The sequence below is a fragment of the Thermanaeromonas sp. genome, from assembly GCF_021890735.1.
In the GTDB taxonomy this organism is placed as follows: domain Bacteria; phylum Bacillota; class DSM-521; order Neomoorellales; family Neomoorellaceae; genus Thermanaeromonas.
Map to the genome: position 1 here is coordinate 1 of NZ_JAKKUR010000005.1, position 57,671 is coordinate 57,671.

General features: G+C 49.8%; 50 protein-coding genes, 2 tRNA genes and 1 other annotated feature (1 of these 53 running past the window's edge). Of the genes, 45 read left to right on the forward strand and 7 right to left on the reverse strand.

What is annotated here, in order from left to right; genetic code table 11:
* Positions 1–164, forward strand: a 164-nt coding sequence (locus L5656_RS11295; RefSeq protein ID WP_428849293.1) for an IS1096 element passenger TnpR family protein, incomplete at its 5' end; no start/stop codon positions are given.
* A 342-nt stretch (positions 165–506) separates the two neighbouring features.
* On the opposite strand, the gene L5656_RS01885 is transcribed toward L5656_RS11295, so the two are convergent.
* Positions 507–764: a hypothetical protein gene (locus L5656_RS01885; protein WP_297198212.1), complete on the reverse strand. Its 258-nt coding sequence runs from the start codon at positions 762–764 to the stop codon at positions 507–509.
* Between the two features lie 376 nt (positions 765–1,140).
* Here L5656_RS01885 and L5656_RS01890 point away from each other — a divergent pair, with 376 nt between their 5' ends.
* The 17 genes from L5656_RS01890 to L5656_RS01970 all read left to right on the forward strand — a co-directional run bounded on the left by L5656_RS01890 (position 1,141) and on the right by L5656_RS01970 (position 22,973).
* A complete protein-coding gene (locus tag L5656_RS01890) occupies positions 1,141–2,319 on the forward strand; it encodes an MFS transporter (protein ID WP_297198215.1) in 1,179 nt (392 codons plus the stop codon).
* A 475-nt stretch (positions 2,320–2,794) separates the two neighbouring features.
* Positions 2,795–3,574: an AAA family ATPase gene (locus L5656_RS01895; RefSeq protein ID WP_297198218.1), complete on the forward strand. Its 780-nt coding sequence runs from the start codon at positions 2,795–2,797 to the stop codon at positions 3,572–3,574.
* Positions 3,567–5,591, forward strand: a complete 2,025-nt coding sequence (gene cooS, locus L5656_RS01900) for an anaerobic carbon-monoxide dehydrogenase catalytic subunit (protein ID WP_297198221.1) — start codon at positions 3,567–3,569, stop codon at positions 5,589–5,591. The genes L5656_RS01895 and cooS overlap by 8 nt, the downstream gene beginning before the upstream one ends.
* Positions 5,592–5,603: 12 nt before the next feature.
* On the forward strand, positions 5,604–7,796 hold the full coding sequence (gene acsB, locus L5656_RS01905; protein ID WP_297198224.1) for an acetyl-CoA decarbonylase/synthase complex subunit alpha/beta: 2,193 nt from the start codon (positions 5,604–5,606) through the stop codon (positions 7,794–7,796).
* A gap of 149 nt (positions 7,797–7,945) precedes the next feature.
* The gene (acsC, locus tag L5656_RS01910) at positions 7,946–9,283 is read left to right on the forward strand and encodes an acetyl-CoA decarbonylase/synthase complex subunit gamma (protein ID WP_297198227.1); all 1,338 of its coding nucleotides are present in this window, start codon (positions 7,946–7,948) and stop codon (positions 9,281–9,283) included.
* 31 nt (positions 9,284–9,314) lie between these two features.
* The gene (locus L5656_RS01915) at positions 9,315–10,064 is read left to right on the forward strand and encodes an AAA family ATPase (RefSeq protein WP_297198230.1); all 750 of its coding nucleotides are present in this window, start codon (positions 9,315–9,317) and stop codon (positions 10,062–10,064) included.
* Between the two features lie 75 nt (positions 10,065–10,139).
* Positions 10,140–11,111, forward strand: a complete 972-nt coding sequence (gene cdhD, locus L5656_RS01920; protein WP_297198233.1) for a CO dehydrogenase/acetyl-CoA synthase subunit delta — start codon at positions 10,140–10,142, stop codon at positions 11,109–11,111.
* Positions 11,112–11,133: 22 nt separating this feature from the next.
* Positions 11,134–11,922 (forward strand): methyltetrahydrofolate cobalamin methyltransferase, encoded by a 789-nt coding sequence (locus tag L5656_RS01925; protein WP_297198236.1) that lies wholly within the window; start codon positions 11,134–11,136, stop codon positions 11,920–11,922.
* A 47-nt stretch (positions 11,923–11,969) separates the two neighbouring features.
* On the forward strand, positions 11,970–12,521 hold the full coding sequence (locus tag L5656_RS01930; RefSeq protein WP_297198238.1) for a 4Fe-4S dicluster domain-containing protein: 552 nt from the start codon (positions 11,970–11,972) through the stop codon (positions 12,519–12,521).
* Positions 12,521–13,375, forward strand: coding sequence for a CoB--CoM heterodisulfide reductase iron-sulfur subunit B family protein (locus tag L5656_RS01935; protein WP_297198241.1), 855 nt, complete (start codon positions 12,521–12,523; stop codon positions 13,373–13,375). The genes L5656_RS01930 and L5656_RS01935 overlap by 1 nt, the downstream gene beginning before the upstream one ends.
* Before the next feature lie 55 nt (positions 13,376–13,430).
* Entirely contained in the window at positions 13,431–17,906 is a 4,476-nt protein-coding gene (locus tag L5656_RS01940) for an FAD-dependent oxidoreductase (protein ID WP_297198244.1), read from the forward strand.
* A gap of 74 nt (positions 17,907–17,980) precedes the next feature.
* Entirely contained in the window at positions 17,981–18,454 is a 474-nt protein-coding gene (locus L5656_RS01945; RefSeq protein WP_297198249.1) for a hydrogenase iron-sulfur subunit, read from the forward strand.
* Positions 18,455–18,483: 29 nt separating this feature from the next.
* Positions 18,484–19,155 carry a methylenetetrahydrofolate reductase C-terminal domain-containing protein gene (locus L5656_RS01950; protein ID WP_297198252.1) on the forward strand — a complete coding sequence of 224 codons (672 nt, stop codon included), beginning with the start codon at positions 18,484–18,486 and terminating at the stop codon, positions 19,153–19,155.
* Positions 19,152–20,081, forward strand: coding sequence for a methylenetetrahydrofolate reductase (locus L5656_RS01955; RefSeq protein ID WP_297198255.1), 930 nt, complete (start codon positions 19,152–19,154; stop codon positions 20,079–20,081). Before L5656_RS01950 ends, L5656_RS01955 begins: the two co-directional genes overlap by 4 nt.
* 101 nt (positions 20,082–20,182) lie before the next feature.
* Complete coding sequence (locus L5656_RS01960; protein WP_297198258.1) at positions 20,183–20,938, forward strand: hypothetical protein; 756 nt, start codon at positions 20,183–20,185, stop codon at positions 20,936–20,938.
* A 67-nt stretch (positions 20,939–21,005) separates the two neighbouring features.
* Positions 21,006–21,245 (forward strand) — a binding site (T-box leader).
* Positions 21,246–21,282: 37 nt separating this feature from the next.
* Positions 21,283–21,765, forward strand: a complete 483-nt coding sequence (locus tag L5656_RS01965; RefSeq protein WP_297198261.1) for an Lrp/AsnC family transcriptional regulator — start codon at positions 21,283–21,285, stop codon at positions 21,763–21,765.
* A complete protein-coding gene (locus tag L5656_RS01970; RefSeq protein WP_297198264.1) occupies positions 21,762–22,973 on the forward strand; it encodes an aminotransferase class I/II-fold pyridoxal phosphate-dependent enzyme in 1,212 nt (403 codons plus the stop codon). Before L5656_RS01965 ends, L5656_RS01970 begins: the two co-directional genes overlap by 4 nt.
* A 3-nt stretch (positions 22,974–22,976) precedes the next feature.
* On the opposite strand, the gene L5656_RS01975 is transcribed toward L5656_RS01970, so the two are convergent.
* A complete protein-coding gene (locus L5656_RS01975; RefSeq protein WP_297198267.1) occupies positions 22,977–23,801 on the reverse strand; it encodes an Asp23/Gls24 family envelope stress response protein in 825 nt (274 codons plus the stop codon).
* A gap of 307 nt (positions 23,802–24,108) precedes the next feature.
* Between L5656_RS01975 and L5656_RS01980 the strand changes: the two genes are divergently transcribed.
* The 16 genes from L5656_RS01980 to L5656_RS02055 all read left to right on the forward strand — a co-directional run bounded on the left by L5656_RS01980 (position 24,109) and on the right by L5656_RS02055 (position 42,184).
* Positions 24,109–24,855 (forward strand): DnaD domain-containing protein, encoded by a 747-nt coding sequence (locus tag L5656_RS01980; RefSeq protein ID WP_297198270.1) that lies wholly within the window; start codon positions 24,109–24,111, stop codon positions 24,853–24,855.
* Positions 24,856–24,867: 12 nt separating this feature from the next.
* The gene (locus tag L5656_RS01985) at positions 24,868–25,671 is read left to right on the forward strand and encodes an ATP-binding protein (protein ID WP_297198274.1); all 804 of its coding nucleotides are present in this window, start codon (positions 24,868–24,870) and stop codon (positions 25,669–25,671) included.
* Positions 25,672–25,753: 82 nt separating this feature from the next.
* The gene (locus L5656_RS01990; protein ID WP_297198276.1) at positions 25,754–26,014 is read left to right on the forward strand and encodes a FeoA family protein; all 261 of its coding nucleotides are present in this window, start codon (positions 25,754–25,756) and stop codon (positions 26,012–26,014) included.
* On the forward strand, positions 26,011–27,852 hold the full coding sequence (gene feoB / locus L5656_RS01995) for a ferrous iron transport protein B (protein WP_297198278.1): 1,842 nt from the start codon (positions 26,011–26,013) through the stop codon (positions 27,850–27,852). Before L5656_RS01990 ends, feoB begins: the two co-directional genes overlap by 4 nt.
* A 326-nt stretch (positions 27,853–28,178) precedes the next feature.
* Positions 28,179–28,376 (forward strand): hypothetical protein, encoded by a 198-nt coding sequence (locus tag L5656_RS02000; RefSeq protein ID WP_297198280.1) that lies wholly within the window; start codon positions 28,179–28,181, stop codon positions 28,374–28,376.
* Between the two features lie 162 nt (positions 28,377–28,538).
* Positions 28,539–30,122, forward strand: a complete 1,584-nt coding sequence (locus tag L5656_RS02005; RefSeq protein WP_297198282.1) for an FMN-binding glutamate synthase family protein — start codon at positions 28,539–28,541, stop codon at positions 30,120–30,122.
* Between the two features lie 149 nt (positions 30,123–30,271).
* On the forward strand, positions 30,272–31,099 hold the full coding sequence (locus L5656_RS02010; protein ID WP_297198284.1) for an IclR family transcriptional regulator: 828 nt from the start codon (positions 30,272–30,274) through the stop codon (positions 31,097–31,099).
* Between the two features lie 45 nt (positions 31,100–31,144).
* The gene (locus tag L5656_RS02015; RefSeq protein ID WP_297198287.1) at positions 31,145–32,824 is read left to right on the forward strand and encodes a sigma 54-interacting transcriptional regulator; all 1,680 of its coding nucleotides are present in this window, start codon (positions 31,145–31,147) and stop codon (positions 32,822–32,824) included.
* Positions 32,825–32,835: 11 nt separating this feature from the next.
* Positions 32,836–35,025, forward strand: coding sequence for a molybdopterin oxidoreductase family protein (locus L5656_RS02020; RefSeq protein ID WP_297198290.1), 2,190 nt, complete (start codon positions 32,836–32,838; stop codon positions 35,023–35,025).
* A gap of 261 nt (positions 35,026–35,286) precedes the next feature.
* On the forward strand, positions 35,287–37,851 hold the full coding sequence (locus tag L5656_RS02025; protein WP_297198292.1) for a molybdopterin-dependent oxidoreductase: 2,565 nt from the start codon (positions 35,287–35,289) through the stop codon (positions 37,849–37,851).
* Positions 37,848–38,534 (forward strand): 4Fe-4S dicluster domain-containing protein, encoded by a 687-nt coding sequence (locus L5656_RS02030; protein ID WP_297198297.1) that lies wholly within the window; start codon positions 37,848–37,850, stop codon positions 38,532–38,534. Before L5656_RS02025 ends, L5656_RS02030 begins: the two co-directional genes overlap by 4 nt.
* A gap of 94 nt (positions 38,535–38,628) precedes the next feature.
* Positions 38,629–39,927: an NrfD/PsrC family molybdoenzyme membrane anchor subunit gene (gene nrfD / locus L5656_RS02035; RefSeq protein ID WP_297198300.1), complete on the forward strand. Its 1,299-nt coding sequence runs from the start codon at positions 38,629–38,631 to the stop codon at positions 39,925–39,927.
* Positions 39,928–40,056: 129 nt separating this feature from the next.
* Positions 40,057–40,236, forward strand: a complete 180-nt coding sequence (locus L5656_RS02040) for a hypothetical protein (protein WP_297198303.1) — start codon at positions 40,057–40,059, stop codon at positions 40,234–40,236.
* 14 nt (positions 40,237–40,250) lie between these two features.
* Entirely contained in the window at positions 40,251–40,424 is a 174-nt protein-coding gene (locus L5656_RS02045) for a hypothetical protein (protein ID WP_297198307.1), read from the forward strand.
* Between the two features lie 243 nt (positions 40,425–40,667).
* Complete coding sequence (gene hflX / locus L5656_RS02050; RefSeq protein WP_297198311.1) at positions 40,668–41,909, forward strand: GTPase HflX; 1,242 nt, start codon at positions 40,668–40,670, stop codon at positions 41,907–41,909.
* 68 nt (positions 41,910–41,977) lie between these two features.
* Positions 41,978–42,184, forward strand: a complete 207-nt coding sequence (locus L5656_RS02055; RefSeq protein ID WP_297198313.1) for a nucleoside-triphosphatase — start codon at positions 41,978–41,980, stop codon at positions 42,182–42,184.
* Positions 42,185–42,290: 106 nt separating this feature from the next.
* Here L5656_RS02055 and rgy read toward each other — a convergent pair whose 3' ends face one another.
* The 3 genes from rgy to L5656_RS02070 all read right to left on the reverse strand — a co-directional run bounded on the left by rgy (position 42,291) and on the right by L5656_RS02070 (position 45,990).
* Complete coding sequence (gene rgy, locus L5656_RS02060; protein ID WP_297198316.1) at positions 42,291–45,728, reverse strand: reverse gyrase; 3,438 nt, start codon at positions 45,726–45,728, stop codon at positions 42,291–42,293.
* Positions 45,729–45,827: 99 nt separating this feature from the next.
* Positions 45,828–45,903, reverse strand: a tRNA-Lys gene (locus L5656_RS02065).
* A gap of 10 nt (positions 45,904–45,913) precedes the next feature.
* Positions 45,914–45,990, reverse strand: a tRNA-Arg gene (locus tag L5656_RS02070).
* Between the two features lie 119 nt (positions 45,991–46,109).
* Between L5656_RS02070 and L5656_RS02075 the strand changes: the two genes are divergently transcribed.
* From L5656_RS02075 to L5656_RS02105, 7 genes are all read left to right on the forward strand, one after another.
* A complete protein-coding gene (locus L5656_RS02075; RefSeq protein ID WP_297198320.1) occupies positions 46,110–46,235 on the forward strand; it encodes a hypothetical protein in 126 nt (41 codons plus the stop codon).
* Between the two features lie 87 nt (positions 46,236–46,322).
* Positions 46,323–46,937: a DUF3786 domain-containing protein gene (locus L5656_RS02080; RefSeq protein WP_297198323.1), complete on the forward strand. Its 615-nt coding sequence runs from the start codon at positions 46,323–46,325 to the stop codon at positions 46,935–46,937.
* Between the two features lie 19 nt (positions 46,938–46,956).
* Entirely contained in the window at positions 46,957–47,856 is a 900-nt protein-coding gene (locus tag L5656_RS02085; protein WP_297198326.1) for a hypothetical protein, read from the forward strand.
* Positions 47,857–47,905: 49 nt separating this feature from the next.
* Positions 47,906–48,181: a tetratricopeptide repeat protein gene (locus L5656_RS02090; protein WP_297198329.1), complete on the forward strand. Its 276-nt coding sequence runs from the start codon at positions 47,906–47,908 to the stop codon at positions 48,179–48,181.
* Positions 48,182–48,270: 89 nt separating this feature from the next.
* Positions 48,271–49,278 carry a thiamine-phosphate kinase gene (thiL, locus tag L5656_RS02095; protein WP_297198331.1) on the forward strand — a complete coding sequence of 336 codons (1,008 nt, stop codon included), beginning with the start codon at positions 48,271–48,273 and terminating at the stop codon, positions 49,276–49,278.
* Positions 49,279–49,316: 38 nt separating this feature from the next.
* On the forward strand, positions 49,317–52,094 hold the full coding sequence (locus L5656_RS02100; RefSeq protein ID WP_297198333.1) for a helicase C-terminal domain-containing protein: 2,778 nt from the start codon (positions 49,317–49,319) through the stop codon (positions 52,092–52,094).
* Between the two features lie 199 nt (positions 52,095–52,293).
* Positions 52,294–53,112, forward strand: coding sequence for a hypothetical protein (locus L5656_RS02105; RefSeq protein ID WP_297198336.1), 819 nt, complete (start codon positions 52,294–52,296; stop codon positions 53,110–53,112).
* 66 nt (positions 53,113–53,178) lie between these two features.
* Here the strand turns inward: L5656_RS02105 and L5656_RS02110 are convergent, their stop codons facing one another.
* Positions 53,179–53,529 carry a TIGR04086 family membrane protein gene (locus L5656_RS02110; RefSeq protein ID WP_297198339.1) on the reverse strand — a complete coding sequence of 117 codons (351 nt, stop codon included), beginning with the start codon at positions 53,527–53,529 and terminating at the stop codon, positions 53,179–53,181.
* Positions 53,530–53,696: 167 nt separating this feature from the next.
* On the opposite strand from L5656_RS02110, the gene L5656_RS02115 reads away from it, so the two are divergent.
* The 4 genes from L5656_RS02115 to surE all read left to right on the forward strand — a co-directional run bounded on the left by L5656_RS02115 (position 53,697) and on the right by surE (position 56,975).
* Positions 53,697–54,650, forward strand: coding sequence for a hypothetical protein (locus L5656_RS02115; protein ID WP_297198340.1), 954 nt, complete (start codon positions 53,697–53,699; stop codon positions 54,648–54,650).
* A 6-nt stretch (positions 54,651–54,656) separates the two neighbouring features.
* Positions 54,657–55,109 (forward strand): Fur family transcriptional regulator, encoded by a 453-nt coding sequence (locus tag L5656_RS02120; RefSeq protein WP_297198342.1) that lies wholly within the window; start codon positions 54,657–54,659, stop codon positions 55,107–55,109.
* Between the two features lie 92 nt (positions 55,110–55,201).
* Complete coding sequence (locus tag L5656_RS02125; RefSeq protein ID WP_297198345.1) at positions 55,202–56,107, forward strand: tetratricopeptide repeat protein; 906 nt, start codon at positions 55,202–55,204, stop codon at positions 56,105–56,107.
* 13 nt (positions 56,108–56,120) lie between these two features.
* Entirely contained in the window at positions 56,121–56,975 is an 855-nt protein-coding gene (gene surE, locus L5656_RS02130) for a 5'/3'-nucleotidase SurE (RefSeq protein ID WP_297198348.1), read from the forward strand.
* On the opposite strand, the gene L5656_RS02135 is transcribed toward surE, so the two are convergent.
* Positions 56,883–57,671, reverse strand: the 3' portion of a protein-coding gene (locus L5656_RS02135) for a putative polysaccharide biosynthesis protein (RefSeq protein ID WP_297198351.1). The gene runs 753 nt beyond the window's last position; only the last 789 of its 1,542 coding nucleotides appear in the window; its start codon lies off the right edge, out of view; it ends in the stop codon at positions 56,883–56,885. The genes surE and L5656_RS02135 overlap by 93 nt on opposite strands.

Genomic DNA, 57,671 nt, shown 5'->3' on the forward strand with positions numbered 1-57,671 from the left:
ACTGCGGTGGCCCCTGGGGGTACCAGAGGATGCTGAAAATCCTTTCTGACCCGGAACACGAGGAGTATGAGGAGACAGTCGAGTGGCTGGGCGGGGAGTTTGACCCTGAGGCTTTTGACTTGGAGGAGATAAATCGGAGGCTGTGGCGGATCCGTCTAAAGTAAAAATTCACAAACCCGCGACCTACTGATCTGAAGAAAATAGAATCAGCAGGTCATGGCTTGACAGCAATTTTGACAGCAGTGGGAGTAGAAAACTATAGACACAATAGACAAATATGGATGTGAAAGCCTTGAAAAATAAAGCCTGTAGACAACTACAGACTACCACGGACAAACGGGAACTATCTTGTAATCAGCAGGTCGCCGGTTCGAGTTCGGCCGCCGGCTCCAAGAAAATTAAGGCCTCTGGGGATCCGGAGGCCTTAAAATTTACGCTTTCCTCCGCTCTATTTTCTTCCTGGCTGCCGTCATACAATTCCTGCTCCTTGCTTTCTGGTGGCGTTTTTATGGACGTGGTCCTTGAGCAAACAGGGACCTCTCACCCTGGTAGTCGTCGGGCCTTTTGATGAAGCACTCGAGCGTTCCCGGCAGCTTTAAAGCCACGACCCCGAAGTATTTCTGGTCCACGGCATCGTAAGCGATCCTGTACCGGAGAAGCAAAAAGACGCAAATTTTCCCTTCCTCTCCACCTAAGAAGAACTGGCCGCAACTCTGGATGGAATAAAGCCCTGTATTGTACACTTTCTTCTTCAAAGAATTCATAGAGCTTTTCTTCCCTGAAGCCCACGCCCTAATCGATTATTCCGAACAATCGTATGCTTTCAGGCTGGCACTAGAGGGCGTTGACACCGAGAAAGTAGCAACTAAAAATTTGTGAACCCGTGACTGATAACGGTTTAGTTAAATAAGAAGATTTAACTTGATAAATAAAATAATAGGGAAAATCCCCCCTATATGTCGAAAAAGAAAAAGGATGAAAGGGAGCAAATATAATGAGGTACCAGGATGAAGCCTTCTAATGCTCACTGGTACCTCTCTGCTTGCTATGTTAAATTCCTTAGTGGTCTTGGGTAAAGATATTAGGCCCTACGTTTAGCAGGTGTTCAGGAGATATAGCAACATGAGAGGAGGTTTTGGGATGAAGAGGAAAGCTTGGGCCGTTATGTGGGCGGCCTATCTGGGAGGCGTGGCCGTAGCTATGAACCAGTTTAAAGTGCCACCAGTAATGGGAGTTCTTATGAAGAGTCTTCACGTAGATATGGCCACGGCCGGATGGCTAATGTCGGTGTTTTCACTCGCTGGCGTTATCTTAGCATTTCCAGCGGCGTTGCTTCTTGCACGTCTGGGCCCTAAGGTAAGCGGACTAATAGGTCTAGGTTGTTGCATCTTTGGCTCAATTATGGGGGCATTGGCCCAAGGGCCAGAGGTTATGCTTGTGGGGAGAACTATTGAGGGTATAGGCCTGGCTTTGATTGCGGTGGTGGCTCCGGCAGTAATCAGTATGTGGTTCGAACCTCAGGAAAGAGGATTGCCCATGGGTATCTGGTCCACGTGGGTACCTGTAGGGACTTTCCTTATGTACAACCTGGCCAATCCCATGGAGAAACTTTGGGGTTGGGCGAGTATATGGTGGTTCGGAGCCGCCTTTGCTCTAGTAGCTTTCATAGTATACAGTGCTATAGTAACAGTACCGGATAGGGTAGAGAGCGCAGGTGAGGTACAGGATAGTGCCAAGCCATCTTTAGGTTTAGGCTTAAGGAGTACTAATAGCTGGTTACTCGCTCTCTCCTTTGCAGGATTCAATTTTAGTTTTATAGGCTATTCCACCTGGGCTCCCTTGTTTTTAAATCAGGTGCATAAGATAGACCCAACAGCAGCCAGCTTTTACGTCAGCTTAACTACATTAGTATGTATACCTGGCGGTATAATAGCCGGTTGGGCATTAGACCGTACGAGAAATCGTAAGGGTGTATTGATAACCGCCTTCGTTATAGCTGTTATTCTGCTGGTTTGGGCCTTTAAATTAGGCGAGAGCGTTTCAACCATAGTCGCGTATTTTGTCGTTTTAGGTGTGGTGGTAAGTTTTGTTCCTACCACTACTTTTACTTTAGCTCCTGAGACAGCCCCCGATCCTCGGTTAGCCGGGGTGGCCTTAGCTACAGTTATTTTTGGTCAAAATGCCGGTATGCTTCTGGGCCCTCCTATCATTGGTCGAACAGTTGCCGGTGGAGGCTGGATCGGCGGAACATATCCTTTATTAATAGGTACCATTATATCCCTAACAGCAACTCTATTGATCCGGAGTAGAGCCAAATAAGATAACTTACTTGTTGCCGCGTTCCGCAACGCTATTACGACTGTATAAGCCCGGTTTATTTTACCGGGCTAATTTATTTGAAACTGGGAGCAAGCCCCAACTTTCTGTTGACAGGCTCGTATTACCAAAGGTATCATTTATGACAAGTATCCAATTATGCTATGTATCCAAGTAACAAGTGTGCTATTGAGCACGAAGAAAAAGGTAAAACTGATGGCTTTGCAACTCATTTCACCATTTAAACAATTAATGAAATTTATATCCGCTTTTTCCTGAAATGTAGTATAATTAGTGTGAAAGGCTGAAATACGGGGTTTAATGTTTTGCATCTTCAAGGGACAATTGGCAAATTCTTAAACAAAAATTTTAACCACACTAGCAGGAGAATCGGATGTTGTGACGAATTTCACTAAGTGTCGGCTTGTGGTATCCGGAAATTTAGATGGACCATACATTAAGCTGGAGGATATTTAAAGTGAAATTGGCCGTGTCTGGTAAAGGTGGGGTAGGTAAAACGACTATTGCTGCCGGTTTAACCAAATTCTTTGCTTCTCAAGGCTTCCGGGTTTACGCCGTGGATGCAGACCCGGATGCAAGCTTAGGAATGGTCTTAGGCCTGCCTGAAGAAAAGGTGTGTTCCCTTAAGCCCGTAGCGGAAATGCGAGAGGTCATAGCCCGAATAACGGGAGGAGAAGGCGCCTTTTTTTCCCTAAACCCCGACGTAGAGGTTCTTCTTTCCGATTATACCCTCGAATACGGTAATATTATGTTTTTTAAAATGGGAACCGTAAAGCAAGCCGGTACCACCTGTTACTGCCGGGAGAATGCTGTTTTAAACGCCCTCATAAATTCCCTTCTGCTCCGGCGCCAAGAAATGGTTGTCTTGGATATGAGCGCGGGTATCGAACATCTCACCCGCGGAACAGCCCGGGGAGTAGATGTTATGCTGGTCGTAAGCGAGCCTTCCCCCGTAAGCCTGCGGACGGCGCGCACAGTGGAAAGATTAGCGAGGGACCTGGGGATCCCCCGGATAAAGTTTATAGCTAATAAAGTACGGAATCCCCAGGAAGAAGAGCTCTTCCGCCACCAGTTCGGTGAAGACTTGTTAGGAGTAATTCCCTTTGAAGAACTGGTCTGGCGTGGTCAGAATGAAAAATCTTCTACCTTCAACCTTGCCTTAGAAGCCGTAGGTCACCGTTTATTGGCCATGGATTTCCCAAAGACCTTAGTGGAGGAGGTAAAAAAAGATGCCTAGGTTTCGCGACGTTACCCATACCAGCCGGCCTTCAGGGGCCCCCCGGGTAACCGAGCCTAAAAAACGCGAAAGAACCGTTGACCCTGCGGCACTGGAGGTGCTGGAACACAGCAAGAAGACAAACGTTATAACCGCCTTTGATCGGTTTGTAGCCCAACAACCCCAGTGCAAGTTCGGATATGAAGGGATTTGCTGCCGGTTTTGTATAGCCGGGCCCTGCCGTATAAAAAGCGACTCCGGTCCTGGAAGCCGGGGTATATGTGGGGCTTCCCCCTGGACGGTGGTGGCCCGGAGCGTGGGGCTTCTGATTTTGACTGGCGCAGCTGCTCATTCTGAACATGGGAACCACCTAGCCCATACTTTACTGGAAATGGCAGAGGGCAAAGCGCCGGATTACACCATCAAAGACCAGGAAAAACTTTACCAGGTGTGCCGCAGGGTAGGAATAACGGTAGACGGGAAATCGGAAAACGAGTTAGCCTGGGAGCTCGCCCGGAAGGCCTTAGAGGATTTTAGCCGGCTTAAAGGTATGGGGGATTCCACCTGGGTCACCACTACTGTTACTCCTGGCCGGGTGGAAAAGTTCCGCACCCACAATGTAATGCCTCATGGCATCCATGCCACCATTTCTGATCTTGCCAGCCAAGCCCATATAGGCAACGACGATGATCCTGTCAACCTGGTCTTCAGCGCCATCCGCGTGGGGCTGGCCGATTATGCGGGTATGCATATCGCTACCGACATTTCCGATATTCTCTTCGGTACTCCGTCTCCTGTTGTTAGCCAGTCCAACATGGGTGTTTTGGACCCCGATAAGGTCAACTTCGTATTACACGGGCACAACCCCCTTTTAAGTGAGATGATAGTACAGGCTGCCCGAGAATTAGAAGGGGAAGCGCAAACCGCGGGAGCCAAAGGTATTAACCTGGTGGGGATATGTTGTACCGGTAACGAGGTACTTATGCGTCAAGGTATACCCCTGGTGACTTCTTACGCCTCCCAGGAGCTGGCTATCTGTACGGGCGCGGTAGATGCCATGTGCGTGGATGTGCAATGCATCATGCCCGGCCTTCAAGCGGTAGCCGAATGCTTCCATACCCGCCTCATCACCACCTCGGATATCGCAAAAATTCCCGGATCCTACCACTTAGAATTCGATACGCATAATGCTTTAGAAAAAGCCAAACAAGCTCTGCGGTTGGGAATTGAAGCCTTTAAGGAAAGAAAGGAAAGCGGCCGGGAAGTGTATATCCCGTCCGTCAAAAATACGGTGGTAGCCGGCTGGAGCTTAGAAGCCCTGCTTAAGCTTTTCGGCGCCGTAAACCCCGAAAATCCGGTGCGGGTGCTAAATGAAGCCATTCTTTCCGGAGAGTTGGCCGGTGTCTGCCTCATGGCAGGCTGCAATAACCTTAAGGTTTACCAGGACGCCTCCCACCTGACCATCATGCGCGAACTTTTAAAGAACAACGTTTTTGTTATAGCCACGGGATGCTCGGCCCAATCGGCGGCCAAGCTGGGGCTTATGGATCCAGCCAGGGTAGACGAGTTGTGCGGGGAGGGGCTAAAGCGCTTCCTCTACAGGCTTGCCGAGAAAGCTAATATAAACGTCGGGCTTCCGCCGGTGTTCCATTTGGGTTCCTGTGTAGACAATACGCGCGCTTCCGATCTCCTCATGGCCATGGCCAACGATCTGGGCGTAGATACTCCCAAGGTTCCCTTCGCTGCTTCAGCGCCGGAAGCTATGAGCGGTAAGGCTACCAGCATCGGGACGTGGTGCGTGGCTTTAGGCCTTCCCACTCATGTAGGATGTATGCCACCTGTGGAGGGGAGTGACCTTATCTATAGCCTACTTACCCAGATAGCTAGCGACGTCTACGGTGGCTACTTCATCTTCGAGATGGATCCGGAAGTAGCCGCGCGCAAGATTTTAAACGCTCTAGAATACCGTACCTGGAAATTGGGAGTTCACCGGGCGGTGGCTGAACGTTACGGTACTAAGCTTTACCAAGGTTACTAAGGGGGGACGAAAATGACGGTAGAGTTCGATAAGATTTACGAAGGAGCCATCCCCGAGGGTAAAAACCCTGTTAAGCTTTTCCGGGAGGTTTACCACGGCGCCATAACCGCGGTAAGTTATGCGGAGATCCTCTTAAACCGTGCCATCAAGGAATATGGTCCGGACCATCCGGTAGGTTATCCGGATACAGCATACTACTTACCGGTGATCCGCTGCTTTAGCGGTGAAGAGGTAACTAAGCTGGGCGATCTACCACCTATCCTTAACCGCAAACGGGCGCAAATTAAATCTGAGCTAACCTTTGAAAATGCCCGCCTGGCCGGGGAAGCTACCTGGTATGCGGCAGAAATTATAGAAGCCCTCCGCTATCTTAAGTATAAGCCTGAAGAACCCCTGGCTCCTGAACCGTGGACAGGGTTCATCGGTGATCCCATAGTCCGGCGCTACGGCATTAAGATGGTGGACTGGACCATTCCTGGCGAGGCCATTATTCTGGGGCGCGCGAAGGATTCTAAGGCCCTGGCCAAGATGGTTCAAGAACTTATGGGTATGGGGTTCATGCTTTTCATATGCGATGAAGCTGTAGAACAACTTTTGGAGGAAAACGTTAAGTTAGGGATAGACTACATGGCTTACCCGTTAGGTAACTTTACCCAGATAGTGCATGCCGCTAATTATGCCTTACGCGCAGGTATGATGTTCGGTAACGTGCCTCCTGGGGCAAGGGACGAACAGCGCGATTACCAGCGCCGCCGCATCCGTGCCTTTGTCCTGTACTTAGGGGAACGCGATATGGTCAAAACGGCGGCAGCTTTTGGTGCCATTTTTACCGGCTTCCCAGTTATAACAGACCAGCCGTTAGGTGAGGATGAAACGATACCCGACTGGTTCTTCAGTGTCCCGGACTACGATAAGATGATCCAGATTGCCATGGAGGTCCGGGGTATAAAGCTTACTAAGATTAAACTTGATCTACCCATCAACTTTGGCCCGGCCTTCGAAGGCGAAAGCATTCGCAAGCATGACATGTATATAGAGATGGGCGGAACCCGCAGCCCCGCCTTTGAGCTGGTGCGAAGCGTACCGGAAGATCAGATTACAGACGGTAAGATCGAAGTCATCGGCCCCGATATTACCGATGTTCCGGAAGGAAGCGTCCTCCCGCTGGGAATAATAGTAGATATTTACGGACGTAAAATGCAGGAGGACTTTGAAGGAGTGCTGGAGCGACGGATCCACGACTTCATCAACTACGGCGAAGGACTATGGCATACTGGGCAGCGCAACATAAACTGGCTCCGGGTGAGCAAGGAAGCAGTAGCCAAGGGCTTCCGGTTCAAGCACTTCGGGGACATCCTGATTGCTAAGATGAAGGAAGAATTCCCCGCCATAGTGGATAGGGTGCAGGTGACCATTATTACCGATGAAGAACTGGTAAAAAAGGAAATGTCCCAGGCTTTGGAGAAATATAAGCAGCGCGATGACCGTATGCGAGGCCTAACGGACGAAGCAGTAGATACTTTCTATTCTTGCGTCCTGTGCCAGTCCTTTGCTCCCAATCATGTATGCATAATTACTCCGGAAAGGCTGGGTCTGTGCGGTGCGGTAACCTGGCTAGATGCTAAAGCTTCTTATGAGATCAACCCGGCCGGACCCAACCAGCCCATTCCCAAGGAAGGAGAAATTGACCCCATTAAGGGCATCTGGAAGAGCGTAAATGACTACCTCTATATCGCTTCCAACCGTACGCTGGAGCAGGTTTGCCTTTACACCCTTATGGAGAACCCTATGACTTCCTGCGGTTGCTTTGAGGCCATCATGGCCGTGGTGCCCGAATGTAACGGCATCATGATTACAACCCGCGATCACCCGGGTATGACGCCATCAGGGATGACATTCTCCACCTTGGCAGGTATGATAGGCGGTGGGGTGCAGACACCGGGATTTATGGGAATAGGCAGGAGGTATATAGTTAGTAGGAAATTTATAGCCGCTGATGGCGGCATCGCACGTATTGTTTGGATGCCTAAGTCCTTGAAGGAATACCTCCGGGAAGATTTCATCCAACGGAGCGTTGAAGAGGGCTTGGGCGAAGACTTCATAGATAAAATAGCCGATGAGACCGTAGGCACCACAGTGGAGGAAATCCTCCCCTTCCTAGAGGAGAAAGGACATCCTGCTTTAACTATGGACCCGCTGATGTAAACGCCGCTTCCTTTCCGGGGGAAGGTTCTCTCTTTCCCCGGAAAGGTGCTATCAAGTTAAACCCACAAGTAAGTAAACAAGGAGCCGCTGCCAGTACTGGTATAGCGGTCCTTCAAGCAAGGATTTTTAGGAGAAAGGGGTTATAGAGCATGGCTTTGACGGGGCTAGAGATCTATAAACAGCTACCCAAGAAAAACTGCGGGGAATGCGGCACCCCTACCTGCCTGGCCTTTGCCATGAACTTGGCTGCAGGTAAAGCGAGCTTAGATGCTTGCCCCTATGTTTCTCCTGAGGCCCGGGAGGCGCTAGAATCTGCTGCTGCGCCCCCTATAGCTAAAGTCATCTTGGGCACCGGGGATAAGGCAGTAGAGATGGGGGATGAAACGGAACTCTTCCGTCATGATAAGCGTTTCAATCACGAACCCGCCATAGCCTTGCGGGTTAGCGATGCCCTTTCCAAGGATGAAGTTCTTTCCAGAGTCCAGTCCATAAACGACCTCTCCTTTGACCGTGTGGGCCAGCACTACACCGTCCAGGCCATAGCCGTCACCCATGACGCTCAAGAACCGGAAGCCTTCGTACAAACAGTTGAGCTGGTAGCAGCTAATACCGACCTTAATCTAGTTTTGATGGCTGAGGACCCTGCTGTATTAACTCCAGTAGTACCGAAAGTTGCAGCTCGCAAACCCTTGCTTTATGCGGCTAACGTTAATAATTACGAGGCCATGGTGTCCTTAGCTAAAGAGCACGGCTGTCCCTTGGCTGTCAAGGCCTCTGGTCTGGAAGAACTTGCTGGACTGGTAGAAAAAATTACAGGCTTAGGGTATAAGCAATTGGTGCTGGACCCGGGAGCCCGGAGCCTTTCCCGCGCGGTTGCAGATTTCACCCAGATCCGGCGGCTGGCCATAAAAAAGCGGTTCCGTCCCTTCGGCTATCCCATTATGGCTTTGACCACTTCTACAGATCCCTTGGCAGAGGTTCTAGAAGCAGTAAACTATATTGCTAAATACGCTAGCTTGATAGTGCTTAATACCATTGCCAAAGCCCATCTTTTGCCCCTCCTTTCCTGGAGGCAAAACCTTTACACTGATCCTCAAGTACCCATCCGGGTGGAGGAAAAGATTTACGAAGTGGGTGAGGTTAACGAAAACTCCCCTGTATACATTACTACCAATTTCTCCCTTACCTATTACTCCGTAGAAGGTGAAGTAGAAAGCAGCCGGATCCCGAGCTATATCATTCCGGTGGATACTAACGGGCTTTCTGTTCTAACAGCCTATGCCGATGGTAAATTTGATGCTGAAAAAATAGCCAGTGTTATAAAGAAGTTGGGTATAGAAAACAAAGTTAAACACCGGACGCTCGTTATCCCGGGATTGGTAGCAGTTCTTAAAGGAAAGCTAGAGGATCTCACAGGATGGAAAGTGCTGGTAGGCCCGCGGGAAGCCTCGGGGATCCCGTCCTTCGCCCGGAACAATTTCGCCTGAGCGGGAGCAGGTTACAGAAGGTGGCAGGGTAATGGCAAAGCATATAGCTGTAGCGGGTAAGGGTGGTACAGGCAAGACTACCTTTGCCGCCCTCCTTATACGCTACCTGTTGGAGCAAGGTAAAGAAAGCGTTTTAGCTGTAGATGCGGACCCCAATGCTAACTTAAATGAAGCATTGGGGATCCCGGTAAGCAACTTTGTCGCCGATATCCTAGAGGAGGCTAAAGATAGCAAAAGTATACCGCCCGGAATGACTAAGGATATGTTTATAGAGTACAGGCTGGCTCAAGCCATAGTAGAGACAGAGAAAGTAGACCTGCTGGTTATGGGGCGGCCCCAAGGGCCGGGGTGCTATTGTTACCCCAACGACATCCTGCGTAAGCATCTAGAAACTTTATCCCGCAACTACCAGTACGTAGTTATAGATAGCGAAGCAGGGCTTGAACATATAAGCCGCCGTATAATTCAAGGTGTGGAATATCTCTTCGTTCTAAGCGACGCTACCGTTCGGGGGATACGCTCGGCAGGCCGGATACGCCAGTTGGTAAAGGAACTAAAACTGCCTATTCCTAATCTATGGCTGGTGGTCACCCGCGTACAAGGATCTCTCAATGGCCTTAAGCCGGAGATAGAGCGCTCTGGGCTGCCCCTGGCGGGCACCATTTCCTTTGATCCCCTGGTGATAGAGTATGACGCCGCGGGAAAGCCTCTTTTCGAACTGCCCTCAGATTCTTTGGCTGTACGGGAAACGAGGCGCATATTGAAAGAGCTACCTCTATAACTCCTGGTATTCGCTTAGCCACATCTATCTGAGAGTTTTCGACCGGTCCAAAACATTAAAAGGGAGGTTCGAACTATGCCTCTTCAACTTCTAAAGGAAAAAAACCGGGCTGCTGTCCAAAAGGTGACTTTAGGGGCTACTAAAGAAGAAGGAGGTACGCGTACACATACCATAACCATAGGGGGCGATGCAGCATTACCTTTCCACCATTTTGAAGGTGAGATACCTCACCGCCCAGTAGTAGCCATGGAAGTGCAAGATATAGAACCGGATTGGCCGGATGCTTTAAAAAAATGCTTCGTCGATGTAATGAAGGAGCCCGGGCGCTGGGCAGAAAAATGTGTTAAAGAGTATGGTGCCGACCTCATCTACCTTAAATTGGATGGTGCCGACCCGGAAGGGGCCAACCGCTCTGTGGAAGATTGTGTAGCCGCAGTGAAGGAAGTATTACAAGCCGTAGGCGTTCCCCTCATAGTAGTCGGTTGTGGCGACGCTGAAAAGGATAAAGAGGTTTTAGAGGCCGTAGCTGAGGCCGCGGCAGGGGAAAACCTACTTTTGGGCAATGCAGAGCAGGATAATTATAAATCTCTGACCGCGGCGTGCCTGGTCCACAAGCATAATATAATCGCCAGGTCACCCTTAGATATCAACATCTGCAAGCAACTCAATATTTTAATTACCGAAATGAACATGCCGCCCAACCGGATAGTAATCGATCCTTCTATAGGGAGCCTAGGCTACGGTATAGAATATGCTTACTCGATCATGGAGCGCACGCGACTTGGCGCCCTCCAAGGGGATAAGATGCTTTCCATGCCAGTATTATGCACAGTGGGCTATGAGGCCTGGCGTACCAAGGAAGCCGTGGCCCCTGTCAGTGATTTTCCAGGCTGGGGAGACACAGAGGAACGGGGTATTTTATGGGAAGCGGTTACGGCAACCGCACTGCTCCAGGCCGGCGCTCACCTTCTTCTCATGCGCCATCCCAAGGCCGTGGCCTTGGTTAAGGAGAATATCGAAAAATTAATGGTAAGCAATGCCTATTAAAAAATTTAAGGGGGCTAGTTTTATGCTTATTATAGGCGAACGCATCAACGGTATGTTCAATGATATCAAACGGGCCATCCAAGAGCGTGATCCTGCTCCCGTCCAAGAGTGGGCCCGGCGGCAAGAGCAAGCCGGTGCCCGTGCCCTGGATATCAATGTGGGCCCGGCAGTGGAGGATAAGGTAGGGGCTATGAAATGGCTGGTGGAAGTCGTCCAGGAGGTGAGCGATCTTACGCTTTGTCTGGATACCACCAATATCAAGGCCATAGAAGAAGGTCTCAAACTGTGCAAAAAACCGGCCATTATTAACTCCACCAGCGCGGATAGGGAGAAAATAGAAAAACTTTTCCCTTTGGCTGTTGAATACGGAGCCTCCCTTATCGGGCTTACGATGAATAAGAACGGTATCCCTAAGGATGCCGACACACGTCTGGCTTTGGCCATGGAGCTGGTTGCTGCTGCTGACGAGTTCGGTCTTCCCATGGAAGACCTGTACATTGATCCTCTTATTCTACCCGCCAACGTTGCCCAGGATCATGCTCCGGAAGTCCTCAAGACCCTTTATCAGGTTAAGCTTTTAGCCAATCCGGCTCCGAAGACGGTGCTAGGTATAAGCAACGTTTCCCAAAACTGCCAGGACCGGTCGCTCCTGAACCGTACCTTCCTGGCCATGGCCATGGCTTGCGGCCTGGACGCGGCCATTGTAGATGCCTGTGACGAAGAGCTCATGGCTACGGCAGCTGCGGCTGAGGTCCTCCGCAACCGCACGGTGTACTGTGATTCCTTTGTTAAGGTGTTCAAGAGCCAGTAAGAACGCGCTCCTCCACAGGGTATTTCTTACAAGAAGGGGGGAGGGGGTTGCAAGAAAATAAGGTGCTACCGCAACCCCACCTTCTGAGCTGGGTACAAGAAACCTCGGGCCAGCCGGTTAGCCGGTGTTATCAGTGTTATAAATGTACGGGCGGTTGCCCGGTGGCATCTTTTATGGATATATTGCCCCACCAGATAGTCCGCTGCCTCCATTTGGGGTTGGAGGATGAGCTTTTAAAAAGTAAATCCATATGGCTTTGTGCTAGTTGCCACACGTGTAAGGCCAGATGCCCTAACGGGATAGATATCGCCAGTATAAACGATGTTTTAAAGGCTAAAGTTATATCCCGTGGCCTCGTACCCGCTTCTTCTACCATAGCCACTTTCCACCGCGAGTTTCTGGCTTCTGTAGAGAAGTACGGGCGGGCCCATGAATTAGGTTTAGTTATGGCTTATAAGTGGAAAACCCGTGATTACTGGAAGGATCTATCCCTGGGGGTGAAGATGTTCCGGAAGGGAAAATTTAGACTTTGGCCCGATCGTATACAAAACAAAGAACAACTTCGCTCTATCTTTAAAAGGGCAAGGGGAGAAGCCTGATGTTCTTCGGCTATTACCCGGGGTGTTCCCTTCATTCCACGGCAGCAGAATACGATGCCTCCACCCGCGCTCTATTTGAAGCCTTGAATATCCCCCTCAAAGAGATACCCGACTGGAACTGCTGCGGAGCCACCTCCGGGCATTCCCTTAACACGTATTTATGCCATTCTTTATCCTTACGCAATATGGTACTCGCTGAAGGAGTAGCTTCACATTTGGTTGTACCTTGTGCTGCTTGTTACAATGCTCTGCGCTCCACTCAAGCTTTCTTAAAAAGCGGAACAAAGGAAGCGAAAAAACTCCAAGAAGATATAAAATTGTCTATAGGGCAAGAGTATAAAGGAATGCTCGAGGTGCACCACCTCCTTGAAGTGTTGGGGACACCCGATATACTATCCCTTATAAAGGAAAAACAAAAAGTCTCCCTGGCGGGGCTTAAGCCCGCCGCCTATTACGGCTGCCTTTTGACCCGTCCACCGAAAGTAGTAAATTTTGAAGCTGATGCCGAACAACCCCAGCTTATGGACCGTCTCCTTAAAGCTTTGGGGGCTGAGCCGGTATCTTGGAGCCACAAAACCGAATGTTGCGGAGCTAGCCTCTCCATCCCTGCTCCCGAAATTGTCGAGGAGCTGGTAAAGAAAATTGTGCAAGCTGCCGTACGTGCGGGAGCAAATCTACTGGTCACCGCCTGTCCTTTATGTCAAACTAACCTGGACAGCAGGCAGCCGGAAGATTATAAGCTACCGGTACTATATATAAGTGAAATTTTGGCTCTGGCCCTGGGTATTTCGGCGCCCTGGTTGAACAAGCACTTAATCGATCCTTCCCCGGTGCTAAAGAGTTGCAACTTTTAGTCTTGCTACCCGATCCCCGTAAGGTAACCCCCTTCTTTCAGGGAAGGAAAGGCTGGTGAGGGTATTTATGCAGGAGCTGAAGGAGAAGCCGGAACTAACAGGCTCGGTTTTGGTGGTCGGCGGCGGTATCGCGGGTATGCAGGCTTCCTTAGACCTGGCCAACGCCGGGTATCTGGTGTATTTGGTGACGGAGTCACCTTCCATAGGCGGTAAAATGGCCCAACTGGATAAGACTTTCCCTACCAATGAATGTGCCATGTGCCTGCTGGGCCCGCGCATGACGGATACTCTAAACCACCCTAATATACGGTTATATACCTGTTCTTCCCTCGAAAAGGTAGAAGGAGAAAAGGGCAATTTCCGCGTGAGGATTCGCCAAAGGCCGCGCTATATAAACATAGACGAATGTACGGCCTGCAGTGATTGCGAGCAGGTCTGCCCGGTTAGGGTACCCAATACCTTTAACGAAGGCCGAGGGGAGCGCAAAGCAGTTTACAAACTCTTCCCTCAAGCCGTACCCAACAAATACCTGATAGAAAAGCGCGGTATACCTCCTTGCCGCAGCACCTGCCCCGCAGGGACCAATGCCCAAGGGTACGTGGCCTTAATTTCCCAGGGCAAATTTGCCGAAGCCCTGGAGGTCGTACGTCGCCGTATGCCTTTTGCTGGTATATGCGGTCGTATCTGCCACCATCCCTGTGAAACGGAGTGCAACCGGGGGCAGTTTGATGAGCCGGTAGCCATAGCCTGGCTTAAACGGGCAGCTTATGATTACGGTTGGGAAGAAGCTCAAGAGAAAGAAAAGGAAAGTTACCGTCCGCGCCGAGTTCGCCCCCAAAGGGTAGCCATAGTAGGCGCAGGACCTGCGGGTTTAACCGCAGCCCAAGATCTGGCCCTGGAGGGTTTCCAGGTTACCGTATACGACGCCTTGCCCTCGCCCGGAGGGATGCTGAGGGCAGGGATTCCTCGCTACCGCCTGCCTCTAGAAGTGGTGGAACGCGAAACCCAGCGTATTTTGAACCTAGGTATACACTTTGTCCCTAACACCCGGCTGGGCCAAGATATAACTTTAGACGAGCTACGCTCCCAGTACCAGGCCGTCGTTTTGGCCGTCGGTTTACAGAAAAGCCGCGTCCTCAACATCCCCGGTGCTGAACTTAAGGGCATCCTTCCCGGCCTCGATTTCCTCCGCCGGGTGGCCCAGGGCGAGAAAGTTAAAGTAGGCCGCCGCGTAGTAGTTATTGGCGGCGGAAACGTAGCCATGGATGTGGCCCGTAGCGCCCGGCGGCTCGGAGCAGAGGAAGTCCATGTAGCCTGTCTGGAAGCCCGTAAAGAGATGCCGGCCCACCCGTGGGAGGTAGAGGAAGCTTTAGAAGAGGGCATTATCTTGCATAACTCTTGGGGACCCAAAAGGTTCCTGGGAGGAAGCGAAGTCGAAGCAGTGGAACTGATGCAGTGCACCCGTGTCTTCGATGAAGAAGGCCGGTTTAATCCCCAATATAATCCTGAAGTAACCACTACCATACCCGCCGACACTGTTATCGTAGCCATCGGTCAAGCTGCCGATCTGGATTTCTTAAGCGAGAAGAGCGGTATACGGACGGAAAAAGGACTTATTGCCGTCGATCCACTGACCCTGGCTACAGACCTGCCCGGTGTCTTTGCCTGCGGGGATGTGGTGCGGGGACCGAGTTCGGTGGTAGAGGCGGTAGCTTCCGGCCATGAAGTGGCTGAAACTGTCAAGCGTTATCTTGAGGGCCGGGACTTAAAGGAAGGTCGTGAAACTCCACGTCAAGAGAAATTGGGACCACCAGAAAATATTGTACCTTTCCCCGCCCGTCGCCTTAAACAACGTGTGGCGCCTCCCGAAGAAAGGGTACAGGACTTCCGAGAGGTTTACTTGGGTTATACTCCTGAGATGGCCCAGGAGGAGGCCCGGCGCTGCCTAAATTGCGGTATATGCTCCGAATGCCTCCAGTGCGAGACCGTCTGCCAAAAGAAAGCGGTAGAACACTGGCAGACGGAAAAATATGAAGACCTAACGGTGGGTAGTATAATACTTGCCCCTGGTTTTGAGCTCTTCGATGCAAAGCTTGCCGGAGAATACGGTTACGGGTATTACGATAATGTCGTGACGAGTATGGAATTTGAACGCTTCTTAAGCTCTACCGGCCCCACCCAAGGACATGTAGAACGTCCTTCTGATGGTAAAGTTCCGGAGAGGATAGCCTTCATCCAGTGTGTGGGCTCCCGGGACTGCGAGGGTGAAGGAAGCCCGTACTGTTCCGCCATCTGCTGCATGTATTCTACTAAAGAAGCCATTATAGCCAGGGAGCACGACTCCCGTATAAAGCCCACCATCTTTTACCTTGATATGCGCTCCTACGGTAAAAATTTCGATAAATACGTAGAGGCTGCTAAGCAAGCCGGGGTCCGTTATGTACGGGCTATGATCTCCCGGGTAGAAGAAGATCCAGTCACCAAGAACTTATTTATCCAGTACTTCGACGGCGAAAGGATAGTCCGGGAAGAATTTGAGCTAGTGGTATTAGCCCTGGGCGTGCGCCCGCCCAAAGAAGCCGCCAAACTTGCCAAGGTATGTGGCATCGAACTTAATCCTTACGGTTTCGCTAAAGCCCCGGAATGGCAGCCGGTAGCCACCACCAGGGACGGTATCTACGTGGCCGGCGCCTTCCAGGGTCCCCGGGATATCCCGGAAACGGTGGTAAACGCCAGCGCGGCAGCAGCGTGTGCCGGAAGGGATTTGGCTCCTGCGAGGAACACTCTAGTACGGCCTAAAGAATACCCGCCGGAGAGGGATGTAAGCTCCGAGGAGCCCCGGGTAGGCGTTTTCATCTGCCATTGCGGAATAAATATTGCCGGAGTAGTGGACGTGCAGGCCGTTGTAGAGTTCGCCCGTAAGCTTCCCTATGTAGTATATGCGGAAAATAACCTTTACACTTGCTCGCAAGACACCTTAAAGAAGATAAAAGAAATAATCCAAGAGCACCGGTTAAACCGGGTAGTGGTAGCCTCTTGTACCATCCGTACGCACCAGCCCCTTTTCCGGGAGACTTTAAGGGAGGCTGGACTAAACCCCTTCTATTTTGAGATGGCCAACATCCGCGACCAGTGCTCCTGGGTCCACCGCCAGGAACCCGACAAGGCTACGGAAAAGGCTAAAGATCTCGTGCGCATGGCCGTAGCTAAAGTTATAAAACACGAAGCCCTGCACCTCCAACCGGTACCTGTAGTACGCGAGGCGTTGGTCATTGGCGGTGGAGTAGCAGGGTTGACCGCCGCTTTAACTATAGCGGATCAAGGCTATGACGTTTACGTGGTAGAGCGCGAGGAAGAACTGGGAGGATATGCCCGCAACTTGCGCTTTACCCTCGAAGGTAACGACATCCAAGCCTTCCTTAAAGATCTCATAGAGCGGGCAAAGAGCCATCCCCGGATTAAGATCTTTACTTCTGCTCAAATAGAGGATTTCGGCGGCCATCAGGGCCACTTCGTGACCACTATATCCCAGGGGGCCCCAGGCCGGGAACATATAAGGCGAACCCATAAGCTAGAACACGGAGTTATAATTGTAGCTACGGGTATCAGAGAGGCCTTCACTTCCGAATACGGATTGGGCCAGGATCCCAGGGTAATTACCAACACCCAACTAGAGCAGGAGCTTGCCGACGGTGCATTTGACATTAAAGCACATAAAGAGATAGTATTCATCCAGTGCGTCGGGTCCCGGGAAGGTGAGCGCCTGTATTGTAGCCGGACGTGCTGCGCCCAATCCCTTAAAAATGCCTTGAAGATAAAAGAACTTAACCCGGAGGCCAAAATTTACATCCTGTATAGGGATATGCGGGCCTATGGTTTTATGGAGGATTATTACCGGAAAGCTAGGGAACTAGGGGTAACATTTATCCAGTTTGATCTTGCTGCTAAACCCATAATACGGCAGAGGGAGATCGGGTTGCTAGAAATAGAGATACACGATCCATCCTCTGGAAAAATTTTGGTCCTGTGGCCGGACCGGGTAGTCCTGGCCCTGGGAGCTACAGCCCCGGAAGATGTTCACAAACTGGCCACCTTGTTTAAACTTCCCTTAAATGAAGACGGCTTCTTTGTAGAAACCCATGCCAAGCTGGCACCCATAGACTTCCCCTCGGCCGGTATATTCCTGTGCGGCGCCGCCCACTCGCCCAAATCCATATCTGAGGCCATAGCCCAGGCTCAAGGCGCCGCGGCTCGGGCTTGCACTATTTTAGCCAAAGACCATCTGCTGGTGGGCGGGGTAGTGGCGGTAGTGGATGAAAATAAGTGCGCTGCGTGCCTCACCTGCGTACGGGTATGCCCCTACAGTGTCCCGCGCATCAATGAGCGGAATGTAGCCGAGATCAACCCCGTCCAGTGTCAGGGCTGCGGTACCTGTGCAGGTGAGTGCCCGGCCAAGGCTATCCAGTTGCAGCACTACAAGGATAGCCAGCTTTTGGCCAAAGTGGCTGGGTTATTTAAGGAGACCTGGTAAAACCGCGGGGCTGCGGGCCGGTGCAAGATACATCCCGGTGACGGCTCCATTTCAGGGAGGTGCAGAAAACATAAATGAGTAACTCCCCTGCACCATTCGAGCCTAAGATAGTCGCCTTTTGTTGTTACTACTGCGCATATGCAGCAGCAGATCTGGCCGGTTCCATGCGCCTTCAGTATCCGGCCAATGTGCGGCTTATCGAGATGCCCTGCACGGGTAAAACCGATGTTCGGGTGCTGCTGGAGGCCTTTGAAAATGGAGCAGATGGTGTGTATGTAGCTGGCTGCCTGGAAGGAGACTGCCATTTCCTTAAAGGAAACATCCGGGCTAAAAAGCGGGTGCAATATGCCAAGAAGCTCCTGGACGAAATAGGCATCGGTGGTGAACGCCTGGAAATGTTTAACCTTTCCGGTTCCATGGGCCCCCGCTTCGCTGAAATAGCCCAGGAGTTTACCGAAAAAATAAGAAAGCTAGGGCCTAATCCCCTTAAAAAAACAGGTACTTTTCCCGGGGAGATGCCCGAAGAAAGAGTAGCCCATGATAAGTAATTTAAAGCCGCCCAAGGCAGGTGAAGAAAATGATCGTAGCCGAAGCTAAACCCCTTGAAGAGATAGCAGATCTTTTAGGCGAGGTACGCAAGATACTGGTGGTGGGATGTGGGGGATGTGTTACCGTTTGTTTGGCTGGAGGCGAAAAAGAGGTAGGGATAATAGCCGCAGCCCTGCGCATGATGTACAAAAAAAATGGTAAAGAACTGGAGACCCTAGAAGTTACCCTTACCCGGCAATGTGACCCCGAATATGTCGAGATGCTGGAAAAATATATCACCGATGACGTCGATTGTATACTTTCGCTGGCCTGCGGGGTAGGAGTACAATTTTTAGCCGAACGTTATAACAAATGGGTCGTACCTGCCCTTAACACCAAATTCGCCGGGGGAACAATAGAGCACGGAGTATGGGAAGAGCGCTGCGGCCTGTGCGGGGAATGTATCTTGCACAAGACAGGGGGCATCTGCCCGATAATAAGGTGCTCTAAGAGTATTCTCAACGGCCCCTGCGGAGGCTCCCAGAACGGGCGTTGCGAAGTGAATAAAGATATACCTTGCGCCTGGCAGTTAATATATGACCGCCTTAAGGCTTTAAACAAGTTAGAGCTGCTCTTAGAAATCCAGCCGCCTAAAGACTGGTCCAAAGCCAGGGACGGTGGCCCGCGTAAAGTGGTACGGGAGGATGTGAGGATAGAATGAGCTGGAAGGCAGGCAGTAAATTAGAGAAACTTCTTTCCCAGGGGCATTTCGTTGTAACGGGTGAGGTGGGTCCCCCTAAGCACGCCTCTCCGGACGGCATCCTCCGGCACGCAGAGCTCCTTAAAGATTACGTAGATGCCATAAACCTAACCGACAACCAAACGGCTATAGTACGCATGTCCAGCATAGCGGCGGGTGTCCACGTACTAAGGGCTGGGTGCGAGCCCATAATCCAGATGACAGTGCGCGACCGCAACCGTATAGCCCTGCAAAGCGATCTCTTAGGAGCCTACAGTTTAGGGATACGGAACGTGCTCTGTCTTTCGGGAGATCATCAATCCTTCGGTAACCACCCGACGGCCAAAAATGTGCACGATGTGGATTCCATCCAGTTAATCCGGATAGTTAAAGATCTGCGGGACGAAAAAAGATTCGCCTGCGGTGAAGAAATTAAAGAACACGAGCCGCGCTTCTTTATAGGAGCAGCTGCCAATCCCTTCGCAGACCCCTTTGAATTTCGCGTTTTGAGGCTAGAAAAGAAGATAAATGCTGGTGCGGATTTCATCCAAACCCAGTGTATCTTTGATATGGAACGTTTCGAACGTTTCATGGCCATGGTGAGGGAACGGGGGCTCCACAAGAAGGCCTATATCCTTGCCGGCGTAACTCCCTTGAAATCTGCCCGCGCGGCCAGATACATGCAGCAATCTGTGGCAGGTATGATAGTCCCCGAAGAGATCATAAACCGGATGGAAAAAGCTAAGGATCCTAAGGCCGAAGGGGTCGCCATATGCGTAGAACAGATCAAGCATTTACGCACTATAGAAGGCGTGGCCGGCGTGCACATCATGGCCATAATGTGGGAAGATATCATTCCTACCATTGTTAAAGAAGCCGGTCTCTATCCCCGGCCTCAGGCAGAATAAAATTTAGTCACCTTAAATTTGATTTGCGGACAACGTTCTATGTCCCTACCCTTATGCATATACTGACCGGGAGGAGATCCTCCATCAGGGAGGGGTAGGGATTGCGCAACTCAAGACTGGAAGCTCAAATTTTAAATTCCATTGATGAGGTAGTCCAGTGCGCCATTTCCGCCGGCCTTAAAGAGGGACCGGCGCGGGAAGAAGAAATAGCCCGGGGGGCCTCAATTATCGAAGAAATAGGTCATCTGCTACTGGAGGTTCTAGAAGGTAAGGAAGAACACCTTAAGTCTTTAGTGGAACAGCTCGCAGCCCAGCGGTTACCGGATCGCCGCGTGCTCCAGAGCTTTGGTCACTTTTCACGCGACCTACAGGAGATCATTGAGCGGGGAGTAAATAATTTCCTTAACAACAAAGTTTCCCGTAAGGAGGGTGAAGAAGATATTTTAAGCCCCGAAGCCCCACCTGAAACGAGCGAAAGCCCCGATGACGAGTTCCCCGCTGATACGATACTGGAAGTTCAACCTACCGGGCAAACCTGCTTAGAGAAGGAAGAAGACAGGCCGCGGTCTTCGCCCGGTAAGGTACGGGGATTGCGCCTTGCTCTGGAGCAAGCCTTTCCTGGAGAAGAAATCGTAGAAAATTTTGTTTTCAGAGGAGGAACACTGGATTATTTCCTGCCACGCTTAAACTTAGGGTTTGAAGTCGCTTCCACAGCCCCTGACTGGCGGAAGGAGTTTTTCTTGCGCCGGGCAGGAATCAAAGTTATAAAGTTAAGTGAAGGTGAAATTAAAAATCCGCTTTCTTTAGCCCGCCGCCTGCGCCGGCCAGGAATCTTCGCAATCGAAGGCAGCCGATAAACTCTTTTTAAGATTGACAGTGCAACCGCCTAGTGCTAAAATGGCGGTAACAAGCAAATAGTTGAAGGAAAAGGCTAAGAAGGGGAGAGTAGGTAGGTAGAGGGTTTACAGCGAGCCGGGGAAGGGTGGGAGCCCGGTAACCGTCTCCTGCTGAAGGCCACCCCGGAGCCTCCTGCCGAAAGGGGACACCCGAGTAGGCCAGGACGGAAGCCCCGTTATCGGCCGCGCCTCATTTCGGCGCTCAACGAGGTGGGCCACTTTTGTGGCCAATAAGGGTGGTACCGCGGGAAGGCCTCCCGTCCCTTAGGGACAGGAGGCTAAATTATTTTTGGGGGAGGGACAGGATGCGGAAAAATATACTCAAGCTTTTAGAAAACAACAGCAAATTGTCTCCTAAAGAAATAGCTTTGATGTTAGGTCTCCCACCGGACGAAGTAGCTCGGGAAATAGCAGAAATGGAAAAAGAGAAAATAATTCTGCGCTATACCACCCTTATTAACTGGGAAAAAGTGGGGGAAGAAGAAGTCTCGGCCTTGATCGACGTCAAGGTAACTCCGCAGCGGGATGTAGGATTTGATGAGGTGGCTGCCCGCATATACCAGTATCCGGAAGTAAAGTCAGTATTTCTCATGTCCGGAAGCTATGACCTTTCAGTTTTGGTGCAAGGCAAAAGTTTAAAGGAAGTTGCCTCTTTTGTGGCTCAAAAACTGGCCACCATAGAACACGTGCAGAGCACCGTCACCCATTTTATACTAAAGAAATATAAACAAGATGGGGTCATCTTTGAAGACCAGATAACTGAACGCCGGCAGGTGGTGCAACCATGAGTCAAAACCGTAACTTCGAACCCCAAAGGTTCATTTCTCCGGTAGTTAAAAATTTGCGTCCCTCAGGCATCCGCCGGTTTTTCGATCTTGTGGCCAATACTAAAGGCGTTATTTCCTTAGGGGTGGGAGAGCCGGATTTTGTTACTCCTTGGCATATCCGGGAAGCCTGCGTCCAAGCTTTAGAACGGGGATATACCATGTATACCTCTAATTTAGGGATGCCCGAACTAAGAAGGGCTGTTGCCAGATATTTGGAGGAACGTTTCGGCCTTTCCTACCACCCTGACAAGCAAATACTTGTTACTATAGGAGCAAGTGAAGCGGTAGACTTAGCTTTGCGTACCGTTCTTAATCCTGGTGACGAAGTACTTATCCCCGAACCCTGTTATGTCTCTTATAAACCCATAACCTTGTTATGCGGGGGGGTGCCCGTAGAGGTACCTACAACGCAAGCACGCAATTTCCAGCCCAATCCTCAAGAAATAGAAAAGCGTATCAGCCCTAAGACCAAATTACTCATCCTTTGCTATCCCAACAATCCCACCGGAGCAGTTTTGGACGAAGATACCATGATGGCTATAGCCCGGGTGGTGGAAAAGTACAACCTCCTTGTGCTGGCAGATGAGATATACGCCGAGCTCCGTTACGATGGGCCCCCTGTATCCTTCGCGTCTTTGCCGGGTATGCAGGAGCGCACCATACTTGCGAGCGGCTTTTCTAAAGCCTTCGCCATGACGGGATGGCGCATAGGATATGTAGCCGCGCATCCTGAACTTCTAGCAGCCATGGTCAAAATCCACCAGTATACCATCCTTTGCGCACCGATTATGAGCCAGATGGCAGCACTGGAGGCCTTACAACACGGGTTGAAAGATATAAGTTATATGGTGGAACAATACGACCAACGGCGCAGACTCGTGGTAAGCCGCTTGCGGGATATGGGACTAGATTGCTTTGAACCGAAGGGAGCCTTTTACGTATTTCCCTCCATTTCCGTTACAGGCCTGAGCTCGGAAGAATTTGCCGAACGGTTACTTAAAGAAGAGAAAGTAGCTGTTGTACCGGGCAATGCCTTTGGCCCGAGTGGCGAAGGTTTTATCCGCTGCTCTTACGCAACCTCCCTTCAGGAGCTCATGGAAGCCCTTAACAGGATAGAACGTTTTGTAGCCCGCTATACCAGGCTGGCCAAGGCCGTAGCCCACGGATGAGTATTACAAAAGAACGTGTTTTACTGTTATGTTAACGGCCTTTACCGTCAACCCGGTCATGTTTTCTAAACCTTCTTTGACTCTAAGCTGTATAGCCTCAAGATAGGGCCTCCAGGGAACACCGTAACGGGCCGCGACCTCTATATTAAGGGTTAAGTTTCCAGAAGTATTGTCCGTCCCCACTTCTACCTTGGGATGGCTTATCACGCCATCCCCTACTAAGTAAGCAGCCAATTGCTCTATAACCTTATCAGAAATATAAAAATGGCCTAATAGATTAAAGGTAGGGCGGACCAAGGTCTGCTCTACCCAAAGTGTTTTTGGCCTGCCAGGAAGGGCAGAGCGGCGGCGCAAAAAAGTTTTTAAAGGTTCGATGAAGTTACCTTTAAAGCGCGATTTTACCTCTACCGTAGGTACAGGAATGACGTGTTTCCCTAGCTGCCTCCGGATTTGCTGGGCGCGGGCGATCTCATGAGGGGTAGCCACTTCCGTAATATCAACAAATAAACTGGGCGGGGGAAGCTCCAGCTGTTCGGCAATTTTGCAGGCCATTTCCGGAGATGTGCTGATGATTAGTAAACGTGAGGGAGCTAAAGCCCTAATTTGGGCCTTAACCTCTTCTGCATGGCGGGGATCAGAAAAAAGAGCCGTTTTGATGGCACCCACCCGTGTCGGTTGTTCTTTGGCCGAAACACCTGCAAGTATACGGCTGCCTTTGATTAAAAGGCCATCGTCAATTATGAGGTCTGCCTGGTAATCGTAAGCGACAGCGTGGGCACGGTGGCTTTTACCGCTCCCGCTCGGTCCTACAAAGGCTATTACCTCCATAACCTACTCCTTCCCTGACTAGTCTCCGCCCCAGCCCCCGGCTTCTCTACTTAGCCTAATAGAACTTAGCTCGCCCAAACAATTTTATAGATAAATTTGGATTACCAGCGCCATGCCCTGGATTCCTTTGGAGGGCTGGCGCGTCTCCAGCTTTGGTGGGGAGGCCAAGTTTAGCGTGCGAGGGCTCCCGGAGCAAGTGTAAAGTCAAGCAGGCCTGGGAGCACAACTAGGGATAACCGAGTTTGGAGGGCCCTGGTACAGCCCTGGTACAAATGCTATAATTTTAAGTATCGGGGAGGGACCTATTATGCCAATAAATGACAGTTGGCCCTCGTCTATTGTAAGCTCCTTATTGGAAGATAGCACGGTAGTGGTGCCTGAGCCTTTACTTAAATATTATAACCGTCTGGGTCTTACAGAAACAGAGGTAATGATAATTATCCACCTGCTGCGGTGGCGCCAGATAGAACACGATCGTTTCCCATCTCCTGAGAAGCTCAGCCAGTATTTGTCTATGGATAGTGAAGAAGTTAAAAACATATTGGCAGGCCTTATTGAAAAAAAACTCTTAAGCGTGGAACCTTACTACAGCCCCGTAACCGGACGGTGGCTTAATGCCTTTTCTTTGCACAATTTATGGGAAAGGCTAGCCCAGATCTTAACCCGGGAGTCCCTACTCCAGACGGCTACGAGTGAACAAGCAGCAACAGTAGACCCTGGCTTAGGAGAGCTGTACCGCATATTTGAGAAGGAGTTTGGCCGCCCCTTATCTCCTATAGAAAGCAGCCAGCTTGCCGATTGGTATCATAATGCGAATTTGAGCCCCGAGCTCATCATTGAAGCCTTAAAAAGGGCCGTGCTGCGCGGAGCTTTAAATTTCCGCTACATAGATTCTATCCTCCGGGATTGGATCCGGCATAATATCCGTACGGTACAAGAGGCTATTAATTATGACGACCGCCTCCTTAGTAAAAAAGCAGGAAAGAAGAAGGCTAGTGAGGCTTCCGGTGAGGACAAGTATCGCGACCTCTACCGTTTAGACCTGCAATCGTAAGGGGGAAGCTTTATGGAACGGATCCATATCCCTCCCATTTCCCCAAAGCAACCCGCTTCGCCCGAACCCCAGAGCCCTTCTCCCGCTTGTCCTCATTGCCAGGATAGGGGAATTGTGTTAAAAGAAGGCAGGGCTTACCGCTGCAAGTGTATGGAGGTTCGAGCATGGCAGAACCGCCTCCGTTCGGCCCACCTGGCCCCCCAGCTCAGACGGCATACTTTTGCCAATTTCGATTTGAGATTCTATTCGCGGCAGGCTTACGATGAACTGACAGGTGCGAGTTTTTACGAGAGCGCCCGCCGGTGCCTAGAAGCGTGCAAGAATTTTGTGGCCCAGTGTGCCCAGCAACAGCCCACCAAAGGTTTGTTTATCTTTGGACCTGTAGGAAGCGGAAAAACCTTTCTTGCCGCAGCTATCGCTAATGCCCTGGCTTCTTTAAACATAAATGTGCTTTTTGTAGTGGTACCCGATCTTTTGGACCAGATCCGTGCCACCTATGACCGGCGGCCGGAGGAAGAAAGCCCCACCGAGCTGGAATTATTGAATACGGCCAGGGATGCTAAAGTTTTGATCTTAGACGATTTAGGGGCCCACAACTACACGGAATGGACCCGCAACAAAATCTACTCCCTCATCAATTACCGGTTAATCTATGAGCTACCCACTGTGATCACCAGCAACCTCGACCTCAAGCAATTAGAAGAATACCTGGGCGAACGTACAACTTCCCGCCTTTTGCAGCTCTGCCGGTCTTATCATCTTCCTGTAGAACAAGACATCCGTTTAATCTTGAGCCGGGAAGAACGCCGATATTGACAATCATTTTCAATTACTTTATAATGGTAAGCAGGTAATGATAATATTTCTCAATGCATTGTACCGGCAGGGAGGCAAACTTATGACTCTCGAAGAAGTAAAAGAAGGAGAGGTCTATCGTATACTTAGACTGCCGAAAAAAGAAATCCGCAGCCAGGCCATCCGCTTGGGATTATGGGAAGGAGTAGTTGTAAGGTGTAACGGAGTTATTCCTAAGGGTCCTGTAATTATAGAAAGAAACCATCAAGAGCTCGCCATCGGACGGGGGCTGGCACGGAAAATAGAGATAGAACCCGTATCAAATCTTAAAGTGCGGGAAAGGAAGGGAGAGATAAAATTATGATCTGTCATCAGCGCAATACAAATCTTCCCTTTCCGTCCCACTTGCGCAAAATAGTCTTAGCCGGCAACCCCAATGTGGGCAAATCCGTCGTCTTCAACACTTTAACCGGGCTTTATGTAGATGTATCTAACTTCCCCGGTACCACCTTAGAAATAAATTACGGCCAGGTAGGGACCGACTGCATCATCGATACCCCCGGAATCTACGGGGTTTCCTCCTTTAACGACGAAGAAAGGGTGGCGAGAGATATCATCCTTTCTGCCGATATAGTGATAAACGTGGTAGATGCGGTCCACCTGGACCGTGACTTATTTTTAACCCAGCAACTTATAGATATGGGTTTACCTGTAGTGGTGGCCCTCAACATGGTGGACGAGGCAGCGCGTGAAGGAATTAAAGTAGATCATGAAAGACTCGCCCAACTCCTCGGGGTACCTGTAGTTCCTACGGTAGCTATAAAAGGACAAGGGATAGAGGAATTAAAAAAAGCCGTTGCTTCCGCGCGGCCGGGACGTCCTCTGCCGGAGTTGGAAGAGATGCTGGCACCGCTCCTGCCTAAGGTGCACAACCGGGCAGAAGCTTTGCTTATTTTAGAAGGAGATCCCTGGATTGCCGCCTGTCACCGCCTAAGGCCTATGGATAAGCGGGAAGAAATTTATCTTTTACGCCGCCGCTGGGTGGATGAGATAGTCGCGGCTGTAGTACAGGAGGATATGAGCCAGGCTTCTCTTAGAAGCATGTTAAGCAAATGGATGCTTCGCCCCTTAACTGGGATTCCTATACTACTAGGCGTGCTTTATATCCTCTACCAGTTTATCGGGGTTTTTATAGCCCAGACGGTGGTGGAGATCACGGAAGAAAGGATAATGCAGGGTTACTACCAACCCTTTATCGAAAAACTACTCAGCCCTTTGCTCGGCCAAGGCCCTTTAAGTACTCTCCTTATAGGTGAATTTGGGCTTTTAACCATGACCGTAACTTATATCTTAGGTCTTTTATTACCCTTAGTAGTAGGTTTTTACTTGAGCCTTTCCGTCCTAGAGGACTCAGGTTACCTACCCCGTATAGCTGTGCTGGTAGACCGGGTACTTATGAAGCTCGGAATGAACGGCAAGGGAGTTATACCTATTATTTTAGGTACCGGATGTGTCACTGCGGCCACTATAACTACCCGCATGTTGAACACCCCCCGGGAAAGAACCATAGCTACTTTCTTGCTGGCCATGACCGTTCCTTGTTCGGCCCAGCTAGGTGTAATAGCCAGTATGCTCGCGCCCTTGGGAGTACGGTATGTAATAGCTTATGTAGGATTAATTCTTATCATATTTGTAGCAGCCGGTACTGTAGTAAACCGGATGTTGCCCGGGGAACCTAGCGATCTTTTTCTTGAGCTACCCCCGTTACGCTGGCCGCAAGCCCAAAACGTTCTCAAGAAAACCTATACTAAAGTCGCCTTATTTCTCCGTGAAGCCACGCCCCTTTTTGCTGCAGGAGCCTTGCTTTTAGGGCTTCTTCAGGTGACGGGGCTACTCGAAGTAATCCAAGCTCTACTTGCCCCGCTTACGGTTAGCTGGCTTAAACTTCCGAAGGAAGCGGCTACAGCCTTCATCATGGGTTTCATCCGGCGGGATTTCGGGGCCGCAGGTCTTTATTCTCTTCCCCTTACCCCCAAGCAAACCCTGGTAGCCTTGGTCACCATAACCATTTTCGTTCCCTGTATTGCTTCTGCCTTGGTAATTTTGAAAGAACGGGGTGTACGGGAGGCCCTTGTAATATGGTTTAGTGTCCTAGTTTCTGCTTTTCTGATCGGAGGCATACTTGCTCATATAATGATTTAGGAGGCTAGGTTATGGCACAGAGTCCTCTCATCTGTCCTAGGTGCGGTTATCCCTTTTCTTCTCCCTACCTTCTCCGGTGCCCGCGCTGTAATGTACTAATGTGTGCATTTTGTACTGGTAGTTGCCAAGGATGTAGTAAAAAGATAAACGTGAAAGCTGGTAAATACCGGAGGGAAGAAGGGAGTTAAGGGAAGCTCTCCTGATTAAAGAGGGGGGGCTTTTTAGTTATCTCAACTTAAAGTAAGGAGGGAACGGCCCGTAATAGGGAGAAGATAATAAAAAAGAATAAATTGAACAAGCGCTAATTAGGTAAGGAGAGGGTGAAAATGAAAATACCGGTCTGCGACCGGTGCAAGGCCCGAAAGGTGGAAGGTGTGATATGCCGTCACTGCGATACTGCCTACTGCTATGATTGCCTGGACGTGAATCCGCCCGACATGCGCGTCTGTCCGGTGTGTGGAGAATTCCTTTGCGATGAGTGCTACGAGGGACTTATCGAGTGTGATCTAAAAAAGAAAAATTAAATACTTGAGCTTTATTTTTTTAACCTATACTTTTCACAATGCGCAATTGAATTTCATTGACATACTAGCAAAGGGCTATCTAAAATAAAGCTGGGGTGGCGGTACGCCTCTACGGCTCTGCCAACAAGTTTAACAAAAAAATCAAGTTGAGGAGGACTGGAGATGAGTTTTAGTAAAGGCATCAATGCCAGTGCTGCGACCCTTACCAGAAACCGTACACCCGGCAGTGTCTGTCCTTCAAGCGGTATGTGCGCTACCTGCATAGAAGGATGTACGGGTTTATGTGAAGTAGGGCGTTCTGCTTACAGGGGACGTGAAGTAATTTATCCCCAGCCCTTTGGACCTATCACGGCAGCCTCTGAAAAGGACTATCCCATCGATCTGTCACATTTCAGCATCATGGGAACCACTGTTGGAGCCCACGGTATTGAGCCTGACAGCGACAAGGCCATATTCCCTAATGTTAACATTGAAAGTGCAGTAGGAGCCAACGAGCAGATCAAATTAAGGCTCCCTGTGGTTATCCCAGGATTAGGTTCTACCAATATAGCTAAGCAAAACTGGGAAGGGTTAGCCATCGGTGCCGCCATCAGCGGTGTTATCCTTACCATAGGCGAAAACGTCTGCGGCATGGATCCAGACGCGGAGTTTTCCTCCGGCCGGGTAGTCCGTTCCCCGGATATGGAGCGTCGAGTAAAACTATTTCAAAAATGGTATAACGGTTATGGCACTATCGTAGTACAAAGTAATATTGAAGATACTAAGCTAGGAGTTTTGGAGTACGTCATCGATAAGCTCGGGGTGGAAGCTGTTGAGCTTAAATGGGGGCAAGGGGCTAAAGACATCGGTGGAGAAGTAAAATTAAACTCGCTAGAACGGGCGTTGCAACTTAAAAACCGCGGATATATAGTTCACCCTGATCCTGAAGATCCAGGGGTTCAAGAAGCTTTCCGGAAGGGTGCCTTTAAAGAGTTTGAGCGCCATTCGCGGATAGGAATGGTAGAATACGATTCCTTCTTAGCGAGGGTAGAACAGCTTCGCCGCCACGGAGCCAAGTACGTTTTTCTTAAGACAGGTGCCTACCGGCCTGCCGACCTAGCCCGGGCTGTAAAATACGCTTCCGACGCAAGGATTGATCTTCTGACAGTGGATGGGGCCGGTGGGGGTACAGGAATGAGCCCCTGGCGTATGATGAACGAATGGGGTATTCCTACAGTTTATCTAGAGTGCTTGCTCTATAAGTATTTAAATAAGCTTGCTGAGCGCGGGAAGTTCATCCCGAGCGTAGCCATCGCAGGAGGTTTCGCTTTAGAAGATCAAGTCTTTAAAGGACTAGCCCTGGGTGCACCTTATATCAAAGCAGTAGGAATGGCTAGAGCACCGTTGACTGCCGCTATGGTGGGTAAGACTTTGGGTGAAGCCATTAAGAACGGAAAAGTCCCAGCAGAAATTGCTAACAAGTACGGCACAACATTAGAACAAATCTTCGTGGCTGCTTCTGAACTCAAGGCCAGGTATGGCGAAGCTTTCGCCGAGATACCTCCTGGAGCCATCGGAGTCTATACATTTTTCGAACGTCTCGGTGTGGGGCTCAAGCAACTCATGTGCGGCGCACGCAAATTTGCTCTCCGGTATATAACTAGGGATGATATAGTAGCCTTAACTCCAGAGGCCGCTAAAGTGAGCGGTATTCCTTATGTAATGGATTTAGATGCCGAAGAAGCAGAACGTATTCTTGAGTCGTAGGAAAGGATCAAATTAACTCTAGAAACCTCTATAGAATGGTTTTATTATATAGTTAAGGAGGGCCTAAAAAGAGAGCTTCTTTCTCCGAAAAGCCCTCCTTAATTCCTTTTAATTATCCAGGGGACAAAAGTAAGAAATGAGGCTGAAAAATGGTACAAGGAAAAAAGAAGACGCCGGAAGATTCTTCGACTACAAAGAAAATAAAAGGTGTTCAAGCAGTCGAACGTGCGCTTATTATTCTTGAGGCTCTAGCTAAGGCTGAAGGTCCGGTATCGCTTTCTAGTTTAAGCGCAGAAGTGGGCTTACACGTCAGCACCGTCCACCGCTTACTAAGTACGCTGGCCCGGCGGGGCTTTGTAGAACAGGAACCCAACCAGGGAAGATACCGTCTGGGGCTAAAAATATTCGAAATCGGACACCGGGCCCTGTATTCCCTGGACATAAGGGCAGTAGCCAGACCCTTCTTGCGGCAGCTAGTAGAAGAGTTTAATGAAACTGCCAATTTAGCCGTACTGGACGGTACCGAGGTAGTCTATATAGATCAAGTAGAATCTAAAAACATGATAAAGATGATGGCCAGGCCCGGTACAAGAGTGCCGGCCTATTGCACCGGGGCCGGCAAGGTACTCCTAGCTGGCTTGCCTGCTTTTCAGCTAGAAAGGGTATTGAGCACCCTAAATCTGCGCCCTTATACCGCAGCAAGCATCACAAGTGTAGAGCAGTTAAAAAAAGAGTTAGAACAGGTTCGCCGGCAGGGGTATGCCATAGATAGGGGAGAACTGGAAGAAGGAGTCCGGTGTGTGGCAGCTCCCATAATAAATCACGAGCAACGGGTGGTAGCTGCCCTGAGCGTTTCCGGGCCTAGCAACCGTATAACCGAGGAACTACTCCAGGGCAGGCTCGTGGAAGCCGTATGCCGGGCAGCCCGGGCTGTCTCCGAAGCTTTAGGTTCATATGCCAACAAGCCCCGTATGTAGCATCGTTGCATTGCTTGAGGATTAAGGATGGTGAAGGTTTAAAAAGTGCCCGAGCTCCGTAACCTAGCAACTCACATTTTAACCCTCCTTAACCACGGTCTAATATGGGTAAACAAAGCAGGTATAATAATGGAATTTAACCCGCAAGCTCTAGCCCTCCTCGGCTTGCCCGGCAAAGACCTACGCGGGCGAAAGCTGACCGAGGTTTTTCCGGCCTCGCGCCTTTCTGAAGCCCTGACTACAGGAAAACCTTTGATAGGTACCAGGGTCCAGGGGATAAGGGGGCCTATACTGGTAAGTTACCTTCCTCTACTAGATGAAGAAGGTAACGCATTGGTTGTTTTCGAGCAGTGCGATTCCAGCTACGAGCTTGCTGAAATTTACGAAGCGCTCCTGGCCGAGCTACCCTTGGGTTTAGCGGTGGTAGATAAAGAAGGGATTTTAATATTTATCAATAAATATTATGCTTCACTGGTGGGGTGGGAAGAGAAGAGGGCTACAGGAAGGCCAGCAGAGCACGTTTTACCTTTCTCAAAGTTATCTCAAGTCGTTTCTACGGGCCGCCCCTACTTGAATCCCGAAATAGATTTTGAGGGCCACAAGCTTTGCCTGGCCGAGATACCCTTAAAGAATAAGGGCGGGGAAATATTAGGCGGAGTAAGCCGGGTGCTCCCCCAGGAGGCTATTGTAGAGGGCAACTTTAAAGAGTTTTACCATCAATTTAAAATAATGGAAAATAAGCTCCTCCTATACAAAGATGAACTGGAATTCTTCCAAGAAAACATATCCCCCTGGGCAGCCATACGGGGAGTGAGCCCGCAAATAAAGGAGCTTAAGAAATTAGCTGCCCGGGTAGCTCAGGGAGATGCCAACATTCTTCTGTTGGGCGAAAGCGGTACCGGAAAAGATCTTTTGGCGCGCGCCATCCATCAGGCTAGCAGGCGAAGGAAAGAACCTTTTATTAAGATTAATTGTGCAGCCATACCGGAGAATCTCCTGGAAGCAGAACTTTTCGGGTACGAAGAAGGAGCTTTTACAGGAGCAGCTCGGGGTGGTAAGCCAGGCAAATTTGAACTTGCCGATGGAGGTACTGTATTCTTAGACGAAATAGGCGACCTGCCCTTAAGTATGCAACCCAAACTATTACGGGTCCTTCAAGAGCGCTCCTTTGAACGGGTGGGAGGCAGAAAAACTTTAAATGTAGACGTAAGGATCATTGCAGCTACAAATAAAGATTTGGTCTCCCTTGTAAATGAAGGTAAATTTCGTTTAGATCTTTATTACCGCCTGGCCGTTATTACCATTCATATCCCTCCCCTCCGGGAACGACCTGTAGATATCGAACCCATTTGCCGTAGCCTTATCCATAAATTTAATATCAAGTATGGACTAGAAGTTCAGGGTCTAAGCCCTGAAGTTAAGGAACTTTTTGAGCAATATTCCTGGCCGGGCAATATCCGTGAACTGGAAAACGTGCTGGAATATGCCTTTAATTTCCTGGACCCGGAAGATAAGCTCATATTACCCAGGCACCTACCGCCAACTTTCCCTCCATCCAGTTCTTCCGGAGGGTTAGAGCTAAAAAAGGTAGTTGCCTTGGCTGAACAAGAAGCTATCAAGAAAGCCCTCGCAGCCGCTAAAGGTAACAAACAGGAGGCCGCGCGCCTTCTGGGAATACACCCTTCCGGCCTATATCAGAAGCTTAAGAAATACAATATAGAGTGAGCTGAGTGGTTATGTATAATTTAGAATTCCGGTCTTTTCTAGAAGAGTTGCTTCACGATGAACGAACCGTAGACAGATGGGTATACACAACTTGCGGTTTCTGCGGAACCGGGTGCGGACTATATCTGGGCGTTAAAAAGGACCGGGTGGTATCCGTAAAACCCAACCCCTTCTCTTCCGTAAATCAAGGACAGCTCTGTCTTAAGGGTATGTACGCCTGGAAGGCTTTAGAGCACCCCGAACGGGCTACCCGCCCGCTCTTAAGGCTGGGGGACAAAATGGTCCCTGTAACATGGCAAAGAGCGTATGAAATCCTGGCGTATAAAATACGGGAAGCCTTGGCCCAGGGCGGCCCGGAGGCTGTAGGTATCTACCATGGAGGGCAGCTCACCCTAGAGGAATATTATGCCTTGCATAAACTGGCCAAAGGCGTCCTGGGCACCCCCAATATAGATGCTAATACCCGACTTTGTATGGCTTCCACGTCCATGGGATATATTCGTTCCTTCGGCATCGATGCTCCACCGGGATGTTACGAAGATCTGGACGCTGCGGAGGTTATCTTCATCTTGGGGGCCAACCCGGCAGAAATGCATCCTCAAATCTGGCAGCGCATCCTGCGCAACCGCCAGCGCAAAGGCGTTAAACTTATAGTGGCCGACCCCCGCCTTACTTTGCCGGCCAGTGTGGCTGATTTGCATTTAAAGCTGCGCTGCGGCACTAATATACCACTACTTTATTCCATTATTTACGTGCTTATCCAAGAAAACCTGCTGGACTGGGGTTTCATCACCAGGGCTACGGTTGGGTTTGAGGAGCTAAAGGCAGCAGCTCAGGATTTTCCACCTGAAGTAGCCCAGGAATTAACCGGTGTCCCGGCTAAAGATATCATCAAGGCAGCCCGTGAGTTTGGAAAAGCGGCGTCAGCCGTCACGCTATTTTGTCAAGGAGTAAACCAGAGCCTTCAAGCCGTGGATACGGTTACCCTCATCAACTCCCTACATCTCATAACCGGGAAGATAGGCCGGGCGGGTTGTGCACCCCTTTCCTTGACCGGCCAGGCTTCATCTTTGAGCATGCGGGAGATAGGAGGAGTGGGAAGCCTGCCGGGGTTGCGGAACCCCGAGAACCCTAAACACCGCTATGAGGTATCATCCTTCTGGGGGGTAGAGGAGGAGATATTGCCCCGGTATACTAACGATATCCGTACCATGCTGGAACTTATCGAGGATGGACGCCTGCGCGTACTTTGGGTAATAGGCACCAACCCTGTCGTATCTTTACCAGACCAACAGTATGTACGTAAGCAGTTGGAGCGGGTATTCTTAGTGGTACAAGACATATTTTATCCCTTGGAAACTGCATACTACGCTGACCTGTTCCTTCCTGCTGCCCAGTGGGGAGAAAAGACAGGGACCATAACCAATTCTGAGCGCAGGGTTAACCTTGTGCAGAAAGCGGTCCAGCCGCCAGGAGAGGCCAAAGACGATCTAACCGTCATATGTCAAGTAGCCCGGCATTTGGGAGCAGGAAGGCTTTTTCCCTGGGCAGAACCGGAAGAAGCATTCAACGAACTTAAGGAGTTGACGCGCCACCGCCCCAACGACCTCACAGGTATAACCTATAACCGCCTTAAAGCGGAAGGAGGTATCCAGTGGCCCTGTCCGGAGGGAGCTGAGACCGGTACTGCCCGATTGTATACTGACGGCTTTTTCCCCACGGACCCCGCCGTATCTCAGGCTTACGGCGAGTTTAACGCTAACCCCGGCCGGGCTAAGCTCTGGGCCGTTCCTTACCGCCCGCCATCCTCCCCTAGAGACCAAGACTACCCCTTCTGGTTAAACACGGGCCGCGTTATCGAGCATTACCATACTCGTACCAAGACCAAGCGCATCCCCGAGTTAAATATTTTGATCCCCCAACCCTTTGTAGAGATCAACCCCCTGGATGCAGCGGCCCTTGGAATCAAAGAAGGAGAGTGGGTCAAGGTGATCTCCCGGCAGGGCTGGGTAAAGGTGCGGTCCCGCATTACCCCGGTAGTGTCTAGAGGAGAAGTGTTTCTACCCTTCCATTTCGGAGATTTAGATCCTCGGGAAAAACAGGAACCCCAGGCAGCCAACCATCTAACATCGTGGTTGGTAGATCCCATCTCCCGCCAGCCGTTAACAAAAGTAGGCGCCTGCCGTATAGAAAAATTATAGACCCCGATTCTAAAAACTTAGAAACTCATTCTATGATTTTAGAGAGGGGACTACCGGAATATTTTTCACAATCTCTAAAACGTCAGCCTAAAGTCCTTGATAATGCTTACAATCTCAAGCTCCAGAAGCCTGTTTCCGGGGCTTTTATTTTTTTGGCACGAAACTTGCTAAAGAGTATGCTCCGGAAAGCATGAGTACATCTTCACATGTAAAACCCTGTTATATTCCTCTTCCAAGAAAGGAGTGGGGTGACCGGTCACAATGAAAAAACAAGGTTTTAAGCTTACACGGCGCCAATTTTTAAAAGCTTCGGCAGTAGCCACGGCTCTCGCTGGTGCAGCAGCCTCGCCCGCCTACTTTATGCCTGCATCTGGTGCTCAGGAAGAAAAGAGCCCTCAGGTTAAATTTGTGCGCTCCGTTTGTTCGCCCAACTGTACAGGAGCATGCGGGATTAAAGCCATGGTAGTTAACGGCCAGATCAAAGCCCTGTTCCCTACCGACGACTATCCCGAACCTCTATACGGACCGCGAGGTTGCTTAAGGGGACTAAGCTACACCAACCTCATTTACGGACCCGACCGCCTAAAGCGTCCTTTGATCAGGACAGGCCCCCGGGGAAGTGGCCAATTTAGGGAGGCATCCTGGGAAGAAGCGTTGGACTATGTTGCATCTCACCTTAAAGAGATTGCTGCCAAGTACGGTCCGGAAAGCATAGGCTTTAGTTTCCAGGTAGGCGGAACGGGGCACGTCCAAAAAGGGGCCTGGATCGCCCTTTCTACCCTGGCCGGCTGGACCCTCTTTCATCCCTATGATAAAAACGGGGACCTCCCTATGTTCTGGCCCCAGACCTTTGGGGTTCAGACAGAAGAACTGGAGCCCTTGGAATGGCTGAACTCAAAGTATATAGCGGTATTTGGCTCCAACATCCTTGTTACCAGGCTTGTCGACTCCGAATTCCTCATTCAAGCTCGAAACCGCGGCGCGAAGTTTGTCGTTTTCGATCCCAACTACTGCGTTACTGCAGCCAAAGCAGATGAGTGGGTACAGTTAAAACCTGGCAGCGATGCTGCCCTGGCCTTAGGTATAGCCCGGATTATTATTGAGGAAAAGTTGTACGATGAAGAATTTATCAAAACCTATACAGATCTGCCTTTACTCGTGCGGCTAGATACCAAACGCCGCCTGCGGGCAGGCGAAGTGAAGGGCTTAGAACCTCCCCAGGACCTCCCACCCTACAGGGAAGCGTTTGTAGCCTATAACGGAAATTTTCTGGTCGTGCATCCAGAAAATTTGGGTCTTCCGCGTGACGTCATGCTGGAAGGCGAAAGGGAGGTAGAATTAAAAGACGGGCAAAAGGTCAAGGTTAAACCGATCTTCCAGTTATTAAAAGAACACCTGAAGACTTACACGCTGGAATACGTAGAGAAGGAAACCGGGGTAGCCAAGGAAGTTGTAGAAAGGCTTGCCCGGGAAATGGCTACCACCAAGCCCTTGCATGTAATTTATGGGGCCAGCAACTATCAATGGTATCACGGAGATCTAAAAGGTAGGGCCTTGGCCTTGTTACCCGTTCTTACGGGGAACCTGGGCCGTCCCGGTGCTGGCATCTCCACTTATGCCGGACAATACAGGATACGTTTCCATGTGAAGGAGTGGTGGTTCCCCAAGCCTCCCCGCTGGACACCCTGGCTTTATTTCCTACATGGTCCTACTAAAACCATGACCGCTCCTTACCCTCAAAACGGTTTTAAAGCCCTTATCTTCGGTTGGGGGAATCCCTTCGACCAGCATAATATGGCTAACCGGCTAAGGGAAAAGGCTGAAAATGGAGATCTGGAGCTGATTGTGGCTCTAGATTACCAGATGACCACAAGCTGCCGCTACAGCGACGTGGTGCTTCCGGTGGCCACCTGGTACGAAAAGGTGGAGCTGGTTACCACCCCCTTGCACCCCTATATGCAACTCCAGCAACCAGCCATTGAACCGTTATTTGAGTCCCGGTCCGAACTTTGGATTGCCCGGGAAATTGCTAAAAGGCTGGACCCCCAGTTTGAAGCGCACTTTTTCCCGGGGTTAGAAGAAAGGGAAGCAGCAGAGAAAGTTATTGAGCTGCTGCTTAAGACGGGCGGCCCTCCTGTGGAAGGCATCACTCTAGAACGGCTTAAAAAGGGGCCTGTCCGTTTGAAATCGGAGGTTCCAGGTAACCGGCAAATACCTTTCTATGAGCAGGTCAATTTCCGTAAGCCCTTTCCTCCCGTAAGTCTCCCGGCATCTTTAGAAGCTACCGCCAGATTTGTAAAAAGCGGCCGTATCGAATTTTACCGGGAGGAAGAAGGGTTTTTATCCCAGGGCGAAGCTCTGCCTGTCCATAAACCTCCCTTTGAGGAAAGTGAATACGTTTTAAACCCCGAAGCTAAGGAAAAATATCAGTTCGTATTCCTTACCCGCAATTCTCTGTACCGCGTTCATTCCACCCACTCTAACAATATATGGATGAACGAACTGCAGGATAATAGACCTAAGATATTCCTAAATCCCGAGGATGCTGCCCAAAAAGGAATTAAAAATGGAGACTTAATAGAAGCCTATAACGACCGGGGACGGGTAAGAGGATGGGCTGTATTAGACCCCGGCTTAAGCAGAAAAGTGGTGGTCTTTGAACAGGGCTGGTGGAGCCAGTATCTTAAAGGCGACTCCTACAACTCTCTCACTTATCCCTTTATTAAGCCTACCCACGAAATTTACTTTGTCCCCGGCATATGGGCACCCAATACGGCCTGGAACGAAACCCTGTGCGATGTACGAAAGGTGGCGGAAGAGAAATGAAACTGGGTATGGTTATCGACCTGGACCGTTGTATAGGATGCCGTACGTGTATGGTCGTTTGTAAATCCCACAATGCGCAGCCCCCGGGTACCTGGTGGAACCGGGTGTTTACCCCTGGAAGCCCGGAACATCAAGTACCCGCCCTCCAAAAGGGGGAACCTCAGATGTATTTTTTACCTGTAGCTTGCCAGATGTGCGAAAACCCTCCCTGCCAGAAGGTCTGCCCCGTGGGAGCAACCTACACCGATGACCAAGGCAGGGTGGAGGTGGACTTAGAGCGCTGTATAGGTTGCCGTTATTGCCTGGCCGCCTGCCCCTACCAAGTACGCCAGTTTAATTGGGAAGATCCTAAAAAGGCCAAAGGCAAAGCAGGGTATGTAGAAGGATACGAATACGGCTATCCCTTTCCTCACAGGGATAAAAACGGGCGCTTAGTTTATATACCCAACCGGCCTAAGGGAGTAGTGGAAAAATGTACTTTCTGCGTACAATACACAGACAACGGCGAAAAACCCATCTGCGTTCAAGCCTGCCCTGCCAGGGCCCGCTTTTTTGGGGATTTAGATGACCCCCATTCGGAAATAAATGAAATACTCCGCCAGCGCCAGGCTTTCCGCCTGAAGGAGGAACTGGGTACACGGCCTAAAGTGTTTTATTTACCCCCTACAAGCCCTCGCAAGTGAGAAAGTACTTTAGCCTTAATCCTCAATCCAAAGTTAGCTAACTTGAACAAGCTAAGAATAAAACTTCTCGAGTAAAGTAGAGGTGAATTCAAACGTGCATAGGAAAAATCTTGCTTTAATTTTAGGCTTCTTCCTTTTCTTGGTCAGCCTGTCAGCCTGGGCCTATCAATTAAAAGCAGGCCTTATTATAACCCATATGCGTAATCCCTTTAGCTGGGGTTTATACATTGCTACCTTCGCCTTTTTCGTTGGCATCGCTGCGGGCGGGTTGATAGTATCCTCCGCTGTGTATTTATTTAATATTGCGGCTCTAAAACCCTTTACGCGTGTAGCTTCTTTATCCGCCTTTGCCAGTATCCTGGCAGCTGCAATCATCATACTCCCTGATTTGGGAAGGGTAGATAAAATTTACCTTTTGCTGTTGCACCCTAACTTCCGTTCACCTCTGATATGGGATGTCCTCGTAGTATCTTCTTACATTGTTCTCACCTTTTTAAGCGTATATTTCCAGCTCCTTCCCGATTGGAAAAGGGAAGGCCGGAGTTTTCTTAATCGCTGGACCCAGAGGCTCTCCCCTGAGGAAGTAGAAAAAATATCCATTACCTGGAGCAGGCGTATAGCCTTTGTTGGATTGCCCATAGCCATACTTATTCATACCATCACTGCCCTCATCTTCGCCACCCAGGTCTCCCGCGGGTGGTGGTATACGACAATCCTGCCTGCCGACTTCATCTCCGTAGCCGTGGCCTCCGGGGCAGCTTTATGCCTTTTGATAGCCCTCTCAAGCATGGGGGAGGAAGGGTTCTCCCGGTACGGTCCCGCCTTTGCTATTTTAGCCCGTATTGCCGGTTGTGCCCTTGTGGTGCACTTATTCTTGGTAGCCACGGATCTGGTGATCCATTGGTGGTGGGCTAACCCGGATGAACTAGAGCTTTTATCCCTTCTTTTCCGCCGCTACGGGGTCCTCTACGCTTTAGAGATGGTGTTGACCGTCTTCAGCATGGTATATTTCCTGTCTTCCCGGGGTACAACTTCGCTCCGCACACTCCTTGTGGGAAGCCTTATTTTGCTGGTAGCCGTTTTCATCCACCGCCTTAATCTCCTTTTCCCGGCGTTTAACCACTTCCCCTTAAGCCTTGCCGTACCGGGGGCGGCAAATGAGCTCTGGAGCTATCCTGTGGCTTTAGGTGAATTTAGGCCAGGAGAACCTACCTTCGTAAGTTCGTGGCCTTACGTGCCTAGCCTGGGGGAAATTTTTGTTGACCTACTACCCTTTGCATTAGCCATTATAATCTGCTCCTGGATGATAAGCTCTTACAGCATACTGCCTTCTATTCGCAAGGGAAAGGATAGAACCCTGTCTTCCTCCTCCACCCATAGCCTTGACTTTTAAGACTTTAAGGATACTTGAAACCCCCCTGTTACTTTAATCTCGCTTTAATCTCTCTCCTGTATACTGGCTGTTTTAGAAGTGCAAACTATGGGCGAGAAAATATATCCGGTTTAAAAGGGGGTACCTTAAGTGGCTCTTGACCAAGATATCCAACGGTGCATCGACCAGTGCACCAGCCTCGCCCAAAGGATACGCAACATCTCCAACGGACTGGTGGACCACCGGGCCAGATATGCCTTGGCCGAAGCTTCACGACATATGGAAATGTGCATACACGGATGTCTGGATGCTAAAGAGTTTGTGAAATGAGGGAGGTGGGCTAAATGCTTGCGCAGGAACTGCATACGTTTATTCAGGACTGCCAAAGGGTAGCTAGCGAGCTGCGCTCACTGGCCGGACAGGCGTCTGGAGTGGCGAGATCCACTTTAAATGAATCGGTACATCACTTAGAGATGTGCATAAAAGAATGCGAATTCGCTGCCCAGCAGATCCGTTAACAGGCTTTCTTAAATATTGTAACCCAAAAGGGGGTAGTAAAGCCCCCCTTTTTGTTATTGGGGAAGGGCATGTTCTTTTTATCATCCAATCCATAGTCACACTAACATCCTTTTGCTATTTTTAATTGTAAGAAGGAAATGCCTTAAATTCGTCTAACAAGCGCTTTTATGGAACTACAACTAGCTGTTTATCGCCCCGACAAGAGTGGGGTTATAACTACTATCATACAAGGAGGGTCCAGGGTGAAAAGAGGCATTCTTTGTTACCTGGCCCAAGATGAAAAGGAGGAGGAAATCTCCTACAACCTAGAAGAGCTTAAGGAACTTGCCCGGAACATCGACATAGAGGTTAAAGATTACCTCCTTCAGCGCCGGCGTCCTGACCCTAATTATCTTTTAGGGGAAGGAAAGGTTCAGGAACTGAAAGAAAAAGTGGAAAGGGAAAGCATAGAAGCCGTTATTTTCAATCTGGAACTTTCTCCCCGCCAGATTTTAAGGCTCGAAGAAAGATTAGGTCAAGTAGAGATATGGGATCGCACGCAGGTCATCCTAGAGATTTTCCGCCACCGCGCCCGTTCCCGAGAGGGAAAGATTCAAGTGGAGCTTGCGCGCCTAACTTATCTTTACCCTCGTATGCTGGGCCTGGGAGAAGTTCTTTCCCGCCTGGGAGGGGGCATTGGAACACGGGGTCCAGGGGAAACTAAATTGGAGGTGCTCCGCCGTTCTGTGCGCAGGCGTATTTACCACCTGCGCCAGGAACTGGAAGATATACGCCGGAATCGCGAAGTCCTGCGGCAGCAACGGATCAAAAACGCCATTCCTGTAGTAGCTCTGGTAGGCTACACTAATGCAGGTAAGTCCACGCTCCTCAATGCCCTTTCTTTAAGTGAAAATAAAGTCTTAGCAGAGGACCGGCTTTTTGCCACCCTCGACCCCGTAAGCAGGCGCATCCGGCTTCCTTCCGGTCGCCAGGTGCTTCTCATCGATACCGTTGGTTTTATTCAACATATGCCGGCCAAGCTAAAGGAAGCTTTTAAAGCCACCTTAGAAGAGCTATCCTCTGCGGATCTTCTGCTCCATGTTATTGATCTTACCAGCCCTTATATGGACCGTCAGGTAGCCGCAGTAGAAAACATCCTAAGGGAACTGGGCCTTATTCACCGCCCTCTCCTTAAAGTTTACAATAAGGTAGACAGGTTTACCGGGATCATCCCCGTGGACGGCTTGGCTATTTCAGCCCTCCACGGTACTAATCTCCCCCTCCTTTTAAACCGCTTAGAGGAAAAACTTTTCCCTGTAGAAGAGAGGACCTTGTGGATACCCTTTACCCACCTCGGGGAATTATTCAGGGCAAGAAATAGGGTAGAAGTTGTGGAGGAAATATATACGCCCCAAGGAGTAAGGGTGCTCTTACGAGGCCGTCCCCAAGATCTCAGAGTTTTGGAAGCCCGGATAAGGAAGAAGGAGGAAAATGTAAATAAATAGCGGCAATAAATTAGCTTGACCAGGTCAACAAACCGCTAAAAAGAAAATATCAACATCGAGCGGGGAAGGTGCGACGGGAGCTGGTCTTAGCGTGTATGGATAGCCCGCTACTCCTCGTGGCCACGGTAATGGTCGCACCGCACCCATTTGCCGACCGAATCAAAGCCAGGCCGGATGTGGAGGTAATCGAGATCGGGCCGCATAACCGCAACCGTTTGCCCGCGGATCTGGCAAACAAACTAATGAAACTTAAGTCTTCCCAAGGGGAAGAGTAGGCGCGGTATTAAAAAATAGCAGGCGGCACCCCGGTAGCTTTGAATTTCAGGGCCTTTAGGGCCTGTTTCGTCTCTGCGAGCTTTTTACGCGAAAAAATAATTCCCATTAGGGAAGGATTTCTCTAACCTTATAAAGTTTCCTCAGCACCTCCTGGTAATCCTCTTTTCCTTCCGCAATAAGATCCATGGTCCTTTCTATTTCTCGGGTTAAAGCAGTGTCAGTATACTCGGGGAAGTTCTTCCTCAGATACCGGTATACCTTAAACCCCAAACGGGTAGGGTAAAGGCTCCCCCGCCGGACCGCCAGGTAACGCCGGTTAAGAAGGGTGGCTATGATTTCCGCATAGGTAGAGGGTCGACCTATGCCCTGCCGCTTCATCTCCTGGATTAGAGTACCTTCAGTATAAAGTTCTACTACTGGTATTTCCTGGTATGCCTTGTGGGTTAGCCGTGCTTTAGCATCAAGGCGGCTTACAGAAAAGCTCGGCCACATAAGGGCAAACCCGGGTGCGAGTTCATCGCACACCAGCTCGGTTTCCCAAGTATAGCTAGGCACCCGAAAGCGTACCCTGGCCTTGCGCACCCGCGCTGGCGCCATCTGCGACGCTATAAACCGGCGGAAGATAAGCCCGTAAAGGTCAATAGCCTTTTCCTGGCTCAGGTTCACCAGCCCTGCCCCCACCATCCACCTAAGCTCATCTTCCGTTAGAGGACGTGTCGGCCTTATGGCCTCGTGCGCCCCTTCCTTCCCCCAACTGCGCGGATGAAAAAGTTTTTCCCCAAACTGCTGGACAATGAAGGGCTTAGCTACAAGGAAGCGGCCTGTTTCCGAGACCCGGGTGGAATCGGTTCGGTGGTAGGTGATATATCCCGACTCAAAAAGTTCCTGGAGAAGCTTCATTGTAACCGGTGCGGACAGTCTAAGCCGGTGGAATGCTTCGGTAAGAATGGTATCCGTAGTAAAGGGTGGGAGGGGTGGCCGTTCCTCTTCGCTTGTCTCTAATATCTCCCATGTAACCTGATCGAGTTCAGCAAAAATTTTTTGGCCTAGTTTTAGGTCCGGTACTTCCAGAATCAAGTTGGCACATCCCAAAGAAAAGGTTATGCGCGCCTTCTTCTCTCGCCTCTTTTCCATGCAAGCTATCACCCACCCGAGTACCGGAGTTTGAACCCTTCCGGCAGAAAGGTGAGGGTTGCCAAATTCCTGCCAAAGGCGCCGGGATAGGCAGAAACCCACCCAGCGATCGAGTACCCGACGGGTGAGTTGGGCCTGGACACGGTGCAGGTTGATCTGCCCCGGGGTTTCTAGGGCTTTACAGAAGGCGGCGGGTGTTATTTCATGGAATTCCAGGCGAAAGATCCGGGGATTAAACGGGCGTAAGGAAAGATAAAGATCGTAAGCTATTTTTTCTCCTTCCGCGTCAGGGTCGCTGGCCACAAAAACTTCGTCTGCTTCAAAGGCTAAGTGCTGCAACCCTTGTAATACTTCTTGTTTATCCCATACTGTCCCTTCTGGATAACGGTTCGCTTCCTCAGGATCCACAAACTCCTCTCCTGTCTCCCGAGAGATCTTTATAGTATCAAAGACCGGCAAAAAGCGTTGTCCATCGGTGAGGACGCCAAAAAAACCTTGTTGCCTGCTTAAGTTAAAGACATGCCCCAGGCAAGACGTGATTATGAGGTACCGGTCACCTGCCGGTATTTCGTAGGCCACTGCTCCTTTCACCCTCCGGATCCCGGGTTTTCCCCAAAAAGACGCGATGGTACGGGCCTTGTGAGGGGACTCCACCACTACCAGTGCGGTATGAGGACCTCCTTTTACCGCAAGTTCCTTATCCCTGACCCGCCGCCTATCCTCTTCTATGCCATGCATAATTTCTTCCAGCTCGACCTTCTGTAAAGGTATAAATTCTATTTCCCCCGGACTAAAGGCGCGCAACCGCTTTTTTAAGCTGCCCAGCATCCGGCGTTCAGTACATAAAGTAATGGCTAACCCCCGCGTAAGTCCTGACGCGGTAAGGCGTGAGACCCTTCCCGAGGCTTGTAAGTACGTGGCGGCATCTCCTAAAGCCAGATAAAGCCTCCCCTCTTCCTGGTATACACTTATATCCTCTGCCGCTTTCACCTTCTCCCAAAAAGAGGGCTCTTTAAATTTTGCCTCCAGTAAAGGAAGGAGGGCTTGTATCCTTTTGTCTAGCGCAGGGTAGCGAGAGACCTCTTCAGCAGGAAGGCTTAAGTATGGCCTTAAATACCGAAGCTCCCGTAAAATTGTACGCTGCTCATCCGTTGTGAAAAAGGGAAAAAGGGCCAGCAAGAGGCCGTGCAGGGCCCCGGGAGAAGGGGATAGTTCCAGAGGAAGAAGATGGGCGGGTACCCCTACGAAGATTACATACTTAAGTACTTGGGGAAGATCTAGTCCCCGAACCAGAGGGTTCGTGGGATGGGCTAACCCTACTGCAACCTTAATTGACCCTTCCAGCAGTCTTGCTACCAGGTCTTGCGGGGCAAGTTCAAGGTAACTTTCAGCTCTAATTCCCCTGGCCTTCAAGTACATAGTGGCTTCCCTTACCCCTTCTCTACCTTCCTTTGCACTGACCAACACCAATCCCCCGGCACCCAACTTTTCGATCAACTCGGCACATCGAGCCAGCGCAGAAGCAAAATCATTTACTTCTTCGTAGCAATCCAGCACCCGACGCTGGGTACTTACCGCCCGCTGAATAGAAAAACCCATAAGTCTCTGAAAGAGGCGCACCCGCTTGTTCCGCGGCTTTAAGGTGGCGGAGGACAGGATGAGGAGCCTTTCCGGCTTCTTTCTCATCTGTTTGAGATTCTCTTCTGGTGAACGCAAGGCCTTGTCTACCTCTTCCGCGGAGTAGCCCAAGAAATGAAAAAGGCTATCTATCTGGCGGGAATTTTTAAGGAGGGCGTCAACGTCATCTATAAAAACAAAAGTGATGGGATGAACTGCAAGCTCACGCCAATGGCGATAAAAAAATTGAGTAGTTACCACCAGGACGTCATAGTTACCCTCCATAAGCTCTTTCTTTTCCTTAGCCTTACCAGTGAAACCTAAGATTTTCCTGGGATAACCGGCTCGGCCACTTAATCGGGCAAGCCTATCTACTATCTGCCAAACTAAAAGACGGGTAGGGGAGAGGATAAGGGATTTTTTCTCGTTATAAAGGCAAAGTACCAACCCCAAGGTAGTTTTACCTACACCAGGAGGAGCGATAATGGCGAAGGACTCGTCAAGAAAGAAACGCTTAGCCCACAAACGCTGCAAGGGAGAAAGGGAAAGCCCGGTTGCCCGTTGAAAAAACTCGGCAAAATTTTCAAGGCGTTCTTCGGCCCGGCAGAAAGGAGAAAGTCCCTGTAACTTATCTTTTCTTCGGAGATCACCACAAAGAGTAGCCTGCGAAAGACCTTTTCCTTCCTGTGGCAGGCAATTAGCGCAAGGGAGCCCTGCCGCCAAACGCTCATCCGTCACGCTCCCGCCGCAGTTAGGACAACCACGTGCCAGAAGGAAAAGCTCCAAGCTCATCTTTCACCTCGCTTTGGGGGTGTCTTAAGCAAGGGTAGGATGTTTAAAAAGGAGAAAATTTAAGGCCTCCCGTTATTATCGAGAGGCCTTATAACTACTTGGTGCGCCAGGTAGGATTCGAACCCACGACCCGCTGATTAAGAGTCAGCTGCTCTACCAACTGAGCTACTGGCGCACATAAAACATGGCGCGCCCGGCAGGACTCGAACCTGCGACCTCCGGACTCGGATTCCGTTACTCTATCCACCTGAGCTACGGGCGCTCACCAGCGCAGTAAAAATTATATCTAAAGAATTTTTGAGAGTCAAGCTTGAAATCCTGACTTTGCCTGTGCTATTCTATATTTAGAATGATGTATACAAAATTCAGGGGGCGAACCCGATGGAATACCTGTTGACCTGGATAGAGGGTGAAGAGGTCGGGTACCGCATACTTGAAGAAGAAGAGTTGCCAGTATTTTTAGAAGAAGAAACAGAAAAACATTGTATAACCGTTCCCCTAGCGTAAAAAAGGCCAGCTTAAAAGCTGGCCTTTTTCGTAAGTAAGAGTTTATAATTTAACTACGGATGATTTTACATCCCGGAAGGGGATAATATGGAAAAACTACCCTTTAATCTAGATGTTCCTTTAAAACTGGCCAGGGAAAAGCTTAGATCTATTGCTCCTTCTACCATAGCTCAAAACAAAAAGGTAACCTGGGATGAAGCAACGAAGGAGTTTTCTTGCCCGTTCCTCAACCTGGTCTACCGGATAACTTATCCCGACGGAAAAGTTTATGGCGAAGAAGAAATAGACCCGCGTGTTACAGTCCTATTCCTGCACTATTTAACAAGTCCCGGTTCTTCCCTTACCGGGCAGTGGATCACTTTCAAAGAATTACCCGGCGGAGCCCTTTACTCAACACCCTTTTACTACCGTGCCGTTTTCCCCCTGATCCGCGCGTTTACGCCCCATCTGGACAGTCTAGTTTCTGCAGGGGCCTCCTTAGGCGGGACAAAAGGTCACATAGGTCACGCAAGCGTCATCCTCTATCCTTTTCCCTTGGTACCCGTATATTTAAGTTTATGGGCCGGAGATGAGGAGGTCCCTCCGGGAGGCACTATTCTTTTTGATGCCTCCGTCCCTGAACACTTATCCACGGAAGACTGCGCAGTACTCGCAGAATACCTGGTTCGCCGGTTAAAGCTGGCTTATGGACAAAAGCTTTAAGTAAGAAGGAAATCCCGCAATGTTGCGAGTCGTTAGCGTAAGCCTGGGGACAACCCGGCGGGACTTCAGGGAAGAGTTAGACCTGCCCCAAGCTAAAGTGGTCATGGAGCGTATAGGTTGCCAGGGCGATTTATCCTTAGCCGCTCAGATTTTAAGCTCCCTTGACGGTCAAGTAGCCGCCCTGGGGCTGGGAGGAGCCAACTTCTACTATCATCTGGGGAACCGCCGCATCCCCTGCCCGGCTGGAAGGCACCTGGTGTGCCGGGTTTCAAAAACACCGCTGGTGGACGGCTCCGGTTGGAAACAGTTCATTGAGCCTTTAGCCGTTGAGGTTCTCCAAGGCTACGGTATATCTCTAGCTGGAAAAACCGCCCTGGTGGTATCTGTTCTGGACCGTTATTGGTTAGCCGAGTCGCTCTCCCTAGCAGGATGTAAGGTCCTGGCTGGTGACGCCCTTTTCGGTCTCAGACTACCTTGTGTGTTACCGCTATCGCTCTTCACCAAAATAGCCCACCTGACCTTACCTTTTTTAGCCCGCCTCCCCCTCCACTTCCTTTATCCCTTAGGCCCGGCACAGGAAAAGCCTGGCCGCATCTATAGCCCCTCCATTCCACAGGTTGATATTATCGCGGGGAACTGGCATTTTATCTGCCGCTACCTTCTGCCTTATCTATCTAAAAGTGAAATCCTCATAACCTGCGGGACTAACAAAGAAGATCTCCGCCTCCTGAAACAAGTAGGCGTTAAATATCTGTTGAGCACGACACCCCTCTGGAAAGCGGGCTCCCCCTCGGCCAATGCGGTAGAAGCCGTCCTTATGGCTTTGGGAGCAAAAAAGGAGGAACCCACCACCTATATAAAGCTTGCCCGGGAACTAAGATGGCTCCCTAAGCTAATTGAGTTGACTACCATCGAGTAATTTTATTCCTCCCCCGTCCATAAAATAACTAAGGGTAGGGGGGAAGGTCATGAAGGTTAAAATAGGCGAGGTATCCTTCGAACAAAGTTTCTTAGAAAATGAAGCCAATTTTCTAAATTACTTGCAGCGGGTTAGATATAACCCTGGCGATTTGGAAGCTCAGCTTGCTTTAGGCGTGCTTCATGAATATAGAGGACGGCCGGCTCAGGCTATAGGCTATTACTGGTCAGCCTACCAACTGGACCCCCACGATGAATATATACAAAACCGCCTTAAAGAATTACTTAACCTCCTTTCCCGATCCCTTGCTGAAAAGAAGCTCTAAGGCTGGAAGGAAAATCTTGCTCCAGCCTTTTTCTTATGGCAATATTAGAAAAAGATGAGGTGATAACTTAAAGGAAGGGGTTTCTGTCCTTGTACATAAAGGAGTTAGGCGAATTTGGCCTCATCGAGCGCATTCAGGAAGGCTGTCTGGTAGATCCCAAGAGAGTTGTCAAGGGCATAGGAGACGATGCGGCAGTACTCCCTTACCATCCTGGATACTTCCTCCTCGTCTCCACTGATATGCTTATCGAAGGCGTCCACTTTACCTGTGATACTGCAACCCCTTGGGAAATAGGTTATAAAGCAGCGGCGGTAAACGTAAGCGATATAGCAGCCATGGGCGGAGTACCCGAAGAGATTGTGGTCTCTATAGGGCTTCCTGCCCAGCTGGAAGTAAAATTTGTGGATGAGCTTTATCGGGGAATAAAAGAATGCTGCCGTACTTTCGGTATTAATATTGTCGGAGGGGATACGGTAGCTTCACCTAGGGCTATAGTGATCAATATCACTATCCTGGGCAAAGTAGAAACAGAAAAAATTCTTTATCGCTGTACCGCCCGTCCCGGAGATCTCATCCTGGTCACCGGTGACCTCGGAGGATCTGCTGCCGGCCTTGATTTGCTCTTAAACCCGCGGCCCTTGGACGCCGGACTTACTACCGAACTAAAGAAAAGACACCTTAGACCGCAGCCTCGCGTTAGAGAAGTGCGGGTAGCTTTACAAGATCCGGGGTTAACGGCTGCCGATGATATAAGCGATGGCCTTGCTACCGAAATAAGGGAGGTAGCCAAGGCCTCCAACGTGGGCGCCGTCATATACGCTGAGAAAATACCCCTTTCGCCCGGGCTTGAAGAGGCGGCCAAGGTTTATGGAAAATCACCTTTAGAGTATGCCCTTTTTGGCGGAGAAGATTTCGAGCTTCTCTGGACCTGCCGTCCTGAAGCTGCCGAAAGAATAAGCCGAGAAGTTGAAAAAATATGCAACACCCCTGTTACCATCATAGGAGAAATACTCCCTCGTGAGGAGGGCTTAAACCTGGTATATGAAGGGCGAAAAATTCCTCTACCGGAAGGGGGTTATAATCATTTTAAACTTTAAGTATGCCCACCAAAAATAAAATATCCCGGTGATGGCCCATGTTAGATAAACCATATGTGGTGGTGGACCTAGAAACCACCGGTCTCGATCCATCGCAAGACACCATATTGGAAATGGCGGCCCTGCGTTTTGAAGGAGGCCACCTGGTACACCGATTTAGTACCTTGGTAAATCCCAGACGACCTATCCCGCCTTATATCCAGCGCCTAACAGGCATTGGCGAGGATATGGTAAAAGAGGCACCCTTCCTAGAAGAAGTTTTACCCAATTTTATATCTCTTCTCCAGGGCGCCACAGTAATCGCACATAATGCGGCCTTCGACATGGCCTTTTTAGTTAAAGCTTTGGGCTCTCCTTGGAGCGGGCCTGTCTTAGACACTCTCGAATTAAGCCGTATCTTATTCCCTTGGTTTACCTCCCACAAGCTTCACATTTTGGCTCGCCAGTTTAATTTAGATGTAACAGAAAAGCATCGAGCCCTGGCGGACGCTAGAGTTACGGCTCAGCTTTTAGAAATTCTCTGGAGGGAAACTTTAAAGTTAAGCCCCTTCCTCCTTAAACGCTTCCAGGAAATCGTACCCTCAAGGTTAAGCTCGTGGTTTGCTGCAGCGCTTTCTGAAGCCTCCTCAGTCCCCTGTAGCGAAATAGCCGCTGAAATAGCCGCTTCCGCGGAACCCCCTCCTTTAGAAAATAAGCAAGGTCTCCAGGACGAAGCAACGTTCTCCCTGGAAAATATAGTTGAAATTTTAAGGCCCGGAGGGATGCTAGCCCAAGCTCTGCCAGAATACGAATACCGTCCCCAACAGGAAGAAGTCTTAAAAGTGGTATTTCAAGCTTTAGAAGAAGGTAAACATGCCCTAGTGGAGGCGGGAACGGGTACGGGAAAGTCCTTGGCCTATCTGCTCCCTGTTATCTTTTGGGCGCGTAAAAAAAGGTGCCGGGTAGCCATTGCTACCCATACCATAAGCTTGCAGGAACAACTCTGGCATAAAGACATACCTTTATTACAAAAGCTTTTGCCCTTTCCCTTCCGGGCCGCCATCCTTAAAGGGCGATCCAATTATATCTGCCGACGCAGGCTGTTGGAATGGGAAGAAAACTTGCCTTCCCTTGAAACACCGGAAAGGGTTTTCACTTTACGGCTCTGGCGTTGGCTGGATTTTACTTCGACTGGCGACTGGAGCGAATTTAAAACTTTACCCGAAGAGGAAGACTGGAAAAACTTGCTTTCCTCCGATAACGAAACTTGCCTCGGCGCCCATTGCCCTTTTCACGACTTAAGCTGTTTCGTAACCGCCGCGCGGCGCCGGGCCGAAGAGGCCGATGTATTTATCGTAAATCATTCCCTCTTATTGAGCGACCTGCGCCGGGGAAATCAAGTGCTTCCTCATTATTCTTACCTTATTGTCGACGAAGCCCACCACCTAGAAGATACCGCCACCGAACATCTGGCGGTGTCTTTAAGCCAAGCCACCCTCCTCTATTTTTTTAACCGGCTACAAGCGCGGACCCGGCCCCCGGGGTATTTTGCCAAGCTTCCCTTCCTGGCGGAAAAACTTTCTTCTTCTAAGAAAGCACCTTTACTCGCCCGGATAGAAAAAAGTCTTTTAGCTTTAGCTGAAGCAAAAAGAGCTACGGAGGAGTTCTTTGCTGCCCTCAGGTTCGTGTGGGAGACGGGCGAAAAAGATGGTCACCAGGATTTCACCTTACGTTTGACCGGTAAAGTGAAGGAGTTACCCGCCTGGGAATTTGTACTGGAGGCCGCCGGTGTTTTAGAGGAGACGTGGGAAAGACTCAATTATGAGCTGGAAGAACTCGCCCCTCTTCTCGACGATATAGGAGCCACCTTGCAGGCTCGAGAAGCCGAGAAGCTTTCCTCCGCCCTTAAGTCTTATTTAGATAGCCTATTCCATATCCTGGATGGCAACGAAGACGAAGAAGTCGCCTGGTTGGAAAGAAGTTCTAATGGGTGGTTTACCTTGTATAGCGCACCACTAGAAGTGGGCTCCCGGCTTATGGATATGCTTTTTCAGACTAAGGAAGCCATAGTCTTCACTTCGGCAACCTTACAGGTCGAAAAAAGTTTTTCTTTCTTCTGCCGCCGGACTGGTCTGGAGCTATTACCTCAGGAACGCCTAATAACCTGTTCGGTGGGAACACCCTTCGATTATTTAAATCAAGCCCAAGTTTTTATCGTCACAGACCTGCCTAGCCCGGGCCATTTAAGCGATGAGGACTACGCCAGCGCTACAGCAGAACCTATATTAGAGATTTCCCATGCCTCCCAAGGGCGCACGCTGATACTCTGTAATTCCCACCGCTTCCTCCGTGCCGTATACGAAAATCTGAAATCCCTTTCACCGGGGGAAATACTTTTGGGCCAGGGTATAGACGGACACCGCTTTCAACTGGTAGAGGAATTCTGCCGACACCCTCAGGCCATCCTGCTGGGTGCAAGCACCTTTTGGGAAGGAATAGATCTGCCGGGGGACCTGTTGCGTTGCCTTATAATACCCCGGTTACCCTTTCCTTCCCCCAATGTCCCGGTTCTGGCAGCCCGTTTAGAAAATTTGGCTCATCAAGGAAAGGATCCTTTTATGGACTTGAGTTTACCCCTGGCGGTTATACGCTTCCGGCAAGGCTTCGGCCGCCTCATCCGCCGCTCCACCGACAGGGGGGTAGCCGTAATCTTAGACCGCCGGATAATTTCCAAGCGTTACGGTTCTTCTTTTTTGAGTTCCTTGCCGGAAGTAAAATTAGAGTCTGGCTCCGTAAAGGATGTCGTCTCCCGACTTAAACTTTGGTTTTCCCTTTAATCACTTCCCTCGGGAGGCATTAATAGTATATATAACAAGGGAATTGGGGGTACCCCGGGGAGCGAGGTGGAAAACATGCGGGTATACTTTATACCTCTACCCTCATTTTTAAAGCGGTTGTTGAAAAAAATACTCCACCAGTAATAGCATAATCCCTGGCACCGCTCCTTAAGAATTAAATAGAAAGGAGCGGTGCTCAATGCGGCCGGCCGTGCATATTTTCATCGGTATTTTTATAGGTTGGCTTTTATCTCTTTTGTGGGGCCACATAAAGGGTAACCCCGGAGATACTTTGGCTTCCCCGGCCTTACCCGTTTTATCTCCCATTACTTCAACTTCACCATCTCCATTTGACACTATATACTACTTTTATAAAGCCGTAGAGGAAGGTAACGAAGAAAAAGTAAAAGAGCTGGTAACTCCTGAGCTGTGGTCTGAACTTAAGAAAGAAGGTTTTTTACAGCAATGGCAAGCCAGAAAAAATATGGAACCGGGCTTGCGTTTTGTAATTTTTTTGGTTTCAGAGCAAAACGTGGATGAAGAAGCGGGGCAAGCCTGGGCCCGGGGACGTGCCGAATGGGATTCTCCGCGAAAGGGTATAATCTCCTCAGAAGAGACCATAAGACTTGTACGAGTGGAAGATACCTGGAAAATAGCCTCTATAGAAAGCGAGTCTCCAGTACATGTAGCCGATGAATTCTACAGAGCCATCCAGCAAGGAGACTGGAACCGGATGCGCTCCCTGCTGGATCCGGAATATTGGAGGCTCCTTAACTCTGCTGGTATTATATCCGCGTTAAAGAAAGACTATAAAGCAAGTTCGTCAGGCGTTTACTTAGTTTTTTACATCCATGATTATGGTTTTATAAATAAAGATACGGCTTGGGTCAAGGGAGATGTAATCTGGCATCCCTTGACCCCGGAAAGCTTCGAAACCCCCGCCACTTTGAGCCTTAAGAAGACTGACAAAGGATGGGTTATCACTCGCATCACGGGTCACTGGGAGATTAAGAAATAGACTTAAAATCTGAGCGGCGGTAGCCGTAAACCCGAGATACCATCACCTTGGGATTAAGATATAGACTTAGCGCGTAGCTACCCCGGCTATACCGCCCATGGCCCCGGCCAGGAGAGAGAGCCCTAATTTCTGAGCCAACGTTTTAAAAGTTAAGGCTCCGGAAGTCCAGCTTAAGGCTGAAAGTACTAAAATGAATAATAAAGCCACTCCTAACCCCTGCCAAAGCCCCCGGGAACCAGCCATCCTGGCAGCCTGCAAAGCACCTATAAAGACTGCCAGAGCTAGGATGACCATGGCCAGAAGGGGAAGCCAACCCTCAGACAAAGGTGTAACGTAAAAAAGAAAGCCCAGTAAGACCGCCTGGAGCAGAGCGGCCACTAACGCATAAAGAAGCCCCAGTAAGAGGGTACGGGCCATACCTATTCCCTCCTTGAGAAATTTATCCACAGTTTTTCAATTTAACCTTATGCGGCTGGTAAAGATAAAAGAACTCTGGAGAGTCGGGAGGTTTTTTATTAGTTATGTCGAATTTAAAGCCGGTGGGAATAAGATTAAGATAGGTTTTTAAAAGGGGTGACATCCGGTTGCGGGAAAGTACCTTTTCCTTCTGGCAGGATGCCGAATTTAATGCCCTGGCCGATATACCTTTAACGGTTGAAGACGATGCCTATCATCCTCCCAAGGAAAGCGAGACCTTGCAGGAAAGCTGGATTTTTGAAGTTTTAACTCCGGATAACCTTTATCTTCGCATTGCCTTTACGTTAAGTAATATGCCCTTAAGTCCTAGAGCATACTATCATGTTGCCTGGTGGGGAGGACAAGAAAAGGACGAGGAAAATGCGGAAGCAGGAGCCCAAGATGTAGCCGCTTCAACTGAGCGGTGCCAATTAAAGCTCGGGCGAAGCTGGGCCGAATACAATGGAGAAAAATATTGCCTTCACCTGGAAACAAACAAGGTCACCGGAGATATTGAATTCTCCCCACTTATCGGCGGTTGGCAGCCGGGTATAGGCCGGATAGCTTACGGTGACCAGGGGTTGCGTTGTATTTACTGGCAGGTCCCTGTTCCCCGGGCTGCTGTGCAAGGTGAAGTGAGCCTGAGGGGAAAAAAGTATAACATAGAAGGTACCGGCTATCACGATCACCGCCGCTGGAACTTTCCCCTTCCGGAGGCCCTAGAAGGAGCACGCTTTGTCCGTTTATATGGAGAAGAATACACCTTCTTGGCTGCTGATTTTTGGGGCAACCTATTGTATAGCCGGCGCCATGTCCCGGCCCTTTACCTGGCCCAACGTACGGAAGTTAAGGTGAGCACCGCCAAGGTGGAAAGCAACCTTGAGGAGACTCAGGATTACACTTCCCTTGAGCTCCGGTCAGGGATAGAACCTATGATCAATTTAAAATTTACGGCTACACCTCTTATACAAGGGAAAGGCGGCTTCCGCATAGAGCGTGGCACAGGAGTGCTTCGCCTGGCCACGACCCCGGAAAAAGAAACCCAGGTATGGGGCGTGTTAGAAACCTTTTTTACAGGGTGAGAAAACATGGAAAATCAGTTAGAGGAAATTTATAAAAAGCTCCACGAACAAGACTATAAGATAACCCCCCAGCGCCAAGTTATACTTAAGGCTTTTATAAACAACGCCAATGAACACCTTAGCGCAGAAGAAGTCTACAACATTGTTAAAGACCAGTATCCCGACATAGGCTTAGCTACGGTATACCGCACCTTAGATCTTTTGGTAGATTTGGACATACTCCAGCGGATAAATTTTGGCGATGGTAGGGCAAGGTACGAATTCAGCTCACGTACTGAACACCATCACCATCACCTCATATGCCTGGCTTGCGGGAAAGTGCTGGAGTTTGACCATGATCTTTTAGAGTCCCTTGAGAACCTCATTACAAAAAAGACGGACTTTCAGATCACCGATCACCAACTAAAATTTTACGGGTATTGTCGAGAATGCAAGGAAAAGGCACCAAAGAAACCTTAACAAGTTGTTTTTTGGCGGAAATTTTTGGTGTTTAGTTGGTAGGAATTAACATATAAAAAGGAGAACCATTAGAGGCAGGAATAGGAAACCGGATGAAGGGGAGATGGGCCGTGCCTGTTCCTGCCTCACGCTATTTTCTAGAAAAAATTTACTCGCCTAGCCAAAATAAAACTCTCCTAGAAAGGGCCGAAGAATACCTTAAGAAAGGACTATATTTAGAAGCAGCTGCCTGTTATCAAGAATATTTAAAGCTTAAACCTAAAGATGCCAGTTCCTGGAACAACCTGGGTTATTGTTACCTCAGCCTCGGATACAATAAAGAAGCCCTGCATGCTTACCGGCAGGCCCTACGGTTTTGTCCCCGGGACCCGGCAGTAGCCTTCAACGCGGGTATAGCGGCTCAGAGGCTTAATTTATGGTCAGAAGCCTATAACCATTTTGCCCGCGCTCTCCGTTACGGCGAGAAGGATGCCTGTCTCTGGAATAATCTGGGAGTCTGCCTGTTCCACTTAGGAAGGCTTAAGGAGGCCATACAGTGCTACCGCCGGGCTTTAACCTTGGAACCTAAAGATACTCAGCTCTGGCTAAACTTAGGACAAACCTTAGCCGCTAATAAACGCTGGTTAGAAGCCGTGCACTGTTACGAACAGGCTTTGCGCCTCCGTCCCCAAGACCCCTTCTGTTTGCAGGTAACAGCTCAGTTCCTTATGAGCCTAGGTAAAGAAGCCCTGGCCTTAACCTATCTGGAAAAGGCTATAGATCTTGCACCCCACGACGAAGAATGCCACCTAGCCTACGCCGGTTCCCTTGTGCGCCTAGGACGTCACGAAGAGGCCCTCCTATTTCTGGAAAAACTTCTCGAGCGCTTCCCCCAAAGTAGCCGAGCCTGGGAGATAAAAGGAGATATTTATGCTAAATTAAACCTGGAGGAGGAAGCAGTTTATTGTTATAATAAAGCCTTAGGATTACCTCAAGCCTTAAACATAAAATCGTTATGAGGTGTAGCTTACTTTGCTATTCCTGTTAACTAATGACGATGGTATTACTGCCGAGGGATTGCGCGCCCTCGGCTGTAAGCTAGCTGGCCAGGGACAAGTTGTTATTGTAGCTCCGGAGAAGGAAAGAAGCGCTATAGGCCACGGCATCACCATGCATAAACCCTTGCGAGCAACCGAAGTAAAACTTGCTCCAGGCCTTAAAGGGTTCGCAGTAAACGGGACTCCCGCCGATTGTGTCAAACTCGCCCTGGAAGCGCTGGTACCCCAGCCGCCTGATGTGGTGGTCTCTGGGATTAACCGGGGAGAAAATTTAGGAACGGATGTACTTTACTCGGGGACTGTTTCCGGAGCCATAGAAGGTTGCATTAACGGGATCCCTTCGTTAGCCGTATCTTTAGCAGGGGAGAGAGAACCTGACTACAGTTTTGCAGCAGCTTTTACAGCCTCCCTGTGCCAGTATATAGCCCGGCGGGGTCTACCTCCATGGACCTTTTTAAATGTAAACATCCCTAACCTGCCCCCGCAAGATATTGCCGGTGTGGCCCTGACCCGGTTAGGTCAGAGGCGCTACATCAATACCATCGAAAGGCGTGTAGATCCCCGGGGGAGGGCCTATTTCTGGCTGGCTGGAGAGGTAAAAGATCTCGATGCAAACCCAGATACAGATATAGGCGCCGTGCTTCGAAAATTTATCTCCATAACCCCTTTACATTTGGACCTAACGGACCACCGTTTCCTCGAACAGTTGCAGCGCGAATTACCTTTACTACAGGGTTTAAATCCTTTTCCAAAGGGCCAGGGAGCGGAGGGATATGGTGCGGGTCAGAAGAAGGGCAACGATATAAGTTATACTTGCGATAAGGAGTAGCCCAACCAGTTCCCTCCATCCTATGCTCCAAGCCGACCTCTGTAACAATTTAATGCTTACACCCATGACCAATGCGGCCAGACAAGGCCGTCCGAAGAGATCTAAAAAGTTAAAACGCAGGTGGATGAGGCGGCATATTGCCAGCAGGTTAAGGGAAGTGCTCAAAAAAGCGCCCAAATTTATTCCCCAGGCTGCTCCCTTTATACCCCAGAGCGGGGTTAAAAAGTAAATTACCACAAGGTCCGCAGCTCCATCAACCAAGGTGGTGTAGAGGTTAATTTTCATAGCCCCTAAACCCTGTAGGATACCGCTGGTGGTCTGCTGTAAATATAAAAAGAGACATCCCCAAGCTAAAATCTTAAGAGGTGCGCCGGCTTCCGGCGCCTTAAATATTATGTCGGAGATTTCCGTAGCCAGAAAAAGAAAGAACATGGCAAAGGGTAGCCCGCTTAAGACTGTAACCTTAAGGGCTTGAAAGGACCGTCTCTGAAGCAGGCTGTAGTTCTCTAAAGCCTGAGCCTCTGCCATACCCGGCACCATGGCCATGGCTATCGCTACCGTAATGGTCATAGGGAGGTAAACCAGGGTTAAGGCTATGCCAGAATACTGGCCGTATAAAGCCGTGGCTTCCCGCAGGCTGGCTCCCCAAAGCTGAAGCCTGTGGGGTATTAAAATGGCTTCCAAGGTAAGGGTTAG

Excerpts from the sequence above, each read along its gene's own strand:
- L5656_RS01885 (WP_297198212.1), bottom strand. The coding sequence starts at position 764 with ATGAATTCTTTGAAGAAGAAAGTGTACAATACAGGGCTTTATTCCATC.
- L5656_RS01890 (WP_297198215.1), top strand. The coding sequence starts at position 1,141 with ATGAAGAGGAAAGCTTGGGCCGTTATGTGGGCGGCCTATCTGGGAGGC.
- cooS (WP_297198221.1), top strand. The coding sequence starts at position 3,567 with ATGCCTAGGTTTCGCGACGTTACCCATACCAGCCGGCCTTCAGGGGCC.
- acsB (WP_297198224.1), top strand. The coding sequence starts at position 5,604 with ATGACGGTAGAGTTCGATAAGATTTACGAAGGAGCCATCCCCGAGGGT.
- acsC (WP_297198227.1), top strand. The coding sequence starts at position 7,946 with ATGGCTTTGACGGGGCTAGAGATCTATAAACAGCTACCCAAGAAAAAC.
- L5656_RS01915 (WP_297198230.1), top strand. The coding sequence starts at position 9,315 with ATGGCAAAGCATATAGCTGTAGCGGGTAAGGGTGGTACAGGCAAGACT.
- cdhD (WP_297198233.1), top strand. The coding sequence starts at position 10,140 with ATGCCTCTTCAACTTCTAAAGGAAAAAAACCGGGCTGCTGTCCAAAAG.
- L5656_RS01925 (WP_297198236.1), top strand. The coding sequence starts at position 11,134 with ATGCTTATTATAGGCGAACGCATCAACGGTATGTTCAATGATATCAAA.
- L5656_RS01935 (WP_297198241.1), top strand. The coding sequence starts at position 12,521 with ATGTTCTTCGGCTATTACCCGGGGTGTTCCCTTCATTCCACGGCAGCA.
- L5656_RS01945 (WP_297198249.1), top strand. The coding sequence starts at position 17,981 with ATGAGTAACTCCCCTGCACCATTCGAGCCTAAGATAGTCGCCTTTTGT.
- L5656_RS01950 (WP_297198252.1), top strand. The coding sequence starts at position 18,484 with ATGATCGTAGCCGAAGCTAAACCCCTTGAAGAGATAGCAGATCTTTTA.
- L5656_RS01955 (WP_297198255.1), top strand. The coding sequence starts at position 19,152 with ATGAGCTGGAAGGCAGGCAGTAAATTAGAGAAACTTCTTTCCCAGGGG.
- L5656_RS01965 (WP_297198261.1), top strand. The coding sequence starts at position 21,283 with ATGCGGAAAAATATACTCAAGCTTTTAGAAAACAACAGCAAATTGTCT.
- L5656_RS01970 (WP_297198264.1), top strand. The coding sequence starts at position 21,762 with ATGAGTCAAAACCGTAACTTCGAACCCCAAAGGTTCATTTCTCCGGTA.
- L5656_RS01975 (WP_297198267.1), bottom strand. The coding sequence starts at position 23,801 with ATGGAGGTAATAGCCTTTGTAGGACCGAGCGGGAGCGGTAAAAGCCAC.
- L5656_RS01980 (WP_297198270.1), top strand. The coding sequence starts at position 24,109 with ATGCCAATAAATGACAGTTGGCCCTCGTCTATTGTAAGCTCCTTATTG.
- L5656_RS01985 (WP_297198274.1), top strand. The coding sequence starts at position 24,868 with ATGGAACGGATCCATATCCCTCCCATTTCCCCAAAGCAACCCGCTTCG.
- L5656_RS01990 (WP_297198276.1), top strand. The coding sequence starts at position 25,754 with ATGACTCTCGAAGAAGTAAAAGAAGGAGAGGTCTATCGTATACTTAGA.
- feoB (WP_297198278.1), top strand. The coding sequence starts at position 26,011 with ATGATCTGTCATCAGCGCAATACAAATCTTCCCTTTCCGTCCCACTTG.
- L5656_RS02000 (WP_297198280.1), top strand. The coding sequence starts at position 28,179 with ATGAAAATACCGGTCTGCGACCGGTGCAAGGCCCGAAAGGTGGAAGGT.
- L5656_RS02005 (WP_297198282.1), top strand. The coding sequence starts at position 28,539 with ATGAGTTTTAGTAAAGGCATCAATGCCAGTGCTGCGACCCTTACCAGA.
- L5656_RS02010 (WP_297198284.1), top strand. The coding sequence starts at position 30,272 with ATGGTACAAGGAAAAAAGAAGACGCCGGAAGATTCTTCGACTACAAAG.
- L5656_RS02020 (WP_297198290.1), top strand. The coding sequence starts at position 32,836 with ATGTATAATTTAGAATTCCGGTCTTTTCTAGAAGAGTTGCTTCACGAT.
- L5656_RS02025 (WP_297198292.1), top strand. The coding sequence starts at position 35,287 with ATGAAAAAACAAGGTTTTAAGCTTACACGGCGCCAATTTTTAAAAGCT.
- L5656_RS02030 (WP_297198297.1), top strand. The coding sequence starts at position 37,848 with ATGAAACTGGGTATGGTTATCGACCTGGACCGTTGTATAGGATGCCGT.
- L5656_RS02045 (WP_297198307.1), top strand. The coding sequence starts at position 40,251 with ATGCTTGCGCAGGAACTGCATACGTTTATTCAGGACTGCCAAAGGGTA.
- rgy (WP_297198316.1), bottom strand. The coding sequence starts at position 45,728 with ATGAGCTTGGAGCTTTTCCTTCTGGCACGTGGTTGTCCTAACTGCGGC.
- L5656_RS02075 (WP_297198320.1), top strand. The coding sequence starts at position 46,110 with ATGGAATACCTGTTGACCTGGATAGAGGGTGAAGAGGTCGGGTACCGC.
- L5656_RS02080 (WP_297198323.1), top strand. The coding sequence starts at position 46,323 with ATGGAAAAACTACCCTTTAATCTAGATGTTCCTTTAAAACTGGCCAGG.
- L5656_RS02085 (WP_297198326.1), top strand. The coding sequence starts at position 46,957 with ATGTTGCGAGTCGTTAGCGTAAGCCTGGGGACAACCCGGCGGGACTTC.
- L5656_RS02090 (WP_297198329.1), top strand. The coding sequence starts at position 47,906 with ATGAAGGTTAAAATAGGCGAGGTATCCTTCGAACAAAGTTTCTTAGAA.
- L5656_RS02100 (WP_297198333.1), top strand. The coding sequence starts at position 49,317 with ATGTTAGATAAACCATATGTGGTGGTGGACCTAGAAACCACCGGTCTC.
- L5656_RS02105 (WP_297198336.1), top strand. The coding sequence starts at position 52,294 with ATGCGGCCGGCCGTGCATATTTTCATCGGTATTTTTATAGGTTGGCTT.
- L5656_RS02110 (WP_297198339.1), bottom strand. The coding sequence starts at position 53,529 with ATGGCCCGTACCCTCTTACTGGGGCTTCTTTATGCGTTAGTGGCCGCT.
- L5656_RS02120 (WP_297198342.1), top strand. The coding sequence starts at position 54,657 with ATGGAAAATCAGTTAGAGGAAATTTATAAAAAGCTCCACGAACAAGAC.
- L5656_RS02125 (WP_297198345.1), top strand. The coding sequence starts at position 55,202 with ATGAAGGGGAGATGGGCCGTGCCTGTTCCTGCCTCACGCTATTTTCTA.